Origin of the sequence: Sulfitobacter sp. 1A13496, from assembly GCF_043557225.1 — a bacterium.
In the GTDB taxonomy this organism is placed as follows: domain Bacteria; phylum Pseudomonadota; class Alphaproteobacteria; order Rhodobacterales; family Rhodobacteraceae; genus Sulfitobacter; species Sulfitobacter faviae.
The window spans coordinates 166,988-221,546 of the sequence record NZ_JBIFFP010000001.1; the positions used below are offsets into that span (position 1 = coordinate 166,988).

At 62.6% G+C, this 54,559-nt stretch carries 58 protein-coding genes (2 of these 58 cut by a window edge); 34 read left to right on the plus strand and 24 right to left on the minus strand.

The window, feature by feature from the left end:
- Together ACGYLX_RS00835 and greA are read right to left on the minus strand one after the other, a co-directional pair.
- Positions 1-410 carry the 5' end (the start) of a hypothetical protein gene (locus ACGYLX_RS00835; RefSeq protein ID WP_394446809.1) on the minus strand. 658 nt of this gene lie to the left of the window's left edge, so the window shows 410 of its 1,068 coding nt (coding positions 1-410); it begins with the start codon at positions 408-410; its stop codon lies off the left edge, out of view.
- A 14-nt stretch (positions 411-424) separates the two neighbouring features.
- Positions 425-895: a transcription elongation factor GreA gene (greA, locus tag ACGYLX_RS00840; protein WP_067268537.1), complete on the minus strand. Its 471-nt coding sequence runs from the start codon at positions 893-895 to the stop codon at positions 425-427.
- A gap of 365 nt (positions 896-1,260) precedes the next feature.
- Between greA and ACGYLX_RS00845 the strand changes: the two genes are divergently transcribed.
- The 3 genes from ACGYLX_RS00845 to ACGYLX_RS00855 all read left to right on the plus strand — a co-directional run bounded on the left by ACGYLX_RS00845 (position 1,261) and on the right by ACGYLX_RS00855 (position 5,654).
- Positions 1,261-2,913: a 4Fe-4S dicluster domain-containing protein gene (locus ACGYLX_RS00845; protein ID WP_394446810.1), complete on the plus strand. Its 1,653-nt coding sequence runs from the start codon at positions 1,261-1,263 to the stop codon at positions 2,911-2,913.
- Positions 2,914-3,075: 162 nt separating this feature from the next.
- Entirely contained in the window at positions 3,076-4,785 is a 1,710-nt protein-coding gene (locus ACGYLX_RS00850; RefSeq protein WP_394446812.1) for a tetratricopeptide repeat protein, read from the plus strand.
- Positions 4,782-5,654: a 4-(cytidine 5'-diphospho)-2-C-methyl-D-erythritol kinase gene (locus tag ACGYLX_RS00855; protein ID WP_394446814.1), complete on the plus strand. Its 873-nt coding sequence runs from the start codon at positions 4,782-4,784 to the stop codon at positions 5,652-5,654. The genes ACGYLX_RS00850 and ACGYLX_RS00855 overlap by 4 nt, the downstream gene beginning before the upstream one ends.
- Here the strand turns inward: ACGYLX_RS00855 and ACGYLX_RS00860 are convergent.
- Positions 5,651-6,649, minus strand: a complete 999-nt coding sequence (locus tag ACGYLX_RS00860; RefSeq protein WP_394446816.1) for a polyprenyl synthetase family protein — start codon at positions 6,647-6,649, stop codon at positions 5,651-5,653. The two genes, ACGYLX_RS00855 and ACGYLX_RS00860, sit on opposite strands and share 4 nt — an antisense overlap.
- 55 nt (positions 6,650-6,704) lie before the next feature.
- On the opposite strand from ACGYLX_RS00860, the gene ACGYLX_RS00865 reads away from it, so the two are divergent.
- The 3 genes from ACGYLX_RS00865 to ACGYLX_RS00875 all read left to right on the plus strand — a co-directional run bounded on the left by ACGYLX_RS00865 (position 6,705) and on the right by ACGYLX_RS00875 (position 7,949).
- Positions 6,705-6,920 carry a DUF2007 domain-containing protein gene (locus tag ACGYLX_RS00865; RefSeq protein ID WP_040700850.1) on the plus strand — a complete coding sequence of 72 codons (216 nt, stop codon included), beginning with the start codon at positions 6,705-6,707 and terminating at the stop codon, positions 6,918-6,920.
- A complete protein-coding gene (locus tag ACGYLX_RS00870; protein ID WP_394446818.1) occupies positions 6,917-7,684 on the plus strand; it encodes a tRNA1(Val) (adenine(37)-N6)-methyltransferase in 768 nt (255 codons plus the stop codon). The genes ACGYLX_RS00865 and ACGYLX_RS00870 overlap by 4 nt, the downstream gene beginning before the upstream one ends.
- 100 nt (positions 7,685-7,784) lie before the next feature.
- Positions 7,785-7,949, plus strand: a complete 165-nt coding sequence (locus tag ACGYLX_RS00875; protein WP_082852182.1) for a YdcH family protein — start codon at positions 7,785-7,787, stop codon at positions 7,947-7,949.
- A 159-nt stretch (positions 7,950-8,108) separates the two neighbouring features.
- On the opposite strand, the gene phbB is transcribed toward ACGYLX_RS00875, so the two are convergent.
- From phbB to ACGYLX_RS00890, 3 genes are all read right to left on the minus strand, one after another.
- On the minus strand, positions 8,109-8,831 hold the full coding sequence (gene phbB, locus ACGYLX_RS00880) for an acetoacetyl-CoA reductase (RefSeq protein ID WP_209218289.1): 723 nt from the start codon (positions 8,829-8,831) through the stop codon (positions 8,109-8,111).
- 75 nt (positions 8,832-8,906) lie between these two features.
- Positions 8,907-10,082 (minus strand): acetyl-CoA C-acetyltransferase, encoded by a 1,176-nt coding sequence (locus ACGYLX_RS00885; RefSeq protein WP_394446820.1) that lies wholly within the window; start codon positions 10,080-10,082, stop codon positions 8,907-8,909.
- Between the two features lie 163 nt (positions 10,083-10,245).
- Entirely contained in the window at positions 10,246-11,088 is an 843-nt protein-coding gene (locus ACGYLX_RS00890) for an EAL domain-containing protein (RefSeq protein ID WP_394432439.1), read from the minus strand.
- 105 nt (positions 11,089-11,193) lie between these two features.
- Between ACGYLX_RS00890 and ACGYLX_RS00895 the strand changes: the two genes are divergently transcribed.
- The 5 genes from ACGYLX_RS00895 to ACGYLX_RS00915 all read left to right on the plus strand — a co-directional run bounded on the left by ACGYLX_RS00895 (position 11,194) and on the right by ACGYLX_RS00915 (position 15,530).
- Positions 11,194-11,763 (plus strand): DNA-3-methyladenine glycosylase I, encoded by a 570-nt coding sequence (locus tag ACGYLX_RS00895; RefSeq protein WP_394446821.1) that lies wholly within the window; start codon positions 11,194-11,196, stop codon positions 11,761-11,763.
- Positions 11,764-11,933: 170 nt separating this feature from the next.
- Positions 11,934-12,554: a 30S ribosomal protein S4 gene (rpsD, locus tag ACGYLX_RS00900; protein ID WP_271693051.1), complete on the plus strand. Its 621-nt coding sequence runs from the start codon at positions 11,934-11,936 to the stop codon at positions 12,552-12,554.
- A 182-nt stretch (positions 12,555-12,736) separates the two neighbouring features.
- Complete coding sequence (hisC, locus tag ACGYLX_RS00905) at positions 12,737-13,819, plus strand: histidinol-phosphate transaminase (RefSeq protein WP_271693052.1); 1,083 nt, start codon at positions 12,737-12,739, stop codon at positions 13,817-13,819.
- A complete protein-coding gene (locus ACGYLX_RS00910) occupies positions 13,819-14,739 on the plus strand; it encodes a prephenate/arogenate dehydrogenase family protein (protein WP_394446823.1) in 921 nt (306 codons plus the stop codon). The genes hisC and ACGYLX_RS00910 overlap by 1 nt, the downstream gene beginning before the upstream one ends.
- Positions 14,736-15,530 (plus strand): extensin family protein, encoded by a 795-nt coding sequence (locus ACGYLX_RS00915; RefSeq protein WP_394446824.1) that lies wholly within the window; start codon positions 14,736-14,738, stop codon positions 15,528-15,530. The genes ACGYLX_RS00910 and ACGYLX_RS00915 overlap by 4 nt, the downstream gene beginning before the upstream one ends.
- Before the next feature lie 7 nt (positions 15,531-15,537).
- On the opposite strand, the gene ACGYLX_RS00920 is transcribed toward ACGYLX_RS00915, so the two are convergent.
- Complete coding sequence (locus ACGYLX_RS00920) at positions 15,538-16,545, minus strand: DUF2125 domain-containing protein (protein ID WP_394446826.1); 1,008 nt, start codon at positions 16,543-16,545, stop codon at positions 15,538-15,540.
- 66 nt (positions 16,546-16,611) lie between these two features.
- Here ACGYLX_RS00920 and ACGYLX_RS00925 point away from each other — a divergent pair, with 66 nt between their 5' ends.
- The 3 genes from ACGYLX_RS00925 to ACGYLX_RS00935 all read left to right on the plus strand — a co-directional run bounded on the left by ACGYLX_RS00925 (position 16,612) and on the right by ACGYLX_RS00935 (position 20,350).
- On the plus strand, positions 16,612-17,142 hold the full coding sequence (locus tag ACGYLX_RS00925; RefSeq protein ID WP_394446828.1) for a gamma-glutamylcyclotransferase: 531 nt from the start codon (positions 16,612-16,614) through the stop codon (positions 17,140-17,142).
- Positions 17,143-17,213: 71 nt separating this feature from the next.
- Positions 17,214-18,413: a biopolymer transporter ExbB gene (locus ACGYLX_RS00930; protein ID WP_394446830.1), complete on the plus strand. Its 1,200-nt coding sequence runs from the start codon at positions 17,214-17,216 to the stop codon at positions 18,411-18,413.
- Positions 18,413-20,350, plus strand: a complete 1,938-nt coding sequence (locus tag ACGYLX_RS00935; RefSeq protein ID WP_394446832.1) for a peptidoglycan -binding protein — start codon at positions 18,413-18,415, stop codon at positions 20,348-20,350. The genes ACGYLX_RS00930 and ACGYLX_RS00935 overlap by 1 nt, the downstream gene beginning before the upstream one ends.
- 15 nt (positions 20,351-20,365) lie before the next feature.
- Here ACGYLX_RS00935 and ACGYLX_RS00940 read toward each other — a convergent pair whose 3' ends face one another.
- The 3 genes from ACGYLX_RS00940 to gloB all read right to left on the minus strand — a co-directional run bounded on the left by ACGYLX_RS00940 (position 20,366) and on the right by gloB (position 24,580).
- Entirely contained in the window at positions 20,366-21,319 is a 954-nt protein-coding gene (locus ACGYLX_RS00940; RefSeq protein WP_394432455.1) for a M23 family metallopeptidase, read from the minus strand.
- A complete protein-coding gene (clpA, locus tag ACGYLX_RS00945; protein WP_067262217.1) occupies positions 21,316-23,637 on the minus strand; it encodes an ATP-dependent Clp protease ATP-binding subunit ClpA in 2,322 nt (773 codons plus the stop codon). The genes ACGYLX_RS00940 and clpA overlap by 4 nt, the downstream gene beginning before the upstream one ends.
- A gap of 175 nt (positions 23,638-23,812) precedes the next feature.
- Entirely contained in the window at positions 23,813-24,580 is a 768-nt protein-coding gene (gene gloB, locus ACGYLX_RS00950; protein WP_394446834.1) for a hydroxyacylglutathione hydrolase, read from the minus strand.
- A 63-nt stretch (positions 24,581-24,643) separates the two neighbouring features.
- On the opposite strand from gloB, the gene ACGYLX_RS00955 reads away from it, so the two are divergent.
- From ACGYLX_RS00955 to ACGYLX_RS00985, 7 genes are all read left to right on the plus strand, one after another.
- Positions 24,644-25,390 (plus strand): class I SAM-dependent methyltransferase, encoded by a 747-nt coding sequence (locus ACGYLX_RS00955; RefSeq protein WP_067262215.1) that lies wholly within the window; start codon positions 24,644-24,646, stop codon positions 25,388-25,390.
- Positions 25,391-25,684: 294 nt separating this feature from the next.
- Positions 25,685-26,245 (plus strand): F0F1 ATP synthase subunit delta, encoded by a 561-nt coding sequence (locus ACGYLX_RS00960; protein WP_067262214.1) that lies wholly within the window; start codon positions 25,685-25,687, stop codon positions 26,243-26,245.
- Positions 26,246-27,784: a F0F1 ATP synthase subunit alpha gene (gene atpA / locus ACGYLX_RS00965; RefSeq protein WP_394446836.1), complete on the plus strand. Its 1,539-nt coding sequence runs from the start codon at positions 26,246-26,248 to the stop codon at positions 27,782-27,784.
- A gap of 15 nt (positions 27,785-27,799) precedes the next feature.
- Positions 27,800-28,681, plus strand: coding sequence for a F0F1 ATP synthase subunit gamma (locus tag ACGYLX_RS00970; RefSeq protein WP_394446838.1), 882 nt, complete (start codon positions 27,800-27,802; stop codon positions 28,679-28,681).
- Between the two features lie 18 nt (positions 28,682-28,699).
- Positions 28,700-30,124 carry a F0F1 ATP synthase subunit beta gene (gene atpD / locus ACGYLX_RS00975; protein ID WP_394446839.1) on the plus strand — a complete coding sequence of 475 codons (1,425 nt, stop codon included), beginning with the start codon at positions 28,700-28,702 and terminating at the stop codon, positions 30,122-30,124.
- A gap of 12 nt (positions 30,125-30,136) precedes the next feature.
- Entirely contained in the window at positions 30,137-30,577 is a 441-nt protein-coding gene (locus ACGYLX_RS00980; protein ID WP_067262733.1) for a F0F1 ATP synthase subunit epsilon, read from the plus strand.
- A gap of 112 nt (positions 30,578-30,689) precedes the next feature.
- Complete coding sequence (locus tag ACGYLX_RS00985) at positions 30,690-31,040, plus strand: H-type lectin domain-containing protein (RefSeq protein WP_394446840.1); 351 nt, start codon at positions 30,690-30,692, stop codon at positions 31,038-31,040.
- Positions 31,041-31,115: 75 nt separating this feature from the next.
- Here the strand turns inward: ACGYLX_RS00985 and ACGYLX_RS00990 are convergent, their stop codons facing one another.
- Positions 31,116-32,135, minus strand: coding sequence for a ribose-phosphate pyrophosphokinase (locus ACGYLX_RS00990; RefSeq protein WP_394446842.1), 1,020 nt, complete (start codon positions 32,133-32,135; stop codon positions 31,116-31,118).
- Positions 32,136-32,237: 102 nt separating this feature from the next.
- On the opposite strand from ACGYLX_RS00990, the gene ACGYLX_RS00995 reads away from it, so the two are divergent.
- The gene (locus tag ACGYLX_RS00995) at positions 32,238-32,834 is read left to right on the plus strand and encodes a 2-hydroxychromene-2-carboxylate isomerase (RefSeq protein WP_394446844.1); all 597 of its coding nucleotides are present in this window, start codon (positions 32,238-32,240) and stop codon (positions 32,832-32,834) included.
- Positions 32,831-33,628 (plus strand): alpha/beta fold hydrolase, encoded by a 798-nt coding sequence (locus ACGYLX_RS01000; protein ID WP_394446846.1) that lies wholly within the window; start codon positions 32,831-32,833, stop codon positions 33,626-33,628. Before ACGYLX_RS00995 ends, ACGYLX_RS01000 begins: the two co-directional genes overlap by 4 nt.
- Before the next feature lie 4 nt (positions 33,629-33,632).
- Here ACGYLX_RS01000 and ACGYLX_RS01005 read toward each other — a convergent pair whose 3' ends face one another.
- The 6 genes from ACGYLX_RS01005 to ACGYLX_RS01030 form a co-directional block, all read right to left on the minus strand.
- Positions 33,633-34,667 carry a threonine aldolase family protein gene (locus tag ACGYLX_RS01005; protein WP_394446848.1) on the minus strand — a complete coding sequence of 345 codons (1,035 nt, stop codon included), beginning with the start codon at positions 34,665-34,667 and terminating at the stop codon, positions 33,633-33,635.
- Entirely contained in the window at positions 34,667-35,137 is a 471-nt protein-coding gene (locus ACGYLX_RS01010) for a YcgN family cysteine cluster protein (RefSeq protein ID WP_394446850.1), read from the minus strand. Before ACGYLX_RS01010 ends, ACGYLX_RS01005 begins: the two co-directional genes overlap by 1 nt.
- Positions 35,134-36,066, minus strand: a complete 933-nt coding sequence (locus tag ACGYLX_RS01015) for a bifunctional riboflavin kinase/FAD synthetase (protein WP_394446852.1) — start codon at positions 36,064-36,066, stop codon at positions 35,134-35,136. The genes ACGYLX_RS01010 and ACGYLX_RS01015 overlap by 4 nt, the downstream gene beginning before the upstream one ends.
- Before the next feature lie 62 nt (positions 36,067-36,128).
- A complete protein-coding gene (locus ACGYLX_RS01020) occupies positions 36,129-36,572 on the minus strand; it encodes a MaoC family dehydratase (RefSeq protein ID WP_394446854.1) in 444 nt (147 codons plus the stop codon).
- Between the two features lie 89 nt (positions 36,573-36,661).
- The gene (locus ACGYLX_RS01025) at positions 36,662-37,534 is read right to left on the minus strand and encodes a TIGR01459 family HAD-type hydrolase (protein ID WP_394446856.1); all 873 of its coding nucleotides are present in this window, start codon (positions 37,532-37,534) and stop codon (positions 36,662-36,664) included.
- Positions 37,535-37,584: 50 nt separating this feature from the next.
- Positions 37,585-38,505, minus strand: coding sequence for a manganese-dependent inorganic pyrophosphatase (locus ACGYLX_RS01030; protein ID WP_394446858.1), 921 nt, complete (start codon positions 38,503-38,505; stop codon positions 37,585-37,587).
- Positions 38,506-38,656: 151 nt separating this feature from the next.
- Between ACGYLX_RS01030 and ACGYLX_RS01035 the strand changes: the two genes are divergently transcribed.
- The 3 genes from ACGYLX_RS01035 (at position 38,657) to groL (ending at position 41,499) form a co-directional block, all read left to right on the plus strand.
- Entirely contained in the window at positions 38,657-39,337 is a 681-nt protein-coding gene (locus tag ACGYLX_RS01035; RefSeq protein WP_394446860.1) for a DUF2161 domain-containing phosphodiesterase, read from the plus strand.
- Between the two features lie 166 nt (positions 39,338-39,503).
- Entirely contained in the window at positions 39,504-39,791 is a 288-nt protein-coding gene (groES, locus tag ACGYLX_RS01040) for a co-chaperone GroES (RefSeq protein WP_067267338.1), read from the plus strand.
- A 64-nt stretch (positions 39,792-39,855) separates the two neighbouring features.
- Positions 39,856-41,499, plus strand: a complete 1,644-nt coding sequence (gene groL / locus ACGYLX_RS01045; protein ID WP_067267336.1) for a chaperonin GroEL — start codon at positions 39,856-39,858, stop codon at positions 41,497-41,499.
- Between the two features lie 98 nt (positions 41,500-41,597).
- Here the strand turns inward: groL and ACGYLX_RS01050 are convergent, their stop codons facing one another.
- Both ACGYLX_RS01050 and ACGYLX_RS01055 read right to left on the minus strand, forming a co-directional pair.
- Entirely contained in the window at positions 41,598-42,026 is a 429-nt protein-coding gene (locus ACGYLX_RS01050) for a response regulator (protein ID WP_067267334.1), read from the minus strand.
- Positions 42,027-42,049: 23 nt separating this feature from the next.
- On the minus strand, positions 42,050-43,849 hold the full coding sequence (locus ACGYLX_RS01055) for an ATP-binding protein (protein WP_394446862.1): 1,800 nt from the start codon (positions 43,847-43,849) through the stop codon (positions 42,050-42,052).
- A gap of 347 nt (positions 43,850-44,196) precedes the next feature.
- On the opposite strand from ACGYLX_RS01055, the gene ACGYLX_RS01060 reads away from it, so the two are divergent.
- From ACGYLX_RS01060 to ACGYLX_RS01070, 3 genes are all read left to right on the plus strand, one after another.
- Positions 44,197-45,588: an extracellular solute-binding protein gene (locus tag ACGYLX_RS01060; RefSeq protein WP_394446864.1), complete on the plus strand. Its 1,392-nt coding sequence runs from the start codon at positions 44,197-44,199 to the stop codon at positions 45,586-45,588.
- A gap of 70 nt (positions 45,589-45,658) precedes the next feature.
- A complete protein-coding gene (locus ACGYLX_RS01065) occupies positions 45,659-46,408 on the plus strand; it encodes an ATP-binding protein (RefSeq protein ID WP_394446866.1) in 750 nt (249 codons plus the stop codon).
- 186 nt (positions 46,409-46,594) lie between these two features.
- Positions 46,595-47,443 (plus strand): DMT family transporter, encoded by an 849-nt coding sequence (locus ACGYLX_RS01070; protein WP_394446868.1) that lies wholly within the window; start codon positions 46,595-46,597, stop codon positions 47,441-47,443.
- Here the strand turns inward: ACGYLX_RS01070 and ACGYLX_RS01075 are convergent.
- Entirely contained in the window at positions 47,409-47,873 is a 465-nt protein-coding gene (locus ACGYLX_RS01075; protein WP_394446871.1) for an NUDIX domain-containing protein, read from the minus strand. The two genes, ACGYLX_RS01070 and ACGYLX_RS01075, sit on opposite strands and share 35 nt — an antisense overlap.
- A gap of 66 nt (positions 47,874-47,939) precedes the next feature.
- On the opposite strand from ACGYLX_RS01075, the gene ACGYLX_RS01080 reads away from it, so the two are divergent.
- On the plus strand, positions 47,940-48,737 hold the full coding sequence (locus ACGYLX_RS01080; RefSeq protein WP_394446873.1) for an esterase/lipase family protein: 798 nt from the start codon (positions 47,940-47,942) through the stop codon (positions 48,735-48,737).
- Positions 48,724-49,866, plus strand: coding sequence for an alpha-D-ribose 1-methylphosphonate 5-triphosphate diphosphatase (locus ACGYLX_RS01085; RefSeq protein ID WP_394446875.1), 1,143 nt, complete (start codon positions 48,724-48,726; stop codon positions 49,864-49,866). The genes ACGYLX_RS01080 and ACGYLX_RS01085 overlap by 14 nt, the downstream gene beginning before the upstream one ends.
- Positions 49,867-49,868: 2 nt before the next feature.
- Here the strand turns inward: ACGYLX_RS01085 and ACGYLX_RS01090 are convergent, their stop codons facing one another.
- The 3 genes from ACGYLX_RS01090 to ACGYLX_RS01100 form a co-directional block, all read right to left on the minus strand.
- On the minus strand, positions 49,869-50,939 hold the full coding sequence (locus ACGYLX_RS01090; protein ID WP_394446877.1) for a 5-(carboxyamino)imidazole ribonucleotide synthase: 1,071 nt from the start codon (positions 50,937-50,939) through the stop codon (positions 49,869-49,871).
- The gene (gene purE / locus ACGYLX_RS01095) at positions 50,932-51,417 is read right to left on the minus strand and encodes a 5-(carboxyamino)imidazole ribonucleotide mutase (protein WP_209218256.1); all 486 of its coding nucleotides are present in this window, start codon (positions 51,415-51,417) and stop codon (positions 50,932-50,934) included. Before purE ends, ACGYLX_RS01090 begins: the two co-directional genes overlap by 8 nt.
- 96 nt (positions 51,418-51,513) lie before the next feature.
- Positions 51,514-51,738 carry a YdcH family protein gene (locus tag ACGYLX_RS01100; protein WP_067267347.1) on the minus strand — a complete coding sequence of 75 codons (225 nt, stop codon included), beginning with the start codon at positions 51,736-51,738 and terminating at the stop codon, positions 51,514-51,516.
- A 163-nt stretch (positions 51,739-51,901) separates the two neighbouring features.
- Between ACGYLX_RS01100 and ACGYLX_RS01105 the strand changes: the two genes are divergently transcribed.
- From ACGYLX_RS01105 to ACGYLX_RS01115, 3 genes are all read left to right on the plus strand, one after another.
- Positions 51,902-52,315 (plus strand): Hsp20 family protein, encoded by a 414-nt coding sequence (locus tag ACGYLX_RS01105; RefSeq protein WP_067267324.1) that lies wholly within the window; start codon positions 51,902-51,904, stop codon positions 52,313-52,315.
- A 4-nt stretch (positions 52,316-52,319) separates the two neighbouring features.
- Positions 52,320-52,538, plus strand: coding sequence for a DUF1150 family protein (locus ACGYLX_RS01110; RefSeq protein ID WP_394446879.1), 219 nt, complete (start codon positions 52,320-52,322; stop codon positions 52,536-52,538).
- 78 nt (positions 52,539-52,616) lie between these two features.
- Positions 52,617-53,495: a PhzF family phenazine biosynthesis protein gene (locus tag ACGYLX_RS01115; protein WP_394446881.1), complete on the plus strand. Its 879-nt coding sequence runs from the start codon at positions 52,617-52,619 to the stop codon at positions 53,493-53,495.
- 59 nt (positions 53,496-53,554) lie between these two features.
- On the opposite strand, the gene ACGYLX_RS01120 is transcribed toward ACGYLX_RS01115, so the two are convergent.
- Positions 53,555-54,559: the 3' portion of a bifunctional sulfate adenylyltransferase/adenylylsulfate kinase gene (locus tag ACGYLX_RS01120; protein WP_394446882.1), read on the minus strand. It continues 708 nt past the right edge of the window; the window shows 1,005 of its 1,713 coding nt (coding positions 709-1,713); its start codon lies off the right edge, out of view; its stop codon occupies positions 53,555-53,557.

The following is a 54,559-nucleotide window of genomic DNA, read 5'->3' on the forward strand; positions in this document are numbered from 1 at the left end:
TCGCCCGCCGGTTTGTTGCCCTGCTGTTGTGAGATATAGGAATGCCGGATCGCGTCGATCGCGGCTTGCAGACGTTGGCTTTCCTCACGCATGACCCGCCCGGCGCGGGCGGCGGTGGCCCCGACCCAGATCATCGCGACGGGCATGATCACCACCAGCAGGATCAACAGCCCGCGCAGCCCGCTGTCGGGCGTGCCCTCGGGCACCTCGGCGGCGATGAAGGTGAAATAGATCGCCGTGCCAAGCAGCCAGAGCGCCGAAAGCGCGCCTGCGATGACCTCGATCTCGGTGATGCTATTGGCCTTGGGCCGGTCGTAGATGCCCATCGGCGTGGGCCGTGCCGCGCCGGTCCCGCCGCGTGGGGCGCGGGGGGCTTGCTCTGGGGATGCGGAAGCGTCGGGCTCTGCCATGTCAGCCTTCCCGTTCAAGCGTAGACGATCTTGAGAACCTCATAGGATTTCTGCCCGCCGGGGGTGCGCACCTCGACGGAATCACCCTCTTCCTTGCCGATCAGCGCGCGCGCGATGGGGGATTTGATGTTCAAAAGACCCTTTTCGATATTGGCCTCATATTCGCCAACGATCTGATAGGTCTTTTCCTCATCCGTGTCCTCATCGACCAGCGTCACCGTGGCACCGAATTTGATCGAGCCCGACAGTTTCTTGGGGTCGATCACATCGGCGAGCGAGATCACGCCCTCAAGCTCTTTGATGCGGCCTTCGATGAAAGACTGCTTTTCCTTGGCCGAGTGATATTCGGCGTTTTCCGACAGGTCGCCATGTTCACGCGCCTCGGCGATGGCCTTGATGATGGCAGGGCGTTCAACCGTTTTAAGCTGCTTGAGTTCGACTTCGAGCGCGGTGTGACCGTCGCGGGTCATCGGGATTTTTTCCATGGCGGTGTGCCTACATAATGAGGGCCGCACCCGGGTTTTCGCCGGGGGGCGGCCAATTGCGTGTTAACTTGGCAGATACCTGACCCAAACTGCCCGCCAATTGCAAGGGGCTAACGGCGCTGAGATCGGCGGTTGACTGCCGTCGATCCGGTCCCGTTTTCGCCGTGCGGGCCGCAGCGCTTGGGTGGTGAAACCGGGCGCTGCAGCACTATCTCAAGGGGGAAGAATCGGCGATCCGCAAGGTCGCGCGTCATGTTATGTCGTGGAGCCCACGTTTTGCGCAATAAACGCAGGGTCGCGATTGCATTGCGCGCGGCGGTGGTTTAGCCAAATCCAAACCGAATTTGCCGTGAGGGAGCACCAAAATGGCCGAGATTGAACGCGAAGCGATGGAATATGACGTTGTGATCGTCGGCGCCGGGCCTGCTGGCCTGTCGGCTGCGATCCGGCTCAAGCAGTTGGATGCCGATTGCAATGTTGTGGTGCTTGAAAAGGGCTCGGAAGTGGGCGCGCATATCCTGTCGGGCGCGGTGCTCGACCCCTGCGGGCTGGATGCGCTGATCCCCGATTGGAAGGAAAAAGGCGCGCCGCTGAACGTGCCGGTGAAGGAAGACAACTTTTACCTGCTGGGCGAGGCGGGCAAGCTGCGTGTTCCGGAATTCCCCATGCCGCCGCTGATGAAAAACCACGGTAATTACATCGTTTCCATGGGCAATGTCTGCCGTTGGATGGCCGAACAGGCCGAGGAACTGGGCGTCGAAGTCTTCCCCGGCATGGCCTGCTCCGAACTCGTCTTTGGCGAGAACGGCGAGGTTAAAGGCGTTGTCGCCGGTGAGATGGGCAAAAATGCAGATGGCACCCCCGGGCCGAGCTATGAGCCGGGGATGGAGTTGCACGGCAAATATGTCTTCCTCTCCGAAGGCGTGCGCGGCAGCCTCAGCAAGCAGGTCATTGCGAAATACGGGCTGGATGAGGGCAAAGAGCCGCAGAAATACGGTCTTGGCATGAAAGAGATCTGGGAGATCGACCCCGCCAAGCACAAAGAAGGCACCGTGACCCATACAATGGGCTGGCCGCTCAACAGCAATGCGGGCGGCGGGTCGTTCATCTATCACCTTGAGAACAATCAGGTTTACGTCGGCTTTGTTGTTCACCTCGGCTACAAGAACCCGCATGTCTTCCCATACATGGAATTCCAGCGGTTCAAGCATCACCCGATGGTGGCCGAGCTGCTCAAAGGCGGCAAACGCGTGGCCTATGGCGCGCGGGCGATCACCGAGGGCGGCTATCAGTCGATGCCCAAGATGGTGGCCCCCGGCGTGGCGCTGCTGGGCTGTTCGGTGGGCATGGTCAATGTGCCGCGCATCAAGGGCAACCACAATGCCATGCTCTCGGGCAAGGCAGCGGCTGAGGCCGCCTATGCCGCGATCCAAGCGGGCCGTGGCGGTGATGAGCTGACCGAATATGAGACCGATGTTCGTGAAGGGCCGATCGCGACGGACCTTAAGAAGGTGCGCAACGTGAAACCGCTGTGGTCGAAATACGGGCTCACCGCGTCGCTGGCGCTTGGTGGCTTTGACATGTGGACCAACACGCTCGGCTTCTCGCTCTTGGGCACGCTGAGCCATGGCAAATCCGACGCCGAGGCGACCGAGCCTGCGGATAAGCACAAGAAGATCGACTACCCCAAACCCGATGGCAAGCTCAGCTTTGACCGTCTGACCAATGTGGCCTTCTCCTTTACCAATCACGAGGAGAGCCAGCCTGCGCATCTCAAGCTGAAAGACCCGAGCATTCCGGTCGAGGTGAACCTGCCGAAATACGCGGGCCCCTCGGCCCGCTATTGCCCGGCGGGGGTTTACGAGTTCGTCGAGGATGACAAAACCGGCGAGACGCGGTTCCAGATCAACTTCCAGAACTGCGTGCATTGCAAGACCTGCGACATCAAGGACCCGACACAGAACATCGTCTGGACCACCCCGCAGGGCGGTGACGGGCCGAACTACCCGAATATGTGAGCCATCGCCAAAGGCGCAATTAAAGGACCGGCACGCGCAGGCGTGTCGGTCTGTTCGTCTTTTCGGCGAAATCCTGTCGGCCCCGGGCGACATCACCGCCCCGCCATTGCGCCCCGGCACGAAGATGATAGCCTGCGTACAAAGCGATATGAGGCGGTTTGCATGTTTCGGAATGTCCTAGGTTTCACCAGCGTTGCGGCGCTTTGCATCGGCCTGTCGGCGCCGCTGATGGCGCAATCGGTCGCAGGCCCCTATCTGGCGGGGCGTCATGCCGCCGTGAACAGCGACTATCCCGAGGCCGCGCGGTACTACACCGAGGCGCTGGCGCGGGACCCGAAGAACATCGAATTGATGGAAAGCGCGGTGCTGTCCTATCTCTCGCTCGGGCGGGTGGACAAGGCGCTGCCGCTGGCACGCAATATGATCACCCTCGGCACCAAGAGCCAGGTGGCCGAGATGACCCTTGTGGCCGCCTTGGCGAAAGAGGGCGATTACAAGGCCCTGCTTGAACGCGATACCTCGGCCATCGGCCCTTGGGTCGGCGGGCTGGTGCAGGCATGGGCGCATATGGGGGCGGGCGATGTCACCGCCGCGCTAAAGGCTTTCGACAGCCTGAGCGAAGAGGCCGGGATGCAGGGCTTCGTGATGTATCACAAGGCCCTCGCGCTGGCGAGCGTCGGCGACTTCGAAGGGGCGGAGGCGATCTTTGCCAGTGGTGAGGCAGGGGCCGCAGGTCAGACCCGGCGCGGCGTGATGGCCCATGCCGAGATTCTTGGCCAATTGGGGCGCAGCGAGGATGCGCTGGCCGTGCTCTCTGACGGTTTTGGCGCGGATAGCGACCCCGAAATCGCGCGGCTCATCGAAGGTTTGCAGCAGGAAACGCCCGCGCCCTTCAGCCATATGCCCGACGCCCAAGCGGGCATGGCTGAGGTGTTTTTCACCTTCGCCGCCGTGCTGCGCAATGAAGCGGCGGGGGACTATTACGTTCTGCTCTATTCGCGCATCGCGCGTTACCTGCGCCCGGACCATGTCGATGCGCTTTTGCTGACGGCAAGCCTTTTGGAGAACCTTGGCGAGCATGATCTGGCGATTGCCGAATATAAATCCCTGCCTGCCGACAGCCCGGCCTATCACGCCGCCGAACTGGGCCGCGCCGATGCGCTGCGCCGCTCGGGCAAGACCGCGCAGGCCATCGAAGTGCTGGAACAACTTGCGCGCAGCCATGGTGATCTGGCCGTGGTGCATTCCACGCTAGGCGACATGCTGCGGGCTGAAGAGGACTATGAGGCGGCCATCGCCTCCTACGACCAAGCGCTCGCGCTGACACCCGAAACCGCCCGTGCCCGCTGGGTGCTGTTCTACGCCCGCGCTATCGCCAAGGAGCGTAGCGGCGATTGGGAAGGGTCGGAGGCCGATTTCCGCGCCGCGCTTGAGTTGAACCCCGAGCAGCCGCAGGTGCTGAACTACCTCGGCTACTCGCTGGTCGAACAGCAGCGCAACTTGGACGAGGCGCTGGAGATGATCGAACGCGCCGTCGCGGCCAGCCCCGACAGCGGCTATATCGTCGATTCGCTGGGCTGGGTCTTCTACCGGCTGGACCGCTACGAAGAAGCGGTTGAGCAGATGGAGCGCGCGGTCGAGTTGGAGCCGGTCGATCCGGTGGTGAACGATCACCTCGGGGATGTTTATTGGGCTGTGGGCCGCAAGCGCGAGGCCGAATTCCAATGGCGTCGGGCGCTCTCTTTCGTTGACCTGACGGATGCGGATTCCGAGGCCGACCCCGAGCGGATGCGCCGCAAGCTGGAAGTCGGGCTCGATGCCGTGCTGGCCGAAGAGGGCGCGGCCCCGCTCAAGGTTGCTGCGGACGAATGAGCCTTTCGAAGAATGGGGCGCCCGCCGACCCCGGCGCTGCGGCGTCGCGAATGGCTTGGGCCAAGGTGAACCTGACCCTGCATTGCACCGGCCAGCGGGCCGACGGCTATCACCTGCTGGATTCGCTGGTGGTGCGGGCTGGCGTGGGTGATCGGCTGCATGTGGCTGCCGCGGATGATTTGACCCTGACGGTCAGCGGTCCGCGGGCCGAAGGGGTGCCGACCGATGCCCGCAATCTTGCCCTGCGCGCGGCAGAGATGCTGGACGCAGGCGCGGGCCGTGGCGCCGCACTGCATCTTGAGAAACACCTGCCCGCGGCGGCGGGGATCGGGGGCGGCTCTGCCGACGCGGCGGCGGCCTTGGACATGCTTGCGGCGCATTGGGGCGTTCCGCTGCCCGAAGAGACGGCGCAGCTCGGGGCGGATGTGCCGGTCTGCCTGACCCGCGGCCCGCAGCGGATGCAGGGGGTGGGGGAGATCCTCACGCCGCTTTCCGCGCTGCCGCCTTGCCATATGGTGCTGGTGAACCCCGGCGTCGATGTGCCGACGCCCGCTGTCTTCTCGGCGCTCAGCGACAAGAACCAGCCGCCGATGCCCGAGGTGATCCCGAGCTTCGCGCGCTTTTCCGACTTCATCGATTTTCTGAGCGCACAACGCAACGCCCTTGCCGCGCCCGCCATCGCGCGGGAGCCGGTCATCGGGGGCTGTCTGGAGGCGCTGAGCGATGCGGCGCTGGCGCGGATGTCGGGCTCGGGCGCGACCTGTTTCGGCCTCTACGCCACGGCGGCGCAGGCCGAGGCGGCGGCCCATCGTATTGCCAGCGCGGCGCCGCGATGGTGGGTCGCCGCCGCGCCGATCTTGGCCGCTTAGCTGATCCGGGCGACGACGTAGTCGGCCAGATCGATCAACATGTCTTTCAACTCATGGTCGGGCAGGGGGGCAAGCGCCGCTTTGGCCTTCTCCGCCCAGTCGCAGGCATCGCGCTGCGTCGCGGTGAGCGTGTCGTGTTTGGCCAAAAGCATCAGCGCATGGTCGAGGTCGCCCTCTTCTTGTTTGCCCTTCTCAATGGTGCGGGTCCAAAAGGCGCGCTCTTCCTCGTCGGCCTTGGCCACGGCTTTGATCACCGGCAGGGTCAGCTTGCGCTCGCGGAAATCGTCACCGACGTTCTTGCCCGTGGCCCCTGTGTCGCCCTGATAATCCAGCAGATCGTCGACGATCTGGAAGGCAATGCCAAGGGCGTCACCATAGTCATAGAGCGCCGTGACCTGATCCTCTGGAGCATCGGCGATCACGCCGCCCACCTCGGTCGCGGCTGAGAAGAGCGCCGCCGTTTTGCCGCGCACGACTTGCAGATAGACCTGTTCATCCGTGGCCAGATTCTGCGCCGCGGTCAGTTGCAGCACCTCCCCCTCCGCGATGGTCGCGGCGGCGTTCGACAGGATGCGCATCACCGGCATCGAGCCCGGCTCGGTCATCAACTGAAAGCTGCGGGCAAAGAGGTAGTCCCCGACCAGCACCGACGACTGGTTGTCCCACAGAAGGTTCGCCGTGGGCCGCCCTCGCCGTTGGGCGCTTTCGTCCACCACATCGTCGTGCAGCAGGGTCGCGGTGTGAATGAACTCAACGGTGGCGGCCAGATGGACGTGATAGGGCCCGTCATAGCCGCACATCCGGGCCGCGGCCAGCGTCAGCATCGGGCGCAGGCGCTTGCCGCCCGCCTCAACCAGATGGGCGGTGACCTCGGGGATGCGGGGCGCGTGTTTCGACGCCATCCGCTCGCGGATCAGGGCGCTGACCGCCGCCATATCATCGCTTAGATAGGCCGCCATGCGGTCGTGCGGTTTGCCCGTTGCATCACTTTTCATCATCATTTCCCGCGTCCCGCTCGACATGCCGGTGATCCGGCTCTACATCTTTGATATGAAGGAACTTTTGCGCAGCACCGACATGACCATCATCGCCTTTGCCACCGCCCTTCTCAGGGGGGAGGATATAGACTGCTTTGAAATGGACGTAAACATGAGCGTGCTCGAAGGGGGCATCGGGATTTTCCCGCGCCGCCTGATGGTGCATCCTGATGACCATGACGCCGCCCTGCGGGTGATGCGCGACAATGAGATTCCGCTGGGGCTGTGACCCGTTTCACCGAAGACGACCTGACCTGCGACGCTTTTCTCGGCGGCAAGCTGCACCTCTGGCAGCCGCGCCGGGGGCGGGGCTATCGTGCCGGGGTGGACCCGGTTTTGCTGGCCGCGAGCATCGAGGCGGAGGCAGGGCAAAGCGTGCTGGAGCTTGGCTGCGGGGCCGGTGCGGCGGTGCTTTGTCTGGGGGCACGGGTGCCGGGACTGACGCTGACGGGCTGTGAGCTGCAACCCGCCTATGCCGAACTGGCGCGGCGCAATGGCGGCGCGGCGCTGGAGGTGGTGGAGGCTGATCTGACCGAGATGCCCATGCATCTGCGCCAGCGACAATTTGACCACGTTCTTGCCAATCCGCCCTATTTCGACCGGGCCGCCTCGGTCCAGTCCCGCGATCCCGGGCGCGAGACGGCCTTGGGCGAGGCGACGCCCCTGCGACAATGGGTCCGCACCGCCGCGCGGCGGCTAAAGCCCAAAGGGCAGGCGCATTTTATCCATCGCGCCGAACGGCTGCCCGAGATTCTGGCGGCGCTGCCGCATGAGATGGGATCGGTCGAAGTGCTGCCGCTCGCCTCGCGCGCGGGGCGGATGCCGGAGTTGATTCTCTTGCGTGCGCGCAAGAACGGACGCGGTGCTTTTCGGCTCTATCACAGCTTTGTCATGCACCTCGGCGCGCGGCATGAGGGGGATGGCGATAGCTATGTGCCGGAAATCGAAGCGGTCCTGCGCCGGGGGGCGCCGCTGGTCTATCCTACTTCTTAAGCGTTTCTTTACCAACTTCACCCGTATGCTGCGGTGCCGCGTGACTTGTGGGTCGCGCTGTGGTCCACTGAAATTCTACACACCAATCATGGAGGATTGTATGGCTTTGAACGCACATCTGGACACCCTGAAGCGCAAGCATCAGGCGATGAGTGAGGCGGTGGAAACCGCGCAACGCGCCCCCGGTATGGACGATTTGAAAGTGGCTTCCATGAAGAAGGAAAAACTGCGTTTGAAAGAGGAGATTAGCCGCCTGTCGAGCTGACCCTCGCCGCGCAATGCGGCGTTTTGATCGCTGTCGTTCCGCTTTGGCGGGGCGGCAGGCTGGATGGCTAGTAAAGGACGCAGTCGGGTTCTGTTTTCCCATTAAAAAGGCCAGTCTTTGGAAAAGACTGGCCCATTAAATTTCCAGAACATCGGCCGGTCAGACGACGAATTGCGCCCCATTGGCCGAGATGGTCGAGCCATTGATGAAACCCGCATCGTCGGAAACGAGGAAGGCCACCGCACGGGCAATTTCTTCGGGCTCTCCCAAGCGTCCGGCGGGGATCTGCGCGATGATGCTTTCACGGACTTTTTCGGGCACCGCCATGACCATATCGGTCGCGATATAGCCGGGGCAGATGGCATTGGCGGTGATGCCCGCGCGCGCGCCTTCTTGGGCCAGAGACTTCACGATGCCCAGATCACCCGCCTTGGTCGCGGCGTAGTTTACCTGCGCGAACTGCCCCTTTTGCCCGTTGATCGAAGAGATCACGACAACGCGCCCGAACTTGCGTTCGCGCATGCCGGGCCAGACCGGGTGGATCGTGTTGAAGACGCCGGTCAGATTGGTGGCGATGACTTCATTCCACTGGTCGGGGGTCATCTTGTGAAAGGGCGCGTCGCGGGTGATGCCCGCATTGGCGACCACCACCTCGATGGGGCCAAGCTCGGCTTCGACCTGTTCGATCCCCGCTTTGGAGGCGTCGTAATCTGCCACGTTCCATTTATAGGTCTTGATGCCGGTCTCTTCGGTGAATTTCGCGGCGGCTTCGTCATTGCCGGCATAGGTGGCGGCGACGGTATAGCCTTTGTCCTTCAGCGTGGTCGAAATGGCCGCGCCAATCCCGCGACTTCCCCCGGTGACCAAAGCGATGCGTGACATGTAATCCCTCCCTCAAGGTAATGTTCTTGCAAATGCATGTTTCAGCGCGCAAGAAAGTTGCGCGCCGATTCAGTCTTAGGGGCGCTCAAGGCACATGGCAACACCCATACCGCCGCCGATACACAGCGTCGCCAAACCTTTCTTGGCGTCACGGCGCTGCATTTCGAACAGGAGAGTGTTGAGCACCCGCGCGCCCGAGGCGCCAATCGGGTGGCCAATGGCGATGGCACCGCCGTTGACGTTCACGATTTCCGGATCCCAGCCCATTTCCTTGTTCACGGCGCAGGCCTGCGCGGCGAAGGCTTCGTTGGCTTCCACCAGATCGAGGTCTTCGGAAGACCAACCGGCTTTCTCCAGCGCCTTGCGCGATGCATAGACGGGGCCGACGCCCATGATCGACGGGTCGAGACCGGCAGTGGCATAGGAGGCGATCCGCGCCAGCGGCTGAATGCCCCGCTTTTCGGCCTCATCCGCGCTCATCAGGAGCGCACCTGCCGCACCGTCGTTGATGCCCGAGGCATTGGCCGCGGTGACGGAGCCGTCCTTGGCGAAGGCCGGGCGCAGCTTCTGCATCGCTTCGATATTGGCGCCGTGGCGGATGTATTCGTCCTGATCGACGACCGTCTCGCCTTTGCGGGTCTTGATGGTGAAAGGAACGATCTCATCGGCGAATTTGCCAGCCTTCTGGGCCGCTTCGGCCTTGTTCTGCGAGGCGACGGCGAATTCATCCTGCTGGTCGCGGCTGATCTGCCATTTCTCGGCCACGTTCTCAGCGGTTTGGCCCATGTGGTAGCCGTTGAACGCATCCCAGAGACCGTCGCGGATCATCGTGTCGATGAACTGCAAATCGCCCATTTTCTGGCCCGCGCGGAGGTTTTGCGCATGGGGGCTGAGGGTCATGTTCTCTTGCCCGCCAGCGGCCACGATGTTCGCGTCACCAAGTTGGATATGTTGGGCCGCCAGCGCCACGGCGCGCAGGCCCGAGCCGCAGACCTGATTGATGCCCCAAGCCGCGCTCTCTTTCGGCAGCCCTGCGTTGATATGCGCCTGACGCGCCGGGTTCTGACCTTGGGCGGCGGTCAGCACCTGCCCCAAAATGGTCTCGGAGACTTCGGACGGGTCCACCCCGGCGCGGGCCACCAGTTCTTTCAGAACGGCGGCACCAAGATCATGGGCGGGCGTATTGGCGAACGCTCCGCCGAAACTGCCCACGGCGGTCCGGGCTGCGGATGCGATGACGACATTGGTCATGATGTGACTTTCCTCTACCTTGTTGGGCGGGGGCACACCGACACGCGCCATCGTCGGGCGTGGGCGCTCCCGTCCCTCTGAGGTAGTGATAGCGGATGCGCTGCAATGCGGCAACTGAGCAGGCAGCCCGCCGCCGCAGCCCCGGCGGCCTGCCCGCGCGGGCCTAGCCGGTGGCCCGCACCCGGTCGAAATTCAGCCATGGGGGCCGGGTGGTTGGCGCGGCGAAGTGGTAGCCTTGCAGGCAATCGACGCCCATCTCGGTCAGCACCGCCGCATCGGCGGCGTTCTCGACGCATTCGGCCACGGTCAGCATGTCGAAATGCGTGGCGATGGACATCAGTGCGGCGGTCAGGGCGCGGTTGTCGGGGTTGGTGGCGATGCCGCGGATGAACTGCCCGTCAAGCTTCAGGACATCAAAGTAGAAATCCTTGAAATAGCGGATCGCCGTTTGCCCCGCCCCGAAATCATCCATGGCAAAGCAGATGCCGTGGGGCTGCAATTGGTTCATGAAGCTCGTCACAAGTTCCGGCACCATCATGGCCGAGCTTTCCGTGATCTCAAGGATCAGCCGCTCGCCCAAGGTGGCATCGCGGGCCAGCCAGTGGCGCAAGACGCGGGTCCATTCCTGATACCCGATGGAGCGGGCGGACATATTGATCGACAGTCGAAGCCCGGGATGGTGGTGCAGCGCGTTCAGCCCGAGACTTAGGGCCAGAACATCCACCTGCCGCCCGGTATCCGTGTCCTCGATCGCGGGCATGAAATCCTTGGCCGGAATCACGCGGCCCGTGGGATCAAGCAGGCGGATCAGCCCCTCGTGAAAGGCCACATTTGTCGGATCGCTGGCCAGCATGACGGGCTGGAACGCCAGCAGCGTTTGGCGATGGGCCACGGCCTCGCGCACCATTTCAAGCGTCGCGGCATCGCGCTGCATCACCGCATGGTTCAGCGGGCTGTCCCCACCGGGGGGAACGTCGGCGAAAGGGCGTTGGAATCGACGGGGCACGGCGGTACTCTCTTGCTGTCCTGCGATTGGTATGGGCGCAAAGGTGATAATACGGTCTTAATCGGCGGCGATTTCCGCGGTGGATCGCGCGGAGGAGAGCCGAAGATGCAGCGCTGTGACTGGGCCGGGGATGACCCGATTTACCAAGCCTACCATGACACCGAATGGGGCGTGCCCGAATACGACAGCCGCGCGCTTTGGGAAAAGCTGATCCTTGACGGGTTTCAGGCGGGGCTGAGCTGGATCACGATCCTTAAAAAACGCGATAATTTCCGTGCGGCCTTTGCCGGGTTCGACCCGCATCAGATCGCCGAATGGGGCGAGGCGGATGTGCTGCGCCTGCTGAGTGATCCGGGCATCATCCGCCACCGGGGCAAGATCGAGGCCGCCATCACCAACGCGCGCGCATGGCAGGAGGTGGACGCGCGCGAGGGGTTCGACGCCTTCATGTGGCGCTATGTCGATGGCAAACCGCTGCAAAACCGCTTTGCCACACAGGCCGAGGTGCCGCCGAAGACCGCCTTGTCCGAGCAGGTGAGCAAAGACCTGAAGAAAGCCGGTTTCAAGTTCTGCGGGCCGACGATCACCTATGCCTGGATGGAGGCCTGCGGGCTGGTGAATGATCATATCCTGACCTGTCACCGCCACGCGCCCTGCGCTGCGATGGCACGGTAGGGGCGGGGCGTATCAAATTCGCCGAGAATCCCCCGTTGACTCCCTGCCATAGCCCCGTATAAGCGCCCCTTCATTGGTGTTGGTGGACCCCGCAAGGGGAAGCCTGTCGGGCTTCGGCCAAAGGACAACGCCCTTTACCGCCCCTCGGGGCCTTATAAAGGAGATCAGCCGTGACAAAACGCACAGCTGCCAAGCACAAACTAGACCGCCGTATGGGCGAAAACATCTGGGGTCGTCCGAAGTCCCCGGTGAACCGTCGTGAATACGGCCCCGGCCAGCACGGCCAGCGCCGCAAGGGCAAAATGTCGGACTTCGGCATCCAGCTGCGCGCCAAGCAGAAGCTCAAGGGCTACTATGGCGACCTGACCGAAAAGCAGTTCCGTCGCATCTACGGCGAAGCCGAGCGCGTCAAGGGCGACACCGGTGAAAACCTGATCGGCCTGCTGGAGCGCCGTCTGGACGCCGTTGTTTACCGCGCCAAATTCGTGCCGACCGTTTTCGCCGCACGCCAGTTCGTCAACCACGGCCACGTCAAAGTGAACGGCCGCAAGGTCAACATCCCCTCCTACCGTGTGAAAGAGGGTGACGTCATCGAAGTGCGTGACCGTTCCAAGCAGCTGACTTCGGTTCTGGAAGCCGTGCAACTGCCCGAGCGTGACGTGCCGGATTACCTTGAGTGTGACCACTCCAAAATGACCGCGACTTTCGTGCGCACACCGAGCCTCGGCGACGTGCCGTACCCGGTTGTCATGGAGCCGAACCTCGTCGTGGAATTCTACGCGAAGAACTAAGCTTCTTCGCCTGTCGAATACCAAAGGCCGCGTGGTGCGAACCGCGCGGCCTTTTCTTTTTGCGCAGGGCGGCGGGCAGCAGGGCAACAGCCTGTCCGCTGGCGCCGCGGATGCAGAATGATTCTGGCATCACCGCGACACCCCCGATAGAAGGGCGGCAGTAGCGTGAGGATGAGAGCGAGATGACACAGATCGCACCGCAACCGGGCATTATGGAGATCGACCTTTATCAAGGGGGTGCGGCGCATGTCGCGGGCCTTGAGAATGTGGTCAAACTCAGCTCGAACGAGAACCCGCTGGGGCCCAGCCCCGCCGCCGTCGAAGCCTATCGTCGCGCGGCCTATGACCTGCATCGCTACCCATCCTCCGACCATAGCGCCCTGCGCGCCGCCATTGCTGAGGTGCTGGACCTCGATGCCGAGCGGATCATCTGCGGCGCGGGTTCGGATGAGATCATCGCTTTTCTCTGCCAAGCCTATGCCGGTCCGGGCACCGAGGTCGTGCACACCGAGCACGGCTTTGCCATGTACCGCATTTCCGCCCTCGCCGCGGGGGCTACGCCCGTCGAGGTGCCCGAGCGTGAGCGGGTGACCGATGTCGATGCCATCCTCGCCGCCTGCACCGAGGCGACGCGGCTGGTGTTCATCGCCAACCCCAACAACCCCACCGGCACGATGATCGGTCTGGCCGAGCTTGAACGTCTGGCCGAGGCGCTGCCGCCGCAGGCGCTTCTGGTGCTCGACGGGGCCTATGCCGAATATGTCGAGGGCTATGACGGCGGCGCCGCCTTGGTGGACCGCCGCGACAACGTGGTGATGACGCGCACCTTCTCAAAGCTCTACGGGCTGGGCGGGCTGCGCATCGGTTGGGGCTATGGGCCAGCCCATGTGATCGACGTGCTGAACCGCGTGCGCGGTCCTTTCAACCTGTCGCAGGCCGCACTCAACGCCGCCGAGGCGGCGATGCGCGACCGCGCCTATACCGACCATTGCCGGGCCGAGAACGCCCGCTGGCGCACGTGGCTGGCCGATGCGCTGGCCGAGATCGGCGTGCCCTCGGACGTCTCGCTCGCCAATTTCGTGCTGGCCCGCTTCGCCAATCAGGCCGAGGCCGAGGCTTGTGACGACTACCTCAAGACCCAAGGGCTCATCGTGCGCCGGGTGGCGGGCTACAACCTGCCCAACTGCCTGCGCATCACCGTGGGCGATGAGAGCGCCTGCCGCCGCGTCGTCCATGCCGTGCGGCAGTTCAAGGGGGGCAACTGATGGCGCAGGTCTATGACAGGGTCGCCCTGATCGGGCTAGGGCTGATTGCCTCCTCGCTGTTCTGGGCGATGAAGCGTGGCGGTCTGGCGGGCGAAGTCACCGGCTATGCCCGCAGTGACGAGACCCGCGCCACGGCGCGCGAGATCGGGCTTTGCGACCGGGTCTGCGACAGTGCTGCTGAGGCCGTCGCGGGCGCCGATCTGGTGGTGCTCTGCGTGCCGGTAGGTGTCATGGGCACCGTGGCCGCAGAAATCGCGCCGCATCTCGCACCCGGTGCCACGGTGACGGACGTAGGCTCGGTCAAGGCCGACGTCATCGCGCAGGTGGGGCCGCATCTGCCCGAAGGTGTGCATTTCATCCCCGCGCACCCGCTGGCGGGGACCGAGCATTCCGGCCCGCGCAGCGGCTTTGCCGAGCTCTTCGACAACCGCTGGTGCCTGCTGGTCCCGGTTGAGGGCACCGACAAGGACGCCATCGCGCGGCTGCGCGCGCTTTGGGAAGGGGTGGGCGCCAATGTCGAGGAAATGGACGCCGAACATCACGATCTGGTGCTGGCCGTCACCTCCCACGCGCCGCACCTCATCGCCTATACGATGGTGGGCGTGGCCGACGATCTGCGCCGGGTAACCGACAGCGAGGTGATCAAGTATTCCGCCGCCGGTTTCCGCGACTTCACCCGGATCGCGGCGAGTGATCCCACGATGTGGCGCGATGTCTTTCTGACCAACAAGGACGCGACGCTGGAAATCCTCGGCCGTTTCACCGAAGAGCTTTTCGCCCTGCAACGCGCCATTCGGACCGGCGACGGCGAGCATCTGCACGCCTATTTTACTCGTACCCGCGCGATCCGACGCGGCATTATCGAGGCGGGGCAGGATACCGACGCGCCCGACTTTGGCCGGGGCGCGCCCAAGTCATGAAGGGCTGGGCTGTCCTGCCGCTGATCATGCTGGGGCAAATTGCCCTGGCTGCGGGGCCGGACAGTTCTGAGCGGCCCGTGGCGCGTCAGCAGGGGGATAGCTTGCCGGTCAGCGTCGCCCCCGGCGGCGCGATCGCCCCGCCCGAACGTGACCCCGCCGCCCGTGCCGCCGCCGAGGGCGGGCAGGGGATGAAAGCATCGCTCCGTCCCACCCTGCGCAGCGCCAAGGTCGAACAGGCTGCTCGAGCACGCCAGCGGATGTTGGCCAAGGGCGCGGTCTGCGGCGATCTGGCGATACAGGGCACGCGGGTGGGCCGGGTGCCGGGCCGGATCAGCGGTTGCGGGGTTGAGAATGCGGTCAAGATACGCTCGGTCTCGGGCATCCGGCTCAGCACCGCGGCGGTGATGGATTGCACCACGGCCAAGGCGCTGAACACATGGGTGCGCCAATCGGCGGTGCCTGCTTTGGCGGGGCAGGGCGGCGGGCTGAAGGAGCTCAAGGTCGCCGCGCATTACGCCTGCCGGACGCGGAACAACCGCAAGGGGGGCAAGATCTCCGAACATGGCAAGGGCCGCGCGATCGACATTTCCGGGTTTGAACTGGCGGACGGCAGCACGATCAGCCTGTTGAAGGGCTGGCGCGCGCGGCGCAGCAGCGCGGCTTTGCGACGGATGCACCGGGGCGCCTGCGGGCCGTTTGGCACGGTGCTGGGGCCAGAGGCGGACCGCTTTCACCAAGACCACTTTCACTTCGACACGGCGCGCTATCGCAGTGGCAGCTACTGCCGCTAAGCGGCCGTTAGGGCTGAACCAACCGCGGTGCGGGGCCAAGCGGGATCCCCGCCAGCATCATCTGACCATCCGTAAAGATCAGGTCGAGGTCCAATCCGCCCGGCGTGCCGCCCCGCGCTTCCAACAGCCGCAGCATGGTGTCGACCTGCCCGCGCATCGACGGCGGCAGAAAGCCCGCACGTTCGCCTGCGTCGAGCAGTTTGGTCCAATTGGTGACCCGCAGGCTCAGCACCCCATCGGGAATGCCCGCGGCGTCAAAGGTGAGCGCCCCCTCGGCGCCCAGAGCCACCTCGCCCCAAGCGGCGTCCACATTCTCAACCGTCAGCGCGTCGATCTGCGGCAGGGTGCCTGCCATCGCGCTGTGCCGGTCCAGCGGGCGGGCAAAGGTCACGGCCATCCGCGCCGAGAGGATCGGCTGCCCGCCGGGCTGGCCCGCGCCATCGCCCAAAACCTTGCGCAGCAAGGGGCCGGGGGTGATGCCGCCGGGCAGCAGCGCGATGTCATAATCCCGCGCTGCACTGCCCGATTGCGCGATCCGCATCCGCGGCTCTTCCGCCTTCAGCAGCAGCCCGTCGGGGCCGTCGACCTCAAGATGCGTGCTGCGAAGCTCCATCGCCTCCAGTTGAAGCGAGGTGCCGGGATGCAGTTCCAGATCGGCGCGCAAGTCGCGCATCTTTAGCGTCAGGGGCAGCGCGCCTGCGGGCAGGTCGGCCGCCGCAACGGGCGCGCGGGCGGAGAGATCTCCGGGCCACCAGACCGGAGCGGAGAGATCAAGCTGCGGGGCCTCGAATGCCAGACCGCGGGCCGGGTCTGCCACGGCAAACCCGCTCAGCCGGTTTTGCAAGGACAGGGGAAAGCCCGCTTTGTCGATGTCTTTGAGCGTCACCTCCCAACCCGCCGCGCGGCGGGTGTCGAGCAGGCGGGTCAGGGTGCTTTGCATCTGCGTCGTGGCGGCAGCCCACCACGCGCCCCAAAGTGCGGCGAGCACAATCAGCAGCCAAACCAATTTCCGCATTTCGATAGCCCTTCAAATCGTGCTTCAGATGCGGTTTACCGAAGGCCAGCAGAAAGGACCAGCAGGATGATAATGTGGGTATTTGGCTATGGCAGCCTCTTGTGGAACCCCGGTTTCGAGGTAGCGGAAAGCGTGATCGCCACGCTGCCGGGCTATGCCCGATCGTTCTGCATGCGCTCGATCCATCACCGGGGCACGGTCGAACAGCCGGGGCTGGTGCTGGCGCTCGACGAATCCGTCCGCTCGGCCTGCGAAGGCATGGCGATGCGGGTGGCTGCGGGGCATGAGGCGCAGACGCTGGAGTACCTGCGCGAGCGTGAGCTGATCTCTTCGGCCTATGTCGAGAAAAACCTCACCGTGCATCTGACCGATGGCCGCGACGTGGAGGCGGTGACCTATGTGATCGACGCGGCGCATGATCAATATTGCGGTGGCCTGCCCTTGGAAGAACAGGCGCAGATCATTGCCCGCGCCGTAGGCGGACGCGGACCAAATACCGAGTATTTGATCAACACCGCCGTGCATCTGTCCGAAGTGGGCTTGCATGACCCCGCGTTGGAGTGGTTGCATGACCGGGTGAAGGCTTTGACCTCATAAAAACTTGGCAACTCTTTGCCGTTTCAGTGTAGGCTGCGGCAAGAGCAGAACAAAGGGTCAGGAAAGGCCGCATGGCACAGCCAGACCGCAAGGCAAAACCGCAGTTTTCACAACCGGTGCGTCAGATTTCTCTGATGCTGATCGCGCTTGGCCTCACGGGGGCCGGGGTCTTTCTGGCGCTGCCACGGGTGCTGCCGATCTTTGCCGCGAACCCATGGCTGAATGGGGTCATCATCTTTGTCTTCATCGTCGGTGTGCTGGCCTGTTTCTATCAGGTGATGCAGCTTATCGGCTCGGTCCGCTGGATCGAGGATTTCGCCGCTGGCAATGCCGAACCCGATGCCAAACCGCCGCAATTGCTGGCGCCTTTGGCGTCGCTTCTGCGCCAACGCGGCGCGCGGATGCAGGTCAGCACGACCTCCACCCGGTCGATCCTCGATTCCGTCGCCTCGCGTATCGACGAAGTGCGCGAGATTACGCGTTATATAGTTAACATGCTGATTTTCCTCGGCCTTCTGGGGACGTTTTATGGGCTGGCCACGACCGTTCCGGCGGTGGTCGACACGATCCGTTCCCTCGCCCCCGGTGAGGGGGAGGCGGGCGTCGATGTCTTTGGTCGTCTGATGACCGGGCTAGAGGCGCAACTGGGCGGCATGGGCGTGGCCTTCGGCTCCTCGCTTCTGGGGCTTGCGGGCTCTCTCGTCGTGGGGCTGTTGGAGCTTTTCGCGGGCCACGGGCAGAACCGCTTCTATCAAGAGTTGGAAGATTGGCTGAGTTCCATCACGCGGGTCGGGCTGACCTCGGGCGACGATGTGAGCGACCAGAACATCATGGCCAGCGTGATGGACCAGATGGTCGAACAGATGGCCGAAATGCAGCAGATGTTCACCCAATCAGACGTCAGCCGCGCCATGGTCGACGACAAGTTGGGCAAGCTGGCTGATGCCGTGGACCGGATGACCACGCGGATGGAGCATGACACCACCACCAACAGCGCGCTGGAGCGGGTGGCAGATGGGCAGGACCGGTTGATCGCCACGCTCGAAGGTCAGGTCGCGGGCGAAGGGATCGACGCGGAAAGCCGGATGCGCCTGCGCTCCATCGACGTGCAGATGCTGCGTATCTTGGAAGAGATTTCTGCCGGGCGGCAGGAAACCATGGCCGAATTGCGCAAGGATATCTCTCTGCTGGCCAAGGCGCTTTCCGGGCAACGCGCCCCTGAAGCCCGCCGCCTGCGGGCGGGCGATACCTCCGGTGGCGGGGACCAGTAATGGCACTTTCCCGGCGGACAGGCGCACGGTTTCAGGGCTCCATCTGGCCGGGGTTCGTCGATGCGATGACCGGGCTTTTGCTAGTTCTGATGTTTGTACTGACCATCTTCATGGTGGTGCAATTCGTCCTGACCGAGCGGATCAGCGGGCAGGAAAGCGAGCTTAACGAACTTGCCGGAGAGGTCGCGGCCCTTGCCCAAGCGCTTGGCGTCGAGGAACGCACCACCGCGCGGTTGGAGGCGCGGCTCGGCGCGTTGAATGCCTCACTGAACGACGCGCGTGATGAGGTGTCGCGGCAAGAGGCGGTGATCGCCGGGCTGACTTCTGAACGCGACGCGCAAGCGGCTGCCTTGCAGGCGGCGGAGGCCGAGATCACCGGGTTTGAGGCGCGGGTGGCCGCGCTCTTGGCGTCGCAGGCCGAAGATCAGGCGCGCATCGGTGACTTGGAAGACCGCGAAGCCGCGCTGTTGGATGAGCAAGAGGCGCTGAACCTCGCGCTTAGCACCGCGCGGGCCGAGATCGACGCGCAGGCGGAAACGGCCCGGCTTGCCGCCGCGAAACGCGAGGCGTTGGATGCGCTGGTGGCCGATCTGCGGGCGCAAAACGCCGAAGCCGAGGCCGAAGTCGCCGCCCTCAATGCCGAGGTGGCGGAGGCCGAAGAGGCGCTCAGCGCCGAGGAAGCCGCCCGTCTGGCCGAAGCCGCAGCGGCGCAGGCCCTGCGCGACCGGCTGGAGGATGCGGATGCGGAATTGACGGCCATGACCCTTTCGCTTGAGGCGCAGCGCAAGAAGGCCGAAGAGACGCTGACCCTTTTGGCCGCCGCTCGCGCGGCGCGCAGCGATCTCGACAGTGAGCTTGCCGCTGCGCTGCTGCGGATGGAGCGGCTGGAGGAGAGCGGCGCGGGGCTGGAGGCCGAGCGCGCCGCGCTCACCGAAGAGTTGGAAGCCGCGGAAGGCACCGAAGAGGACCTGCGCGCGCGGTTGGCGCAGGCCGAGGCGACCGAGCAGACGTTGAACGCCCGTCTGGCCGAGGCGCTGGCCCGTGTGCAGCGCCTAGAGGAAGAGGGAGAGGCGCTGAGCGGCACGCAGTCGGATCTGCGCGAACGTTTGGCGCAGGCGCTGGCGGCAAAACTCGCGGCGGAGACTTTGGCCGAGGATAAGACCACTGCCGCCGAACGCCGTGCTGCCCTTTTGGCGCAGGCCGAAGAGACGCTGGCCGAGGAGAAAGCCGTGAGCGCCGCGGCGCAGCGGCAGACCGAGTTGCTGAACCAACAGGTCGCGGAACTGCGCGCGCAACTGGGCAACCTACAGGCGTTGCTCGATGACGCCGTGGCGCGGGATGCGGCGAAATCGGTGGAATTGCAATCGCTTGGCTCCGAGTTGAACACCGCGTTGGCGCGGGTCGCGGCGGAGGAACGCCGCCGCGCCGAATTGGAGGCGGCAGAGCGCAAGCGGCTTGAGGAAGAGAGCAAGAACCTTGCCCAGTACCGCTCAGAATTCTTTGGGCGGTTGCGTGATCTGCTGGGCAACCAGGAGGGTGTGCGGATCGAAGGCGACCGTTTTGTCTTCTCCTCCGAGGTGCTTTTCGCGCCGGGCAGTGCGGTGCTGAGCCAAGACGGGCAGGGTGAGATTGCCAAGGTGGCGGGCATTCTGCGCAGCGTTGTGGATGACATCCCGCCCGAGATCGATTGGGTGATCCGCGTCGATGGTCATACCGACAATGTGCCGCTTTCCGGCTTTGGGGAGTTTGCGGACAACTGGGAACTCAGCCAAGCGCGGGCGCTGTCGGTGGTCAAATATATGGTCAATTTCCTCGGCATTGCGCCGGATCGTTTGGCCGCCAATGGCTTTGGCCAGTATCAGCCCGTGGCCGAGGGCAATACCGAGGCTGCGCGGGCGCAGAACAGGCGGATCGAGTTGAAGTTTACCGAGAAGTAGGCAGGCAGCCCCGGCCTATCGCAGGGTCAGAACGCCGGTCTTTTCGTCGATCACACGGCCCTCGCGCAGCAGGGTGACCCTGCCCGTATAGCGCCCGGCGGCCCATGGCGCAGAAGCCGCGCGTTTGCCGATGGCCCGAAAGGCTTGCGCCTGCGGCTTCTCCATCACCACATCCCTTTCGATGACCGTGCCTTTTGGCCCGGCGAGGCTGAGGCGCATCACGTCATCCTTTTGCGTGCCATAGCTGTAGCCATAGATGACCAAGGCAGGGGCCTCTTTGGGCAGGCTGTCGCGATGGGCTTCGCCCGCCTTGATCTCATCATAGCTGGGCACGCGGTCGGCAAAGCCAAGCGCAATCAGCCCGCCGGGGCGGTAGGGCGGGGTGTCTTGCCAGAGGGTTTTGCGCAGTTCGACGTCACAACTATGGCCTTCGGGGGCGAATGGATCGACGGGCTGGCCGTGATGGCGCAGCGACAGGTGCAGATGCGGAAAGGCAGCTTTGCCGGACTGGCCAACGAGCCCGAAAGCGTCGCCAACCGCCACCTCCTGCCCTTCCTGCACGCGGAGCGAGCCGTGTTTCAGGTGGCAGTATTGCGTCTCCCATCCCTGGCCGAGGTCGATCACCACGCCATTGCCGCATTCGCGCCCTTGGACCTCCGAGAGCGGTGCGCCATCTGGCATCCCGTCCCGCAGTCCTTTGACTACCCCCGCCGCCGCCGCGCGCACGGTCACGCCCGCGGCCATCGCCGCGCGGTCGGGCAGGGCGAAATCCGTGCCCTTGTGGCCGTCATAGGTTAGGCCGGAACAGCGGTAGTCCTCTGCGCCGCCGCTCGGGTCGCGGTCCATATATTGTTGGATGTGGCAGTCCTGCCCAAGGGTGCAATCCAGCGGGAAGGCCAATTGCAAATCCTCCGCCAGCGCAGGGCTGGCGGAGGAGAGGATCAGGGCCAGTGCGGCCCGATAGATCATTCCGCGGTGAGCAGCGGGGGGCGATCACCGGAAAGACGCTTGCTTTCGCTGCCCAAGACTTTGAGCGTCAACTCATCATCTTTGACGCCAACCTTGACGACACCGCCTTTGGCCAGCTTGCCAAAGAGCAACTCCTCGGCCAGCGGCTTCTTGATGTGCTCTTGGATCACACGGCCCAAGGGACGCGCGCCCATCTTGTCGTCATAGCCCTTGTCGGCAAGCCATTCGGCGGCCTTCTTGGAGAGCTCGATGGTCACGTTGCGGTCCATCAGCTGCGCTTCGAGTTGCAGCACGAACTTCTCGACCACCCGCAGGATCACCGACTTCGGCAGCGGCGCGAAGGAGATCACGGCGTCCAGACGATTGCGGAACTCCGGCGTGAAGGTCCGCTCGATCGCGGCGGTATCCTCGCCCTCGCGGCGGTCGCGGCCAAAGCCCACAGCCGCTTTGGCCTGTTCGGAGGCGCCCGCGTTGGAGGTCATGATCAGCACCACATTGCGGAAATCCACCGTGCGGCCATTGTGATCGGTCAGTTTGCCGTGGTCCATCACCTGCAACAGGATGTTGTAGACGTCCGGGTGCGCCTTCTCCATCTCGTCGAGCAGCAGCACGCAATGCGGATGCTGGTCCACGCCATCGGTGAGCATGCCGCCTTGGTCAAAGCCGACATAGCCCGGAGGCGCGCCGATCAGACGGCTGACCGCGTGTTTCTCCATATATTCCGACATGTCGAAACGCAGCAGTTCCACGCCAAGGGTGTCGGCCAATTGCTTGGCCACCTCGGTTTTACCCACGCCAGTGGGGCCAGCGAAGAGGTAGTTGCCGATGGGCTTGTCCGGCTCGCGCAGGCCCGCACGGGACAGTTTAATCGCCGAAGACAGCGCCACGATGGCGTCATCCTGCCCGAAGACCACCCGTTTGAGAGAGCTTTCCAGATCCTTCAGCACCACCACATCGTCTTTGGAGACATTCTTCGGCGGGATGCGGGCGATCTTGGCCACCACGGCCTCGACCTCCTTGGTGCCGATGGTCTTGCGGCGCTTGGAAGCGGCGACGAGGTGCTGGGCGGCACCGGCTTCGTCGATCACGTCAATCGCGCTGTCCGGCAGCTTGCGGTCGTTGATGTAGCGATGCGCCAGTTCCACGGAGGTCTTGATCGCGTCGGAGGTGTATTTGACGCTGTGATGCTCCTCGAAATAGGGTTTCAGCCCCTTGAGGATCTTGGTGGCGTCTTCGACCGAAGGCTCGCTCACGTCGATCTTTTGGAACCGGCGGCTCAGCGCGCGGTCCTTCTCGAAGTGCTGGCGGAACTCCTTGTAGGTGGTGGAGCCCATGGTGCGCAGTTTGCCGCCCTGAAGTGCGGGCTTCAGCAGGTTGGAGGCATCCATTGCGCCGCCCGAAGTGGCACCGGCACCGATCACAGTGTGGATCTCGTCGATGAAAAGCACCGCGTCCTTGTGATCCTCAAGCTCGGTCACCACGGCCTTGAGCCGCTCCTCGAAGTCACCGCGGTAGCGGGTGCCGGCCAAGAGCGCGCCCATGTCGAGCGAGTAGATCGTGGTATTAGCCAGCACCTCAGGCGTTTCACCGGCGACGATCTTGCGCGCCAGACCTTCGGCGATGGCGGTCTTGCCCACGCCCGGATCACCCACCAGCAGCGGGTTGTTCTTGCGGCGGCGGCAGAGCACTTGAATGCAGCGCTCAACCTCGCCCTCGCGGCCGATCAGCGGGTCGATGTCGCCTTCGCGGGATTTGGCGTTGAGGTCCACGCAGTATTTCGCCAGCGCGGATTCCTTCTTGTCGCCATCGGTGACGCCTTGGGCCTCTTCCTCGGTCTCGGGCGCGCCTGTGACGGGGCGGGATTCACCATAGGCCGGGTCTTTGGCGACACCATGGGCGATGAAGTTCACCGCGTCATAGCGGGTCATGTCCTGCTCTTGCAGGAAATAGGCGGCGTTGCTCTCACGCTCGGCAAAGATGGCGACCAGCACGTTGGCGCCCGTCACCTCGGTCCGACCCGAGGATTGCACATGGATTGCGGCGCGTTGGATTACGCGCTGGAAAGCCGCCGTCGGCACCGCTTCGGAACCGTCGATGTCGGTGATCAGATTGCTGAGATCATCGTCGACGAATTCCACCAGCGTATCGCGCAGGTCGGAGACATCGACGGAACAGGCTTTCATGACCTGCACGGCATCGGGTTCATCGAGCAAGGCCAGCAACAGATGTTCAAGCGTTGCGAATTCGTGGCGGCGGGCATTGGCCAGCGCGAGGGCCGCGTGGATTGCCTGCTCAAGTGTAGTCGAGAATGAAGGCACGGGCGTGCTCCTTTTCGATCGGGGTCGGTGAGGTGCTGAGATGTCTCAGGCCCCGGTCCGACCATGGCCTCATAGTATTAGAGTTTGGTTGATCATCGCCCATCTTCAAGAAGATTCTGGTCCGAATCGGTCACATTTGCCGTGAGCGAGGACTTTGAGCCATGATTGCAGGCGCTCAGAACTGGTCTTTTCGCCTGCGGATTTCGGTGAACACTTCCGTGTCGGTGGCGTCTGGCATCCCCAAGGTCGCGCGGATGGCCGGGTCGGCGGGGCGCAGAAAGGGATTGGTTTCTAGTTCCAGTGAAAGCGACGAGGGGACGGTCGGCTGCCCTTTGGCGCGGGCGCTGTCGATGTCCTTGGCCCTTGATATAAGGGCGGCATTGTCCGGATCAACGGTCAGGGCGAATTTTGCGTTGGCGGCGGTATATTCGTGGCCCGAGCAGATCGTCGTGTCAGAGGGCAGGGCGGCCAGCTTTTGCAGGCTTTCCCACATCTGCGCGGGCGTGCCCTCGAACAGGCGGCCGCAGCCAAGCGCCATCAGGCTGTCTGCGGTAAAGGCCGCCTTGGCTTGGGGCACATGAAAGGCGATATGGCCGACGGTGTGGCCAGATACGTCGAGCACTTGGGCCGCAAGCGCGCCCAGCTCAATGCTGTCACCCTCGGCCACCGCGCGGTCGAGCGGGGGCAGGCGGTGGGCATCATCCTTGGCGCCGATCACCTCGGCGGGGAAACGGGTGAGCAGTTCGGCAAGACCTTGAACGTGGTCGGGGTGGTGGTGGGTCAGCCAGACTTGGCTCAGCGTCCAGCCGCGGCGGTCAAGCTCTGCCATGATCGGCGCAGCCTCGGGCACGTCAATCAGCGCCACCGCGCCGCTGTCATGGTCACGCAGCAGAAAAGCGTAGTTGTCCGACAGACAGGGAATCGTGACCAGATCAAAGGCCATGGCGTCTTACCTCGCTGTGTTGTTATGGTCCGGTAAGAGTGACACTCACCAAGGCGGGCTGCAATGCATCTTGATGTACAGGATCTGCGCAATTTCTATTATCGCAGCGCGTTGGGACGTGCGGCGCAGAAATCCTTGCGCGGGCGGTTATTGGAGCTTTGGCCCGAAGCGAAGGGCCAGACCGTCGTCGGCTTTGGCTTTGCTGCACCCCTGCTGCGCCCCTATCTGGCGGATGCGCGGCGGGTGATGGTCTTGATGCCCGGCCCGCAGGGGGTGATGCCTTGGCCGGCGGGGATGCCCAACACCTCGGTCCTGACGGAAGAGACGCTTTGGCCGGTCGAGACGGGGGCGGTGGATAAGCTGGTGCTGATGCACGGGCTCGAAACCTCCGAACGGCCCAGTGAACTGCTCGACGAATGCTGGCGTGTGCTGGGGCCGGGGGGCAAGGCGCTGTTTATCGTGCCAAGCCGCGCGGGCATGTGGGCGCGGCGGGACCGCACGCCTTTCGGCTATGGGCGGCCCTATTCGCCGGGGCAGTTAGAGACGCAGTTGCGCAAACATCAGTTCCTGCCCGAACGGCACCTCGGCGCGCTTTACCAGTTCCCGTCGCAGCAGCGAATCTGGATGAAATCGGCGCCTTTGTTCGAAAAAATCGGACGTCAGATGCCGACGATGATGGGCGGCGGCGCGATCTTGGTGGAGGCCACGAAACTGGTTTACCCGCCGCGAGGCCGCCCGCAACGCAGCACCGCGAGGCGTGCCATCGGGGTGTTGGAGGGGATGGCAGAGCCGCAGGCCAAACCGGTCTAAACGCCTCAGCGCCTTGTAGACTTAGCGCATGCAGCGGGCGAGGGGACTGGATTCGTGGGCCCGCTCCAGCGGTGAGTGGGGTAGCATTTTTCTGCGGCAAAGAGCCGCGATAGGCCGCAGCCCTTGCAATATTGCAGCACGCCGCGACATTACCTGCCTATACTGTGTTGCCGGGCGTGAACCTGTCTGCTACATCGCCCCTGATTTAGACGTCTTGGGTAACTTCAAGCCGCGCCAACTGCTGGTGACGCGACATCTTCGCATATCCGGCGCTTATTGAACGAGAGGATGGACGTGTCCGAACCTGCTTCCATTTCCACCGGTATCGCGGAACGTTATGCGACAGCCGTGTACGATCTGGCCCGCGAGGCCAATCAGGTCGATGCCATCGAGGGCGATCTTACAGCGCTTGAAGCGGCATTGAACGACAGCGACGATTTTCGCCGCCTGACCACTTCGCCGCTCTATACCCGCGAAGAGCAGGAACAGGCGATCAAGGTGCTGGCCGAAAAGATGGGCCTGACCAAGACCATGGCGAACACGCTGCAACTGATGGCGCAAAAGCGCCGCCTGTTCGCGCTGCCCGCGCTGGTCAAAGCGCTGCGCGAGACCATTGCCGAAGCCAAAGGCGAAATCACTGCCGAGGTCACCACGGCCAAGGCACTGACGAAGACACAGTCGGACAAGCTGGCGAAATCGCTGACCGCTTCCACCGGCAAAAAAGTATCACTTCATGCGACCGTTGATGAAAGCCTCATCGGCGGTCTTGTCGTCAAAGTGGGCTCGAAGATGATCGACACCTCGATCCGCTCCAAGCTCAATTCCCTCCAGAATGTAATGAAAGAGGTCGGATAAATGGGTATCCAAGCAGCAGAGATTTCTGCGATCCTGAAGGACCAGATCAAGGATTTCGGTCAGGAAACCGAAGTGGCCGAAGTGGGTCGCGTTCTCTCCGTCGGTGACGGTATCGCCCGCGTCTATGGTCTGGACAACGTTCAGGCCGGTGAAATGGTCGAATTCCCCGGCGGCATTCAGGGCATGGCCCTGAACCTCGAAGCCGACAACGTGGGTGTCGTTATCTTCGGCTCCGACCGCGACATTACCGAAGGCGACACCGTCAAGCGCACCAACTCCATCGTGGACGTGCCAATCGGTGACGAACTGCTGGGCCGCGTTGTTGACGGTCTGGGCAACCCCATCGACGGCAAAGGCCCCATCGGCGCCACCAAGCGCGGCATCGCCGACGTGAAGGCACCGGGCATCATCCCGCGGAAGTCCGTGCACGAGCCCATGGCAACCGGCCTCAAGTCCGTTGACGCGATGATCCCGATCGGCCGTGGCCAGCGTGAGCTGATTATCGGCGACCGTCAGACCGGCAAGACCGCCGTCGCGCTCGACGCGATGCTGAACCAAGCTCAGGTCAACGAAGCCGCTGGCGACGACGAGAGCAAGAAGATGTACTGCGTCTACGTCGCAATCGGCCAGAAGCGCTCGACCGTGGCGCAGCTGGTGAAAAAGCTCGAAGAGACCGGCGCCATCGACTACTCCATCGTCGTGGCCGCGACTGCTTCCGAGCCCGCGCCGATGCAGTTCCTCGCACCCTATGCCGCCACCGCGATGGCCGAGCATTTCCGCGACAACGGCCGCCACGCGCTGATCATCTACGATGACCTCTCCAAGCAGGCCGTGTCCTACCGTCAGATGTCCCTGCTGCTGCGCCGCCCGCCGGGCCGCGAAGCTTACCCGGGCGACGTTTTCTACCTCCACTCCCGCCTGCTTGAGCGCTCCGCGAAGCTGGGTGATGAAGCTGGCAACGGCTCTCTGACCGCGCTGCCGATCATTGAGACCCAAGGTGGCGACGTGTCCGCGTTTATTCCGACCAACGTGATCTCGATCACCGACGGCCAGATTTTCCTTGAGACCGAATTGTTCTACCAGGGCATCCGTCCCGCCGTGAACACCGGTCTGTCGGTGTCCCGCGTTGGCTCCTCGGCCCAGACCAAGGCGATGTCCTCGGTGGCCGGTCCGGTGAAACTGTCGCTGGCCCAGTACCGCGAAATGGCGGCCTTCGCCCAGTTCGGCTCCGACCTCGACGCCGCGACCCAGCAGCTGCTGAACCGTGGTGCGCGTCTGACCGAGCTGATGAAGCAGCCCCAGTACGCGCCGCTGACCAACTCCGAAATCGTCTGCGTGATCTACGCCGGTACCCACGGCTATCTCGACAAGGTGGACATCACGGACGTTGGCCGCTTCGAAGCGGGTCTGCTGGCGCATCTGCGCAGCAAGCACGACGACCTTCTCAAGGACATCACCAACAACGACCGCAAGGTCAAAGGCGAGTTGGAAGAGAAGATCAAAGCCGCCATCGACGGTTTCGCCGCCGACTTCGCTTAAACGGGAGATAAGGCAATGCCAAATCTCAAGGACCTGAAGAACAGGATCTCGTCGGTCAAATCGACCCGCAAGATCACCAAGGCCATGCAAATGGTTGCCGCGGCGAAACTTCGCCGCGCGCAGGAGGCTGCCGAGGCTTCGCGTCCCTATTCTGAGCGGTTCAATGCCGTGATGGCAGGGCTCGCGGCCAGCGTTGGCGGTTCCGACAGCGCGCCCAAGTTGCTCAGCGGCACGGGTGAAGACAAGGTGCATCTGCTGGTGGTCATGACCGCCGAACGCGGGCTGTGCGGCGGCTTCAACAGCAACATCGCGAAGAAGGCCAAGGCCCATGCGCGCGATCTGCTGGCCCAGGGCAAAGAGGTGAAAATCCTCACCGTTGGTAAGAAAGGCCGCGACGCGCTGCGCCGCGATCTGGGCGATCATTTGGTGGGCCATGTTGACCTCAGCGAAGTCAAAAAGATCGGCTACGGCGACGCGCAGAACATCGCGCAGGACGTGCTGAACCGCTTTGACGCGGGCGAATTCGACGTGGCGACGATCTTCTATGCGAAGTTCGTCAACGTGGTCATGCAGACGCCGACGGCGCAGCAGATCATCCCCGCCAAATTCGACGGCGAAAAAGGCGACGACAGCGCAGCGTCCACATTGTTCGACTATGAACCCAGCGAAGAGGCGGTCTTGGCCGACCTTCTGCCGCGCGGGGTCGCCACGGCGATCTTCTCGGCTCTGCTGGAGAACGGTGCATCCGAACAGGGTGCCCGGATGTCGGCGATGGACAACGCCACACGCAACGCGGGTGAGATGATCGACAAGCTGACCATCGAGTACAACCGCTCGCGTCAGGCTGTCATCACCAACGAGCTGATCGAAATCATTTCCGGCGCGGAAGCGCTGTAAGCAAATCGGAGACACGACATGGCAAAAGCTGTCGGTAAAATTACACAGGTCATCGGCGCTGTCGTTGACGTTCAATTCGAGGGCGACCTGCCCGAGATTCTCAACGCGCTCCACACCGAGAACCAAGGCAAGACGCTGGTTCTCGAAGTGGCGCAGCACCTTGGCGAAAACACCGTGCGTGCCATTGCGATGGACGCGACCGAAGGTCTGGTGCGCGGTCAAGCGGTGACAGACACAGGCGACCAGATCCGCGTGCCCGTCGGCAACGCGACCCTGGGCCGCATCATGAACGTCACCGGCGAAGCCGTGGACGAGCAGGGCCCGGTCAACGCGGACAACTCCCGCGCCATTCACGGCGAAGCGCCCGAGTTCTCGGCCCAGTCGACCGAGACCGAGATCCTCGTCACCGGCATCAAGGTCATCGACCTGCTGGCCCCCTACACCAAGGGTGGTAAAATTGGCCTCTTCGGCGGTGCCGGCGTGGGCAAGACCGTTCTCATCATGGAACTGATCAACAACATCGCCAAAGTGCACTCGGGTCTTTCCGTGTTCGCGGGCGTGGGTGAGCGGACCCGTGAGGGCAACGACCTCTACCACGAGATGATCGAATCCGGCGTTATCGTTCCCGACAACCTCGTGGATTCGAAAATTGCGCTGGTCTACGGCCAGATGAACGAGCCTCCGGGTGCGCGTATGCGGATCGCCCTGACCGGCCTGACACTGGCCGAGCAGTTCCGCGACGAATCCGGTTCCGACGTTCTGTTCTTCGTCGACAACATCTTCCGCTTCACGCAGGCCGGTTCCGAAGTGTCCGCCCTTCTTGGCCGCATTCCTTCTGCTGTGGGCTACCAGCCGACACTGGCGACCGACATGGGCGTCATGCAGGAGCGTATTGCTTCGACCAAGAACGGCTCGATCACCTCGGTTCAGGCCGTCTACGTTCCCGCGGACGACCTTACCGACCCCGCGCCGGCCACCTCCTTTGCGCACCTCGACGCGACAACGGTTCTTGACCGTTCGATCTCGGAAAAGGGCATCTACCCGGCGGTTGACCCGCTCGGCTCCACCTCGCGTCTGCTTGACCCGCTGATCATCGGCGACGAGCACTACAAGGTGGCGACAGACGTGCAGCAGGTGTTGCAGCGCTACAAATCGCTTCAGGACATCATCGCCATTCTCGGCATGGACGAGTTGAGCGAAGAGGACAAGCTGACCGTGGCCCGCGCCCGTAAGATCGAGCGTTTCCTCAGCCAGCCCTTCGACGTGGCGAAAGTCTTCACCGGGTCCGACGGCGTTCAGGTGCCGCTGGAAGAAACCATCGCGTCCTTCAAGGCCGTGGTTGCCGGTGAGTATGACCACCTGCCCGAAGGTGCCTTCTACATGGTTGGCGGCATCGACGAAGTGAAGGCGAAAGCCGAGAAAATGGCGGCAGACGCCGCTTAAGGAGCGCTGACAATGGCAGACACAATGCAATTCGACCTCGTTTCGCCGGAACGGCGGCTGGCATCGATGCAGGTGACGGCCGTGCAGATTCCGGGCACCGAGGGTGACATGACGGCCATGGCCGATCATGCGCCCACCATCACCACCCTGCGTCCGGGCCTTCTGCGCGTGGAAGGGCCGGAGGGCACGACCGAATATGTCGTGACCGGCGGCTTCGCCGAAATCGGCGGTCAGGGCGGCGTGTCTGTGCTGGCCGAACGTGCCGTGGCGCGTGCCGACATGACGCAGGAGCAGATGGACAGCATGGTGGCAGAGGCGCATGCCGTCTACACCCGCGCCAAGGACAACTGGGAGAATGAGCCCGGTCCCGTGGATGACGCAGCCAAGCTGCTCTCCGATATGGTTGCCGTTGGTGATCACATCGGGTTGTCGAGCAAGCAGCCCAACCTGTAATGCGTTGAAAATTCGTGAAAAGCCCCGCTTCGGCGGGGCTTTTTGCTTTTCTGCCTCTCGCTGCTGCGGCATCATTGTGCTGTGATCAAAAAAAAGCGGGCAGGCTAGGGATATGAAACGACTGCGCAGCCATACCATCGGCGTGGACAACGGCGATGTCATGCTGTTTTCAGAGTTCGAAGACGGCGGTTCGATGTGGACGGGCCATGGCCAGCGTGAACGCCGCCGCCGGATCAATTTTTCCGAACCTTTCCGAGAGCCGCCGCATGTTCAGGTCACGATGTCGCTTTGGGACATCGACGGCAGCACCGTCACCCGTGCCGATATCTGCGCCGAGGCGGTGACCGAGGCGGGCTTTGACATGGTGTTCCGCACATGGGGCGACACCCGCGTGGCACGGGCGCGGCTGGCGTGGACGGCGATTGGGTCACTGGGGGAAGAGGATGACTGGGTCATCGGCTAGGCCCGTCATGCTGGGAGAGGGGCCTAGCAGGGGTGGGCGGCCCGCTGGGGCCAACCCTAGATCACCGCACAAGGCTTAGCTCGCGGCGTACATCCCGTCATAGATCGGGCCCAGCGTTTCCGCCTCGAACAGCGAGGAGACGGAGGTGCCGTTCCAGATGTTCAGGATCGCTTGGGCGAACATCGGCGCGGTGGGCACGATGCGGATGTTCGGCGCTTTCTTGACCGCGGGGGTCGGCGCGATGCTGTCGGTGATAACAAGCGATTTCATGACCGAATTGGTCACACGTTCGACCGCCGGGCCGGACATGACGCCGTGGGTGATGTAGGAGTGTACCTCCTTGGCGCCGTTCTCCAACAGCACTTCGGCGGCTTTGCAGAGCGTGCCTGCGGTGTCGCAGATGTCGTCCACGATCAAGCAGGTCTTGCCCTTCACATCGCCGATCACGGTCATCTCGGCCACTTCGCCTGCTTTCTCGCGGCGTTTGTCGACGATCGACAGGGGGGAGTTGATCCGCTTGGCTAGTTCGCGCGCGCGGGCCACACCGCCGACGTCGGGGCTGACGACCATTAGCTCATCCATACGGTCTTTGAAAGCGTCCTTGATATCCAGCGCAAAGATCGGGGAGGCGTAGAGGTTGTCGACCGGAATGTCGAAGAAACCTTGGATCTGCGCGGCGTGCAGGTCCATGGTCAGGATCCGCTCGATCCCGCTGCCGGTCAGCATGTTGGCCACCATCTTGGCGGTGATCGGCGTGCGCGCCTTGGTGCGGCGGTCCTGACGGGCGTAGCCGAAATAGGGCAGCACCGCAGTGACCCGCGCGGCCGAGGACCGGCGCAGCGCATCGGCCATGATCATCAGTTCCATCAGGTTGTCGTTCGCGGGGTTCGACGTGGGCTGGATGATGAACATATCCTCGCCGCGCACGTTCTCATAAACCTCGACGAAAATCTCGCCGTCGTTGAACCGTTCGACCCGCGCATCGACAAGGCCGACATTGACTCCGCGGTGCAGCGACATGCGCCGCGCGATGGCCTTGGCAAGCGGCATATTGGCATTGCCTGAGATCAGTTTAGGTTCTGAAGTGCGTGGCATAGGGGCTCCGGGGCAGCGGTAGGTTGCAGATTCGTGACGTTGACACCGCTTAGCATGCGCTTACGGTCGGGCAAAGCTGCACCGCCCCCGAAGGAGAGCCAAATGGCCCGGATCGACTATTTTTTCGCGACGCTGTCACCCTATTGCTACCTCGCCGGGAATCGGCTTGAGCCGATTGCCGAAAAGCACGGGGCCGAGATCGTTTACAAACCTTTCGACATCGTGGCAGCGTTCCCGCGCACCGGCGGGCTGCCCCCGGCAGAGCGTCATCCCAGCCGAAATGAATACCGCGCCCAAGACCTGCCGCGGCAGGCGCGCAAGCTGGGCCTGCCCTTCAACCTCAAGCCCGCGCATTGGCCGACGAATGGCGCGCCCGCGGCCTATGCGGTGATTGCGGCGCAGAATGCGGGCGGGGGCGATTTGGGCAAGCTGACCCATGCCATCACCCGCGCTGTCTGGGCCGAGGAAAAGGACATCGGCCATGACGATGTAGTCCGCGCCTGTCTGAGCGAGGCGGGGTTCGATCCCGCGCTGGCCGACAGCGGGTTGCTACAAGGCGCCGAGACCTATGCCGCGAACCTTGAAGAGGCTGTGGCGCAGGGTGTCTTTGGCGCGCCGTTCTATATCGTCGGGGATCAGAAGTTTTGGGGGCAGGACCGTTTGGAAGACCTCGATCTGCACCTCGGGGGCAAGCTGTGATTCCAGAGATTAACGCGCGTCGGTTTGGTCACGGCCCGCGCCCGGCTTTGGCGATCCATTGCTCGCTGGCGCATTCCGGCGCGTGGCGGGGCGTTGGCGCGGCCCTGTCGGATGAGCTGACCCTGCGCGCCTTCGATCTGCCGATGCACGGGCGCTCGGGCGATTGGGACGGACAGGGCAATATCCACGATGTGGCGACCGAGATGGCGCTGAGCCTGCTTGAAGCGCCGATGGACCTGATCGGACATTCGTTCGGCGCTACGGTGGCGATGCGTCTGGCGATCGAGCATCCTGAGTTGGTCCGCAGTATCACGCTGATCGAGCCGGTCTATTTCGCCGCCGCCAAACAGGATGATCCCGAGGCGATGGCCGAATACAACGAACAGAACGCGGCCTTCGAGGCAGCTTTGGCCGAAGGCGACGCGGAAACCGCCGCGCGGCTCTTCAACCGCGTTTGGGGCGATGGCACGAAATGGGATGAAATCCCCGAGCCGACCCGCGCCTATATGGTCGATCGCATCGGCTTCATCCCCGCCTCTTCGCCCTTTTTGGGCGAGGATAGCGCAGGGTTGCTGGCGCCGGGCATGTTCGACCGCGCGTCAATGCCCGCGCTTTTGGTCGAGGGCAGCGCCTCTCCCAAAGCGGCCCATGCGATCAACGCGTCGCTGATGCGCCGCTTGCCGGACGCGCGGCGCGTCTCGGTCGAGGGGGCAGGGCATATGGTGCCCATTACCCATGCCGCCGAGGTCGCCGAAGCGATCCGTGATTTCCTGAAGGACGTGCCGCTGGCGTGAACGTTTAGAAGTGGCTCAGGAACTGGTCGATCTGTTCACGGCTGATCGACCAGTCGCAGACCATACGCGCCGCGACCATCTCGTCATCATCACCGTCCAGCGTTCCGTCCCACAGATAATAGCGCGCAACAGCTTCATGCAGCTTGCGGTGAATGGCGCGGGGGAAGCGGGCGAAGATCATGTTCGCCGCAGGCTCATGAAGGAATTCCGCCCCCGCCGCGCGCAGCCCTTGGGCAAGATGGGCGGCATTGGCGTTGGCCACCTTGGCTGTTTCCAACCATGTGCCATCTGCAAGGTAGCCCGCCATCTGGGCTGAGAGATACCGATGTTTGGAGAAGAGATGCGCCCCGCGCTTGCGGCGCAATTCGAACTCCCACGCCTTCTTGGGGTCGAAGAAGACCACGGCTTCGACACCCATGCAGCCGTTCTTGGTGCCGCCAAAGCTCACCACATCGACGCCCGACTTCCACGTCATCTCAGCCGGGGTGCAGCCCAAGGCCACCAGCGCATTGGCAAAACGCGCGCCGTCCATATGGACGGGCAGGTCGTATTCCTTGGCCACTGCGGTCAGCGCGCGCAATTCTTCAAGGCTGTGCACCCCGCCGCGTTCCGTGACTTGCGTGATCGACACCGGACCGCGTTGCGGCGTGTGCACATCGCCCGCCACCCGCGCGACGATGGCGCGGCGCAGGGCCTCGGGGGTCATCTTGTCTTCGGTCTCCACCAGCGTCAGCTTGGCCGCCCCGGCGTAGAATTCGGGCGCGTTGCACTCATCCTCTTCGATATGCGCGACCTTGGAGCAGAAGATCGTCTGCCACGGCTGGGTGTAGCAGGCCAGTGCCAGCGCATTGGCCGCGGTGCCGGTGGCGACGAGGTAGACCTCGGCCACCGGTGCCTCGAACTGCTGCCTGATCTGATCGCGAACCTCGTCCATGATCGGGTCTTTGCCGTAGGGCATCGCGTAGTCCGTATTGGCGGCGATCACGCGCTCCATCACCTTGGGGTGGACGGGGCCGGCGTTGTCAGAGGCGAAAAACATCAGGTGGGCTCCTCGATAATATGGTCTTCCCATTCTTCGAACGGGGTATCAAATTCGGACACGGTATCAAATTGCACGCTGACCCCGGCGTCATGCACGCTGTCCGGCGTGCCGGTCTTGAGCGGGTGCCACTCGGGCAGGGGCTTGCCCTCCCAAAGCAGGCGGTAAGCGCAGGTCTGGGGCATCCAATAGGCGTGGGTATCAAGGTTGTCGGGGCGCAGCACGATGCAATCGGGCACGAATTCATGCCGGTTCTCGTAATGCACGCAGCGGCAGCTGCTGTCGTCGAGCAGGCGACAGGCGACGCGGGTCAGGGCCACTTCGCCGCTGTCTTCGTCTTCGAGCTTGTTGAGGCAGCATTTGCCGCAACCGTCGCAGAGCGCTTCCCATTCGGTCTGGGACATCTCCGTCAGGGGTTTCTTCTCCCAGAACTTCGGGGTCAGGCCCTTGCGGCGGATCGGATCGCTCATAACGCCGCCAGAATGGTCCGGGCGCGGTCGCAGTCCTGCCCCATCTGGGTGATCAGCGCATCGAGGCTGTCAAATTTCTCTTCGCCGCGCAGATGTTCGACCAACCCGACCGAGAGCGGCGCGCCATAAAGGTCGCCTTTGAAGTCAAAGACATAGGTCTCGATATTGGCCTTGTTCTCACCGAACATCGGACGGGTGCCGATGCTGGCCGCCCCGTGGTAGCTGCCCTTATGCGGCCCCTCCAGCACGTCAACCAGCACGGCATAGACGCCAAAGGCGGGCGGATGCAGACCGTCGATGGACATATTCGCGGTGGGAAAGCCCAATTCGCGGCCACGCTGCTCGCCCGAGATCACCGGCCCATCAATGCGGTGCCAATGGCCCAGCATGGCGGCGGCCTCACGCGGCGCGCCGCGGGTCAGTGCCTCGCGGATGGCGGTCGACGACACGGTCAGCTCGTCCCGCGACATCAGCGGGGCGATGGTGACGCCAAAGCCATATTGCGCGCCGAAGCGGACCAGATCTTCGGCCGTGCCTTCGCGGCCCTTGCCAAAGCAGAAGTCAGCGCCGACGACCACATGGGCCAGCCCCAGCCCTTCATGCAGCACGTCGCGGGCAAAAGCCTCGGGCGAGAGGCCCGCCAGAGTGCTGTTGAAGGCCAGTTCATAGAGCCGTTTGACGCCGATCTTTTCCAGCCGATGCGCGCGGGCCTCGCGGCCCATCAGGCGAAAGGGCGGGGCGTCGGGGGCGAAATATTCGCGGGGATGCGGCTCAAAGGTGACGACGCCGAGGGGCGCGTCGGGGGCCGCCTGCTGCGCCAGTTCGATCACCGACCGGTGGCCAAGGTGGACGCCATCAAAATTACCGATCGCGGCGGTGGCACCGCGATCTGGCAGGTCGACGAATTGATAGTCTCGGATGATCCGCATGCGCCTTGCCTAGCCGTGCAGCGGGGCAAGAGCAAGATGCACAGGCGGCGAAAACCGCCCGCTCAGTCTAGCTTGGCCGAGGGCGCGAGCACCGTGGCCTCTCCGGCCAGCACGGGTTTGCCGTCGACCGTACAGCGACAGTCCAATTTTACGCGGCGTTTGGCGATGTCCATGTCGGTCACGGTGACTTCGGCCAGCACCATATCGCCGGGGCGCACGGGGCCGAGGAATTTGAGCGATTGCCCAAGGTAGATCGTGCCATGACCGGGCAGCTGTTCCCCGATCACCGCCGAGATCAGCCCGGCGGTCAGCATCCCATGGGCGATGCGCCCCTCGAATATCGTTTCGCGGGCATAGTCGTCATCCAGATGCACCGGGTTGCGGTCGGTCGAGACCTGCGCGAAAAGTTCGATATCCATGTCGGTCACGACCTTGCGCAGATGGCGCGACATGCCGATTTCGATATCTTCGATGCAGATCGTCCCGCGTAGCATATTGTCCAACATGACGGCTCCTTGGTAACAAAGTGGCGCTAGCGCGCGTCCGGTTGCAACTTTATTACTTCGCAACTGCAGAAAATCAAGCTCTTTCTGGGTTAGCGCAGGAATCCGATGGCATAGGTCGGGGCTGATGCTTCGCGGTCGAGATAGGCGCGGAGTTTGGCTTCGTCTGGCTGCTCGGTCGTGGCGGTTTCCGCGGCGGCCAGCCCCCCGGTGATGAAGAGCGAATCGATCCCTTCGTCCATCGCGCCTTTGACATCCGTCAGGATGCCGTCGCCGATGGCGAGGATGCGGTTGTCGGGGATGTCGACCTCAAGCGCGGCAAGACGGCGGCGGGCGAGGTCATAGATCGGGGCGTGGGGCTTGCCGAAATAGAGGCTTTCGCCCCCCATTTCCGTATAGAGCGCAGCCAGCGCCCCGGCGCACCATTCGCGCACCTCGCCCCGGTCGACCACGATATCGGGGTTGGCGCAGAGCAGCTTCAGCCCGCGGGCGATGGCCTGCTCAAACTCGGGGCGCATGACTTCCGGGTCAGCCATGGCATCGACGGGGCCGGTGCAGACGATGCCCTCGGCCTGCGCCAGCGGGACGGTCTCGATCTCGACCGGGTCTTTCAGGATGGTCAGCGGCTCGAAAAACTTGCGCTCTCCGGGGTGGCCGATGAACCAGACCTTTTTGCCCACGGCCCCCCGGAACATCGCCGACCGCGCGGAATCGCCGGAGGTTGCGATGCTGTCCCATGCGTCTTGCGGCACGCCAAATTGCTGCAACTGTTTCTCCACGCCATCACGGGGGCGGGGGGAGTTGGTGACCAAGACGACCTTGCCGCCGGTCTTGCGATAGGCCTGCAAGGCCGCCACCGCCGCGGGCAGCGCTTTGCGCCCATCATGCACGCAGCCCCAAAGATCGACGAAAAGCGCGTCATATTGATCGGATACGTCGGGCAGAGCAGAGATAATGCGGGTCATGGGGCGGCCTTTCAAAAAGTGAGGGCGGGCACTTGGCCCGCCCGATTGGCTTACATCTTGAGGTTCGGGATGATCTGCTTTTTACGGCTCATCACACCGGGCAGCACGACCGTGTCGCCGGAGACCTCAGCGCCAAAGCTCTGCTCGGCGATATGTTTGACCATGTCGTTGGGCACCAAAAGGGTCGCCTCTTCTTTCAGAATGTCGACGATGAACAAAAGCACCTGCGCGGCACCGTCGGCTTCGGCCACTTTAGGCATCTCGGCCATCAGCGCGTCCTTGCGCTCGAGCAGCGGAGCGGGGGAGGTGGTTTCCAACACGCTCACGCGCAGGCTGGTGCCGTCAAGGTCAAAGCCCTTGCTGTCCATGCGCAGCAGTTCCGCTTCGCTGAAGGCGGAGACATCGGATTTCGCGGCGAACATTTCGGTCGCATAATCCGTGATATCGACGCCGAGATCCTGCGCGATGTCATGGGCGATGGCGCGGTCTTCTTGGGTGGTGGTGGGGCTGCGGAACTCAAGCGTGTCCGACAGGATGCAGGACAGGGCCGCGGCCTTTACCCCGCGCGGGGCCTGCGCCCAATCCTTGCCGATCATTTTGTACATGATCGTCGCGGTGCAGGCGAGCGGCTGGATGTTGATCTCGATCGGGCCGCGTGTCTCAAGCCCCGCCACCAGACGGTGGTGGTCGATGATGCCGGTGATGTCGGCATCATTGATGTTGTCGGGCAGTTCGGCGGGGTTGTTGGTGTCGACGATGACAACCTTGGTGTCGGCCTCAAGCTCGGTCAGGATTTCGGGCTTTTCGAGGTCCCATTTGTCGAGCACGAAGAGCGCTTCGGTATTCGGCTCGCCCAGCAGGACGGGTTTGGCGGGGATGCCTTTGATCTCATTGAGATACCATGCCCAAACGATCGGGCTGCCGGTGCTGTCGGTGTCGGGGGATTTATGGCCAAAAACAAGCGTTGTCATGGGGCGGTCCTGTCTGTTCGGGTGGATTTGCGCGCCTTATAGCAGGTTGAATAGGCTTGTCACCTGCGCGCGCTGCAATGCGGCATTGCGCGGCAATTTCAGACGCCGCCGCCCTTTGCATAGCGCCGCGCGATGGGGCAAGTTGCGCGCCATGAGCAATCCGCGCGAAACCGATCTTTACCCACCGATCAAAGCCTTCCTTGAGGATCAGGGCTATGTGGTGAAGGCCGAGGTCGGCGCGGCGGATGTAGTGGCCGTGCGCGGAGCAGAGCCGCCGGTGGTGATCGAGTTGAAGCTCGGCTTTTCGCTGGCCCTGTTCCACCAATGTCTGGCGCGGCTGAAAGTGGCGGATGATGTTTACCTTGCCGTGGCGCGCCAACCGGGCAAGCGCTTTGCCAAGGCGGTGAAGGACAACGTCACGCTGGCCCGGCGGCTGGGGCTGGGGCTGATCACCGTGCGGCTGTCGGATGGGCTGGTCGAGGTGCATTGCGATCCCGGCCCCTATGCGCCGCGCAAGAATGCCAAACGGGCAGCGCTGCTCTTGCGGGAGTTTGCCCGGCGGCAGGGCGATCCGAACGACGGAGGCCAGACCCGGGCGGGGTTGGTGACGGCTTACCGACAGGATGCGCTGAAGCTCGCGGTTTATCTGTTCGAAGCGGGCGCCAGCAAAGGCGCGGATGTGGCTCGGGCGACTGGCATCTCGGCGGCGACCCGCATGATGCGGGACGATCACTATGGTTGGTTTGAAAAGGTCGACAAAGGCATATACGGGCTGACCCCAAAGGGGGCCGAGGCTGTCGCGACTGCGGGGCGCATTTTAGGGGCCGAATAATGGTTCCAATGCGCTCAAAATTTTTCAACGCCGTTGTTGACAGGCCGCGGGCCGCTCCTTAGCTATGCATCGTTATCACTCACATGGGTCGAGTGCTAACGGCTGCACCCCTCGCCCGGAGGGGGTGGCTTGGAAGAGTAACTTTGAGCCTTAAGGAGCTGCAAAGATGGCATTGAAACCGCTTCATGACCGTGTGCTGGTCAAGCGCACAGAAAGCGAAGAGAAAACCGCCGGCGGGCTGATCATCCCCGATTCCGCCAAGGAAAAGCCTTCCGAAGGTGAAGTCGTGGCTGTCGGCACTGGCGCCCGCAAAGACAACGGCGAGCTGATCGAAATGGCCGTCGCACCCGGCGACAAAATCCTGTTCGGCAAGTGGTCCGGCACAGAGGTCACCGTCGACGGCGAAGAAATGCTGATGATGAAAGAAAGCGACATCATGGGGATCATCGCGTAAGCCACTTGGCTTGCCGACCCTTTGAAGACGCTGACATCAATCCAAGATTTTAGGAGAAGACAACATGGCTGCTAAGGACGTCAAATTTGACACCGATGCCCGCAACCGGATGCTCAAGGGTGTGAACATCCTTGCCGATGCGGTGAAAGTCACACTCGGCCCCAAAGGCCGGAACGTGGTTCTGGACAAATCCTTCGGCGCACCGCGCATCACCAAAGACGGTGTATCCGTGGCGAAGGAAATCGAACTGGAAGACAAGTTCGAAAACATGGGCGCGCAGATGGTCAAGGAAGTCGCTTCCCGGACCAACGACGAAGCCGGTGACGGCACCACCACCGCGACCGTTCTGGCCCAAGCTATCGTGCGCGAAGGCATGAAATCGGTTGCCGCTGGCATGAACCCGATGGACCTCAAGCGCGGCATTGATCTGGCGACTGCCAAGGTCGTCGACGCGATCAAAGCTGCCGCACGTGACGTGTCCGACAGCGACGAAGTCGCGCAGGTTGGCACCATCTCCGCCAACGGCGAGCGTGAAATCGGCCGCCAGATCGCGGACGCGATGCAGAAAGTCGGCAACGAAGGTGTGATCACCGTCGAAGAGAACAAAGGTCTGGAAACCGAGACCGATGTCGTCGAAGGTATGCAGTTCGACCGTGGCTACCTGAGCCCCTATTTCGTCACCAACTCCGACAAGATGACTGTCGAGCTGGAAGACGCGATCATCCTGCTGCACGAGAAGAAACTGTCGAGCCTTCAGCCGATGGTGCCGCTGCTCGAGCAGGTCATCCAGTCCCAGAAGCCGCTTCTGATCATCGCCGAAGACGTCGAGGGCGAAGCCCTGGCGACCCTCGTCGTGAACAAGCTGCGTGGCGGTCTGAAAATTGCTGCTGTGAAGGCACCGGGCTTCGGTGACCGTCGCAAAGCGATGCTGCAAGACCTCGCGATCCTGACCGGTGGTCAAGTGATCTCCGAAGACCTCGGCATGAAGCTCGAGTCCGTGACCATGGACATGCTGGGTTCGGCCAAGAAAGTGTCGATCACCAAAGACGAGACCACCGTCGTTGACGGCGCTGGCGAGAAGGCCGAGATCGAAGCCCGCGTGGCTCAGATCCGTAACCAGATCGAAGAGACCACCTCCGACTACGACCGTGAGAAGCTGCAAGAGCGCGTTGCCAAACTGGCAGGCGGCGTTGCCGTGATCCGCGTTGGCGGCATGACCGAAGTCGAAGTGAAAGAGCGCAAAGACCGCGTTGATGACGCCCTGAACGCGACACGCGCCGCTGTTCAAGAAGGCATCGTCGTTGGCGGTGGTGTTGCTCTGGTTCAGGGCGCCAAGAAGCTGGAAGGCCTCACAGGCGACAACAACGACCAGAACGTCGGTATCTCCATCGTCCGCAAGGCTTTGGAAGCACCGCTGCGTCAGATCGCTGAGAACGCTGGTGTGGACGGTTCGGTTGTGGCCGGCAAAATCCGCGAAAGCGACGACCTGAAGTTCGGCTTCAACGCACAGACTGAAGAATATGGCGACATGTTCTCCTTCGGCGTCATCGACCCGGCGAAAGTGGTGCGCACCGCACTGCAAGACGCAGCTTCGATCGCAGGTCTGCTGATCACCACCGAAGCGATGGTTGCCGACAAGCCCGCCAAAGAGGGCGCAGCCCCCGCAGGCGGCATGCCCGACATGGGCGGCATGGGCGGCATGATGTAAGCCATCCCTTTCGGCTAAGGTTCCGGAGGCGCGCCAGCAATGGCGCGCCTCTTTTTGTTTCGGGGGCTTTGACTGGCGGTTAACCGGTTCTCATCGGCCTAACTGGGCAGCTCCACAATCCGCGCGTAGGTGTTCAACATGTCGAGCGCATTGGCAAAGGTCTCTGACGGGTTCTCCTTCACGATATAGCCCGCGACATTCTTGCTATAAGCCGATTGCACATCCGTGGGCATGTCGGAGGTCGTGAAGACGAAAACCACCATGCGCTCCAAGGCGGGATCGGCCCGAACGACCTCCAAGAACTCAAGCCCGCCCATGCGCGGCATATTGAGGTCGAGTGTGATGATGTAAGGCGGCAATCGCCCGTGCCGCTTCACCTCCTCCGCCAGAAACTCAAGCGCCTGCTGGCCGTCATGGCAAACCGCCGTCTCATTGACGATCTTCAACTTGCGCATTGCCCGTTGCATGGCCATCACGCTGACTTTGTCGTCATCGACGATAAGAAATTTCGCGGGCGTCGTTTTCATCCGATATTCCTTTCCGACTTCTGTCACGCTGCGGCCGCCACGGGCAGGGATTGATGTGCTTGTGGTGCCAGTGGAAGCTCAACCACAAAGGTCGCGCCGCGCCCTTTGTCAGGGTCGGAAAATAGCGTGACCTTGCCTTTTTGGTGGGCCGCAAGCTTGCTTACGATGGCGAGTCCCAAGCCGCTCCCCTCAACCTCATCGCGTGGTTTAAGGGTTTGAAAGAGTTCAAATATCTTTTGCTGATGCCGAAGCTCTATACCCGGCCCATCATCGCGGACGGTCAAGACAAGGTGGTCCTGCCGCCGTTGTGCACTGATATGGATCGTCCCATGATCTCGGTCATGGTGTTTGATCGCATTCGAGATGAGATTGCCCAGGATTTGCTGCAAGGGTGTCAGCTGCGCGTCGACGACCTGGTCCGCGCCGGTAAAGGTGATTTTGAAACGACCTTCGGTATCGATGTAGCGGGCGAGCTCCGTCACCAAGCGGCCAAGATGGACAGGCTCCGGCGCAGGCTGGTCCTGCCCTGCGCAGGCGTAGTCCAAAAGATCGGCCAAAAGACGGTTTAGCCGGTCGATCCGTTTTTGAGACATCAGCAAATAGCTTCGGCTTTCGGCACTTAGCGCGTTGTCTTCATCCTCCAGCACCCAAAGGCTCAATTCATGCACCGCCCGGAGGGGCGACCGCAGGTCGTGCGCAGCGACATAGGCGAATTTCTCCAACTCGATATTCGAGCGCCGAAGCTCCTCCGCCGTGGTGCGGAAGACGGTCAATGCGCGCGCCATCTCTCCAAGCTCGTCGCGCCCTCTCACGGTAATCGGATGGTCGAGATCCCCCCGAGCGATCGCGGTCACGGAATCGGTCAAGCGTCTGATCCGGCGATTAAACTGCCGTTCGATAACCAAGCCGTTTGCCATCGCAATCACGAGAAAGGCGCAGGCCATGGTGAGACCCACGGTCCAAATGACTTGGTTGATGGTATCACGCAGGGCCTGCGTCGCAGCATCCACCCGCTCTAGGGTATTCTGGGTCAGATCGGAGGAGATATCGGAAATCTCCACGATCATGGGAAGGTGCTCGGCTTGCAGCCTTTCGAAGCTATTATGGAACCGCAGGCGGGCCGTTGTATGGGCAAAGAATCCGGTTTCGGCACGCAGCAGCAGGTCGCGCAACGCGTCAATTTGGCGGGCAAGTGACCGCCTGCTTGCTGTTTCGTGAATGCGCGGTAAGCGGGTTATGGCATCCTGAAAATGTTCTTCGACAAGCAGTTTCGCGCGCGCGAGTTGAAGGGGTTGGTTCTGTAGCCCTTGCGACATGACGATATTGATCAGCGTGTCGAGACTGAGCCGAATGTCATTCAAATTGACCGCACTTAACAACAATTCGGGAAAGCGGGACGTAGAATTTTTTTGCTGGCCGGAACTCGAAATCCCAGAGGGTTCGGCCAGAACAGCTTCGGTCTGCCTAGAAAGCCGATAGGCTAGATCGTCGATAATGAGATGACTTTGCTCTTGGATTTGCTCGACCAGATCGAGGGTTGAGACGATTTGCGCCTCCGCGCGCCGCATCTCTTGAAGGCTGACTACTGTCGCATCCGTCGCACGCCGTGCCATCTGCAGACGCTGTTCCAGCCGGGCCGCTAAGGGCGGCGCGATCTCGGACGTTGACAGATCATCTAAAACTTTGGAGATTTCGCTGATCTTTGTCCCAATTTCCTGCCCAAGGACTGATGGCGAAGCAGTGGTATCTCGCTGATTTAACTGTTCAATCGAAAGGAATACACCATTCAAAGACCGCTCGATCTGCTGGGAGACGCCCAACATCGGTAGCGCCGATTGGCTTAGATGAGCATGACTGGCCAAAACAGCGCGCATTTGCCCGGTAGCAACCCACCCCGCTAGGCCGATGATGCACGCAACGAGCAAAAAAGCGGCCCGGAGACGGGTGCTGATGCGGCTGCCGAAAAGCTGCAGGAGGCGCCAAGGGGGGGGCATCGTTTTCATGCCTTGTGAATAGCCGTGACCGATTAACGCAATGTTAATCGCCGTCGCCCTAAAACCAGCGCCATGACAGCAGGAGGGGTTCCTGCCCCGGCGTATTGGAGGATCGAATCGTGTCAGGCGGCCGCAGGTTGACAAGACGAACGGTTTCAATCGGATTGGGCGCCGGTTTGAGCACGCTGATCGCCGCCCCGGCATTCGGTGAGGCGATCGACATAAAGGTGGCCGCGCAGGCCTGCGAATTGGGGGGAAGCGTCAAGGCGCTTTCGGTGCTGTTGCCTGAAGGGTCGCGGGCCAATCTCGCGCCGGTTGCAAAAGCCTTTACAGAACGGACCGGGGTCGCGGTCGACCTACAAGAAGTGCATGTAGATCAGATCAACGCGGAACTGATGCTTAATAGTGTACTCGGGGAGGCGCGATATGACGTGGCTTTGCCTGCGACTTTTGGTGTCGCAGATCTGGTGGCCGCGGGAGCGGTCCATGCTTTGGATGGCCTCGCCGCACGCTATGAACCGCCGGGGTTTCGCGACCCTATGCTTTATCAAGAAGGGGATAGGTTCGACGGTAAAACCTATGGTTTTCAAACGGATGGTGACGCCTATTTGATGTTCTACCATCGCGAGATGCTGCGCGATCCGGATGAACAAGCGCGCTACGCCGATCGTTTCGGCTATCCACTTGTTCAGCCAGAAACTTGGCAGGAACTGGACCGGCAAATCCGGTTCTTTCATGCACCAGAGGCCGGTCGATATGGCGGACTGTTGTTCCGCACGCCGGGGTATCTCGCATGGGAATGGTGGGTGCGGTTTCACGCCAAGGGCAATTGGCCCTTGTCCCCCGATATGACGCCGCAAATTGCAGATGACCCGGGTGTCGCGGCGCTGGAAGAGTTGATCGCGATCACGGACTGCCTTGCCCCCGAAACTTCGAGCCTGGGGCTGTTTGGAAATTGGGCACGATACGCGAAGGGTGATGTCTATTGCAACATCGGCTGGGGCGGAACGCAGAAATACCTTAACTCTCCTCGATCATTGATGCGCGGACGGATGGTTTACGGGCCAACCCCCGGAGGGCAGGTGGGGGAGGAACTGCTTGAAATCCCCTATTTCAACTGGGGGTGGAGCTTTGTCATCAGCGCGGCATCGACCCAGAAAGAACTCGCCTATTTATTTGCCCTCTTCGCGGTCACGCCAGCAATGTCGACACTTTCCGTTCGACAGCCGGATGGGTTTTTCGACCCTTTTCGTAATGAGCACTACAGTGATCCGGGAGTGGAGGCGGCCTATTCAGAGCCCTTTCTGAAGGTGCATCGCGCGGCGCTTAAAGGGGCGATTCCCGATTTCTATTTGAAAGGGCAATCAGAGTATTTCCAAACATTGGGAAGGGGATTGGATAAGGCCCTTCAGGGTGAGGTTTCGCCGAAAATGGCCCTTACCCGGGCGGCACAGCAATGGCAGTTGATCACAAGCCGGGTCGGACGCGAAAGGCAAATACAAAGGTGGGCGCGCCTGCGAGCGAAATATCCGCCCAATGCGCGTCGATTGCTACGGGATATTGCTTGATGGAACCTTTAGTTTTAATTCGGGTTAGCAGGGCGTTTTGCTCATGCGCTGATCGCAGGGAAGTCGCGATATGACGCAGCGGCTGTTAAGGTTACCTGCCGACCATGAGCTACCTTCGCGCGAAGAGCCGCAGCCTCTCGGGCCTGATGCAGAGGAGTTTATCCATCTGGTAAGTCACGATCTGCGCGGCTCCATTCGCGCGTTGTTGGAACTGCCTGAATGGATCGCCGAGGATATTGAGGAGGCGGGACTGAAGGTAAGCCCTTCAGTCAACAACTCTATCGCCTTGATGAAGCGGCATACGCGGCGGTTGGATCGGATGTTAGTCGACCTGCTTCAATACTCGCGGGCCGGAAAGGGGCGCAATGCGACCGTGCTTGAGCTTCGTCAGGCCTTAGATGCCGCGGTAGAGGAAGTTGGGCTGCCCAGTGGTTTCCGGGTTGACCATCACTTCGGGTGCGACTCTTTCTGCTTTGACCATCAGGACCTGCACTCGCTTTTCGTGGCGTTGATTGGAAACGCGCTCAAGCATCATGATCGGTTTTCCGGGCGGGTTGAGGTAGTGGTAAAAAACGAAGGGGAGGCCATGATGCTCACCGTTTCCGATGATGGGCCGGGAATACCGTCGCGTTATCATGAGCGTGTCTTCCAGCCGATGACAACTTTGCGGTCGCGCGATGAGGTTGAAGGGTCGGGCTTGGGGCTGGCCTTGGTTCGCAAAATCGCAGCGGCTTATGGGGGCCATGCCTGTTTGGTATCCACCGGTGCTGGGCGCGGTGCGACTGTATCCGTGCGTTTGGAGGGCGTCGCTATGACATAGCATAGGTGAAACCCCAGGGAGTCATGGAATTCCTCCTGGCGCCACTATCGAATTGCAGCGCGCGTACCGCTTTATCTCACCACAGCATTCAATGCGAAGGAGGAGATCATCACGTCCCAGTTAGAACCTTGTGCCAAAGGCATTCCGCGCTTGGCGCGGCTGGAGAGTGAGGCTAAGCGAGAGGCCATGCAGCTTTTCCTTCTTTCCGCCCTCACCATGTGCGCCTTTGCGGCGAACTCAATTTTGACCCGAATGGCGGTGGACGGCGGGCATATCGATCCGGCGGGCTTTGCCCTTGTGCGGGTCGGTGCGGGGGCATTGGTTTTGGCCATCTTGGTTGCGCTGCGGGGTGGACGGTTGCCCCTTTTGCAGCGCAACAGGATCGGCGGGGCCGTGAGCCTGGCTGTCTATATGATCGGGTTCAGTCTGGCGTATCTGACGTTGGACGCGGGGCTCGGGGCGCTCATCCTTTTTGGCGTGGTGCAGATTACCATGTTCACCTACGCCGCTTTGACCGGCGCGGCGCCCACCGCGCGGCAGACTACAGGGGCTGCGGCGGCTTTTGCGGGATTGGTTTTGGTCCTCTGGCCGGATGGGCAGGCTTCCACTGATCCAATCGGCGCCGGGCTGATGGTTCTGGCGGGGATCGGCTGGGCCGCCTATACGATCATCGGTCGCACATCGGGCGATCCGCTGGCGGCGACTTCGGCAAACTTTTTGCTGTGTTTGCCGTTCATGCTCATCCTGCCCGCTCTTGCGGGGTCGCATTTCAGCCTGACGGGGCTTTTGTTGGGCGCGCTTTGCGGCGGGCTGACCTCGGGCCTTGGCTATGCCCTGTGGTATGCGGTGCTGACGCGGATCGACGGGGGCACTGCGGCGGTGGCGCAGCTGAGCGTGCCGATCATCGCGATTCTTGCCGGGGCGCTGCTTCTGGGTGAGCCGCTGAGCTTGACGCTTGTCCTCGCAACGGCCTTGGTTTTGGGCGGGATCGCCTGGGCGATCAGCGCAAAATCGGCTCCAAAGGATCGTAGGTGATCGCCGCCTCCGTCGGGCCAAAGGCAACTGTGCCGAGGCTATCGGGCTTGTGGGGGACTTGTGCCAGTTCCGCTTGGGTGACCCATCGATGCCGCGTGACGATGGCCTCTCGGTCTTGCCAATCGGGGGCGATTTGGGCGGATCCGAGGATGTGGCATCTGAAATAGATATCCACCTGATGGAAATCGCCGCCGGGGTCGTGGAACTCATTGACCAAACAAGGCGCGCCGACTGAGATCGTGAGGCCCGTTTCCTCAAAGACCTCGCGCCGCAGGTTGTCGGGGAGGGAGGCGCCGGCCTCCACCCCGCCGCCGGGGGCGCACATCAGGCCCAGCCGATCATCGGCATAGGCGTTGACCAGCAGCAGCCGGTCTTCGTGCAGCAGCACGGCGCGGGCGGCCAATCGAGGGCAGGGTCGGGGCATCGGCATACTTTCGTCAGGTAACGCGCCAAGACCATTTCACAGTCGGGGCAATCAGTCTATCTGGAGGGCATGATGAGATTTTTCACCCTGCTGATTGCCGCGATCTGCTTGGCGATCCCCCTGCCTGCCGCGGCCGAAAACGCGGCGGGGCGCTGTGTGGTTCTGCTCCATGGGCTGGCTAGGACCGAGATGTCTTTTGCCGTGATGGAAGCCGCCTTGGCCGCCGAAGGCTACCGCGTGGTGCGCCCGGGCTACCCTTCGACTGAGGCCAATATCGCGGAATTGGCGAAACAGACCCTGCCGCGCGCAATTGAGGCCTGCGGCACTGCGCAGATCGATTTCGTGACCCATTCCATGGGCGGTATTTTGGTGCGCAAATGGGTGGCCGAGGCCGGGGCCGACCGAGTCGGGCGCGTGGTGATGCTGGGGCCGCCCAATCACGGCAGCGAGGTGGTGGACGAACTGGTCGAGAACCCTGCTTTCGAATGGTTGAATGGGCCCGCCGGGGCCGAGATCGGCACCGATGATGCGGCCTTGCCGAACCAATTGCCGCCGGTCCCTTTCGAATTAGGCGTGATTGCCGGCTCACAGTCGCTCAACCCCTATTTTTCGAGCCTTTTGCCGGGGCCGGATGATGGAAAGGTCTCGGTCGCTTCGACCCGTGTTGCGGGGATGAAAGACCATATCGTCTTGCCGGTGACCCATACCTTCATGATGAACAACCCGCGCGTCATCGCCCAGACCATGGCCTTCTTGAAAACCGGCAGTTTTGATCGGTCGATGACCTTTATCGATGGCGTCCTGAATGCGATCGGCTGCCCGGAAGCGGGCTGCCTGCCGGGGGTGGGAGGGGACGATGCCAAACATTGATCTCTTCAATGCGGAGGTGCTTCACCCCGAGGGGCTGTGCCGTGCGCCGTTGTCTTTTGCCGATGGGGTGATTGCCGATGCCCCGGTCGGGCGGCCTGTCGATCTGACCGGCTTTCAAGTCTTGCCGGGGATCGTCGATCTGCATGGCGACGCGTTCGAGCGGCATCTGGCACCGCGTCGCGGGGCGATGAAACAACTGTCTGAAGGGTTGGTCGCAGCGGAGGCAGAGCTCGCGGCCAATGGCATGACCACCGCGGTCTTGGCGCAATTCGTCAGCTGGGAAGGCGGGCTGCGGGGGCTGGCGTTCGCCGATCAGGTCTTTAGCGGCATCCGCGACACCGCGCCGAAATTGGTGACCGACATCCGCCCGCAGCTTCGGTTTGAGACCCATATGCTCGACCTTTACGACAGTCTGCCGCAGCGGATGGCGGAGTGGAGCGTAGGCTATGTGGTGTTCAACGATCACCTGCCGCATGACCGCTTGGCGGCGGGCAAGACGCCAAAACGGCTGGTCGGGCAGGCGCTGAAGGCCGGGCGCAGCCCGGAGAGACATTTGGCACAGATGCAGGAGATGCACGCGCGGCGCGATGAGGTGCCCGCGGCCTTGGACCGACTCTGCGCGGAACTGGCGCAGCGTGGCGTTAAAATGGGCAGCCATGATGACCAAACCGCCGAGGGCCGCGCCCTTTGGCGGGCGCGGGGCGTGACGCTGGCGGAATTCCCCGAAACGCAGGAGGCCGCCGAGGCCGCGCATGGGGCGGGGGATGCGGTCATCATGGGCGCGCCCAATGTGGTGCGCGGCGGGTCGCATAACGGCAACCTTTCGGCGCTGGACCTGATCAGCATGGGGCTCTGTCACGCGCTGGCGTCGGATTACCATTACCCCTCGCCGCGCCGCGCCGCCTTGATGCTGGCGCAGAGCGGATTGCTGGACCTTGCTGGCGCTTGGGCGTTGGTCTCATCCGGGCCGGCGCAGGTCTTGGGGCTTACGGATCGCGGCACGCTCGCGCCGGGCAAACGCGCCGATATCGTCGTCTTGGACAAGGCCACGGGCCGGGTCGCCGCCACTTTCGCGGCGGGGCGGGTGAGCTTCATGTCCGGCGCGGTGGCGGATCGGTTCTTCGGCTGACCTCAGCCGCGGGTGATCTGGTTTACATGACCCATCTTGCGGCCCGGTTTGACCTCGGCCTTGCCGTAAAGATGCAGCGCGGTGTCGCGGGCGCGGGCCAGTTCGGGCACGCGGTCCATGTCATCGCCGATGAGGTTGGTCATCACCACATCTGCATAGCGCTGCCCATCGCCCAAGGGCCATCCGGCCACGGCGCGGATATGCTGCTCGAATTGGTCGATGGTGCAGCCGTTCTGGGTCCAATGGCCAGAGTTATGCACCCGCGGGGCGATCTCATTCACGATCAGCCCCTGCGGCGTGACGAAAAGCTCGACCCCCATAACGCCCACGTAATCCAGTGCGTTCAGCACGCGACCGGCAAGCAGCACCGCGTCGGTGCGCTGTGCATTACTGATCTTGGCGGGCACGGTGGTGGTGTGCAGGATGCCATCGCGGTGGACATTCTCACCAGGGTCGAAACAGGCAACCTCGCCCGTGGCACTGCGCGCGGCGATGACAGAGATTTCGGCGCTGAAATTGACGAAACCTTCGAGCACGGAAGGCGCGCCGTTCATCTCGGCCCAAGCGGCGTCAAGGTCGGCATCGTCTTTCAGCCGCGCTTGGCCCTTTCCGTCATAGCCGAAACGGCGGGTCTTGAGGATCGCAGGCGTGCCGATTTGGGCCACGGCGGCCTTGAGGCTGGCCGCGTCGGTCACATCGGCGAAAGGGGCCACGCGCAGGCCAAGATCGCCGAGGAAGGTCTTCTCGGTCAGCCGATCTTGGGAAATGCGCAGCGCTTCGCGGCCCGGGCGCAGCGGGGTGATCGCCTCGACCGCGTCGAGCGCCTCGGTGGGGATGTTCTCAAACTCGAAGGTGACGATGTCACAGGCGCGGGCGAAAGCCTCCAGCGCCTTGTGGTCGTCATAGGGGGCGGTGGACACTGCATGGGCCACATCGGCAGCGGGCGGGTTGGCGCCTGGCTCGAAGATATGGGTGCGAAAGCCAAGCCGTGCAGCGGCGACAGAAAGCATGCGGCCCAATTGGCCGCCGCCCAGAATGCCGATGGTGGCGCCGGTTTGTAGGGGTTCAGTCATGCGGCACCTCGGGGATCGAAGCGCTGAGCGCGTCGCGCCAATCGTCCAGTCGCTTGGCCAATTCCGGGTCTTGCAGCGCAAGGATGCCCGCCGCCATCAGGGCGGCATTGGCCGCGCCTGCGGCACCGATAGCCATGGTCGCGACCGGAAAGCCACGCGGCATTTGCAAGATGGAATAGAGCGAATCCACACCCGACAGCGCCTTGGTCTGCACCGGCACGCCGATCACCGGCACGCGGGTTTTGGAGGCCATCATGCCCGGCAAATGCGCCGCCCCGCCTGCGCCCGCGATGATGACTTGCAAACCCCGGTCCACCGCCGTTTTGCCATAATCCCAGAGCCGGTCCGGGGTGCGATGGGCGGAAACGATGCGCGCCTCGAAGGGGATGTTAAGCTCGTCCAGCAGGGTTGCTGCTTCGCGCATGGTGGCCCAGTCGGACTGGGACCCCATGATGATGCCAACCGGGGGCGTGGTCATTGCTGCGGGCCTTCTCTTGGTGGATCAGAGCGCGCACTATACCCATCACGGCCCATCTGGCAACGCCGATTGCCGCGGGCCATGGGGGATAATGGGTCAGGCGATGATATCGGGCGTCAGCCGGTCTTCGATCTGGGCAATCAAATCCTTGAGACGCAGTTTGCGTTTCTTGAGCCGTTGCAGGGTCAGTTGATCCCCGGTGCCGCGTTCGACCAGCGCATGGATGGCGTCATCCAGATCGCGATGTTCCCGTCGAAAGACCTCAAGCTCGACACGCAGCACTTCGTCCGTTTTCATCGACAGATCGGTAGGGGCATTCATGGGCAGGTGATTCCGTTGGGCATCTGAACCTTGAATATAAGCGGTTGAGAACATTTGGCATAGCCCTTGCGCCCTTGCCCAAGCCCCCCCATATTCAATGCAACGGGCTGCCGGTTGCGGGGCCTGTGAAACACTGTCGCTTGACCTGATAAGGACGTGTCGCATGACGAAATTAACGCTTGCCTCTTACCCGCATATGCTTGGGTTTGAACAATTGGAACGGGTGCTTGAACGCAGCGCCAAGGCCGGAAACGAAGGTTATCCGCCGTTCAACATCGAACAAACCTCAGACTACAGCTATCGCATCACGCTGGCGGTGGCGGGTTTTTCGGAACAGGATCTGTCGATAACCGTTGAGGATAGACAGCTCGTGATCCGTGGGCGTCAGTCCGACGATGGCGAAGACCGGGTGTTTCTGCACCGTGGAATCGCCGCGCGTCAATTCCAGCGCTCGTTCGTACTGGCCGATGGGGTCGATGTGGGCGAGGCGGTTATGGAGAATGGTCTGCTGCATGTCGACCTGACCCGCGCCAAGCCTGAAACGGTGGTTCAAACCATCAAGATCAAGAAGGGGTAACATCATGCAAGGCGCAATCACCCACGGAAACGACCGTATGGTCTATGTCAAAACCATCGCTGTCGCCGACCTGCCGCGCGAGGTGCGCGATCAGGCCGAGGGGCTTGAGCTTCTTTATGCCGTTCACGATGCCGAAGGGCAGCAACTGGCGTTGGTCGGCGATCAGAAACTCGCCTTCTCATTGGCGCGAGAGCATGACTACCGGCCAGTGATGGTGCATTGACGCCGCGCGGCGCGAAGATACGCTAAGCCCGATGCAAGGCCGCAGTCCGCTGCGGCCTTTTTTATTGGGAGCGGTCTTATGGATTTCGATTTCGACTGGGTGGATGCCTTTACCGACCAAGTCTTTGGCGGCAATGGCTGCGCCGTGGTGCATGGCGGGAAAGGGCTGCCGGATGAGCTATGCATGGCCTATGTGCGCGAAACATCCCTCGTGGAATGCACCTTTACCGGCCCGTCGGAGGTCGCGGATTTCAAGGTGAAATACTACCTCGCCAGTCGAGAGATACCCTTTGCGGGCCACCCCACCATCGCCACCGTCGCAGCGCTGCGCCATCGCGGGTTGATCGGCGAAGGGCCACTGCGGTTGGAGACTGGCGCGGGGATCGTTGAGGTCGAGGTGCGCGGCTCCCAAATCGCCATGACCCAGATCGCGCCGGTTTTCGGGGAAGAAGTGCCTGCCGATCTCGTCGCCAAGGTGGGCGGCGTGGCACCCGAGGATATCATCGCGCCGCCGCAGGTAGTTTCTACCGGACTGCCGTTCTGTATCACCGTTCTGCGCAGTCGCGCCGCATTGGAAGGGCTGAAGCTTAACCCCGAGGCGCTCGCGGCCTATAACGCCCATCTGGGGCAGGGCAGCAATATGATGGAGCCCTTCTGGGTCACCCTCGAAGGCGCGACCGCTGCGGGCAATACCTATGCGCGGCTGCTGCTGGCCCCGCCCAGCCCTGCCGAAGACCCTTTCACCGGTTCGGCGACGGGTGCCATGGCGGCCTATCTTTGGGCGCGCGGATTGATTGACAGCCCGAATTTCGTGGCCGAGCAGGGGTACCTCATGGGTCGCCCCGGACGGGCGGAGGTCGAGGTGCTTGGCCCCCGCGATGCGATCACCGGTGTCCGTGTGGCGGGGCAGGGGCGCGTGGTGATGTCGGGCCAAGTCTTCATGCCCGAGGTGGCCTAAGCCCGAACGCAAAACGCAGCCCCTAGGGGCTGCGTTGTTCTTGGCAAAGACTGATCGGTTTACTCCGCGATCAGCCCCATGTTTTCGAGCTTCAGCAACACCTGATGCGCGCAGTTGTCGACCTCAACATTCTCGGTCTCCAGCACCAGTTCGGCGTTCTGCGGCACATCGTAGGGGTCGGAAATGCCGGTGAATTCCTTGATCTTGCCCTCCCGCGCCAGTTTGTAGAGCCCCTTGCGGTCGCGGCGTTCGCATTCCTCGATAGAGGTCGCGACATGCACTTCGACAAAGGCGCCGAAATTCTCCACATCCTCGCGCACCGCGCGGCGGGTGGCGGCATAGGGCGCAATCGGTGCGCAGATGGCGATGCCGCCGTTCTTGGTGATCTCGCTTGCGACATAGCCGATGCGGCGGATGTTCAGGTCGCGGTGCTCTTTCGAGAAGCCGAGTTCGGAACTGAGGTTTTTCCGCACGATATCCCCGTCCAGCAGCGTCACCGGGCGGCCGCCCATCTCCATCAGCTTGACCATCAGCGCGTTGGCGATGGTGGATTTGCCGGAGCCGGAGAAACCGGTGAAGAAGACGGTGAAGCCCTGCTTGGAGCGCGGCGGGGAGGTGCGGCGCAGCTCCTTCACGACCTCGGGGAAGGAGAACCACTCAGGGATCTCCAAACCTTCGCGCAGGCGGCGGCGCAGCTCGGTGCCAGAGATGTTCAGGATGGTGACGCTGTCCTTGTCCTCGATCTCATCCATGGCCTCGTATTGAGCGCGTTCCTGCACCCAGACCATATGTTTGAAATCGACCATTTCGATGCCCATCTCCTCCTGATGCGCGCGGAACAGGTCCTGCGCGTCATAGGGGCCATAGAAATCCTCACCGGCGGAATTCTTGCCGGGGCCAGCGTGGTCGCGGCCCACGATGAAATGGGTGCAGCCGTGGTTTTTGCGGATCAGCCCGTGCCAGACGGCCTCGCGCGGGCCAGCCATGCGCATGGCGAGGTTCAAGAGCGACATGGAGGTGGTGGCGGCAGGATACTTATCGAGCACCGCCTCATAGCAGCGCAC

Bases quoted from the DNA above. Each gene is read 5' to 3' on its own strand.
- greA (WP_067268537.1), bottom strand. From the start codon at position 895: ATGGAAAAAATCCCGATGACCCGCGACGGTCACACCGCGCTCGAAGTC.
- ACGYLX_RS00845 (WP_394446810.1), top strand. From the start codon at position 1,261: ATGGCCGAGATTGAACGCGAAGCGATGGAATATGACGTTGTGATCGTC.
- ACGYLX_RS00850 (WP_394446812.1), top strand. From the start codon at position 3,076: ATGTTTCGGAATGTCCTAGGTTTCACCAGCGTTGCGGCGCTTTGCATC.
- ACGYLX_RS00855 (WP_394446814.1), top strand. From the start codon at position 4,782: ATGAGCCTTTCGAAGAATGGGGCGCCCGCCGACCCCGGCGCTGCGGCG.
- ACGYLX_RS00860 (WP_394446816.1), bottom strand. From the start codon at position 6,649: ATGAAAAGTGATGCAACGGGCAAACCGCACGACCGCATGGCGGCCTAT.
- ACGYLX_RS00865 (WP_040700850.1), top strand. From the start codon at position 6,705: ATGAAGGAACTTTTGCGCAGCACCGACATGACCATCATCGCCTTTGCC.
- ACGYLX_RS00875 (WP_082852182.1), top strand. From the start codon at position 7,785: ATGGCTTTGAACGCACATCTGGACACCCTGAAGCGCAAGCATCAGGCG.
- phbB (WP_209218289.1), bottom strand. From the start codon at position 8,831: ATGTCACGCATCGCTTTGGTCACCGGGGGAAGTCGCGGGATTGGCGCG.
- ACGYLX_RS00885 (WP_394446820.1), bottom strand. From the start codon at position 10,082: ATGACCAATGTCGTCATCGCATCCGCAGCCCGGACCGCCGTGGGCAGT.
- ACGYLX_RS00895 (WP_394446821.1), top strand. From the start codon at position 11,194: ATGCAGCGCTGTGACTGGGCCGGGGATGACCCGATTTACCAAGCCTAC.
- hisC (WP_271693052.1), top strand. From the start codon at position 12,737: ATGACACAGATCGCACCGCAACCGGGCATTATGGAGATCGACCTTTAT.
- ACGYLX_RS00910 (WP_394446823.1), top strand. From the start codon at position 13,819: ATGGCGCAGGTCTATGACAGGGTCGCCCTGATCGGGCTAGGGCTGATT.
- ACGYLX_RS00915 (WP_394446824.1), top strand. From the start codon at position 14,736: ATGAAGGGCTGGGCTGTCCTGCCGCTGATCATGCTGGGGCAAATTGCC.
- ACGYLX_RS00920 (WP_394446826.1), bottom strand. From the start codon at position 16,545: ATGCGGAAATTGGTTTGGCTGCTGATTGTGCTCGCCGCACTTTGGGGC.
- ACGYLX_RS00925 (WP_394446828.1), top strand. From the start codon at position 16,612: ATGATAATGTGGGTATTTGGCTATGGCAGCCTCTTGTGGAACCCCGGT.
- ACGYLX_RS00930 (WP_394446830.1), top strand. From the start codon at position 17,214: ATGGCACAGCCAGACCGCAAGGCAAAACCGCAGTTTTCACAACCGGTG.
- ACGYLX_RS00935 (WP_394446832.1), top strand. From the start codon at position 18,413: ATGGCACTTTCCCGGCGGACAGGCGCACGGTTTCAGGGCTCCATCTGG.
- ACGYLX_RS00940 (WP_394432455.1), bottom strand. From the start codon at position 21,319: ATGATCTATCGGGCCGCACTGGCCCTGATCCTCTCCTCCGCCAGCCCT.
- gloB (WP_394446834.1), bottom strand. From the start codon at position 24,580: ATGGCCTTTGATCTGGTCACGATTCCCTGTCTGTCGGACAACTACGCT.
- ACGYLX_RS00955 (WP_067262215.1), top strand. From the start codon at position 24,644: ATGCATCTTGATGTACAGGATCTGCGCAATTTCTATTATCGCAGCGCG.
- atpA (WP_394446836.1), top strand. From the start codon at position 26,246: ATGGGTATCCAAGCAGCAGAGATTTCTGCGATCCTGAAGGACCAGATC.
- ACGYLX_RS00970 (WP_394446838.1), top strand. From the start codon at position 27,800: ATGCCAAATCTCAAGGACCTGAAGAACAGGATCTCGTCGGTCAAATCG.
- atpD (WP_394446839.1), top strand. From the start codon at position 28,700: ATGGCAAAAGCTGTCGGTAAAATTACACAGGTCATCGGCGCTGTCGTT.
- ACGYLX_RS00980 (WP_067262733.1), top strand. From the start codon at position 30,137: ATGGCAGACACAATGCAATTCGACCTCGTTTCGCCGGAACGGCGGCTG.
- ACGYLX_RS00985 (WP_394446840.1), top strand. From the start codon at position 30,690: ATGAAACGACTGCGCAGCCATACCATCGGCGTGGACAACGGCGATGTC.
- ACGYLX_RS00990 (WP_394446842.1), bottom strand. From the start codon at position 32,135: ATGCCACGCACTTCAGAACCTAAACTGATCTCAGGCAATGCCAATATG.
- ACGYLX_RS00995 (WP_394446844.1), top strand. From the start codon at position 32,238: ATGGCCCGGATCGACTATTTTTTCGCGACGCTGTCACCCTATTGCTAC.
- ACGYLX_RS01005 (WP_394446848.1), bottom strand. From the start codon at position 34,667: ATGTTTTTCGCCTCTGACAACGCCGGCCCCGTCCACCCCAAGGTGATG.
- ACGYLX_RS01010 (WP_394446850.1), bottom strand. From the start codon at position 35,137: ATGAGCGATCCGATCCGCCGCAAGGGCCTGACCCCGAAGTTCTGGGAG.
- ACGYLX_RS01015 (WP_394446852.1), bottom strand. From the start codon at position 36,066: ATGCGGATCATCCGAGACTATCAATTCGTCGACCTGCCAGATCGCGGT.
- ACGYLX_RS01020 (WP_394446854.1), bottom strand. From the start codon at position 36,572: ATGTTGGACAATATGCTACGCGGGACGATCTGCATCGAAGATATCGAA.
- ACGYLX_RS01025 (WP_394446856.1), bottom strand. From the start codon at position 37,534: ATGACCCGCATTATCTCTGCTCTGCCCGACGTATCCGATCAATATGAC.
- ACGYLX_RS01030 (WP_394446858.1), bottom strand. From the start codon at position 38,505: ATGACAACGCTTGTTTTTGGCCATAAATCCCCCGACACCGACAGCACC.
- ACGYLX_RS01035 (WP_394446860.1), top strand. From the start codon at position 38,657: ATGAGCAATCCGCGCGAAACCGATCTTTACCCACCGATCAAAGCCTTC.
- groES (WP_067267338.1), top strand. From the start codon at position 39,504: ATGGCATTGAAACCGCTTCATGACCGTGTGCTGGTCAAGCGCACAGAA.
- groL (WP_067267336.1), top strand. From the start codon at position 39,856: ATGGCTGCTAAGGACGTCAAATTTGACACCGATGCCCGCAACCGGATG.
- ACGYLX_RS01050 (WP_067267334.1), bottom strand. From the start codon at position 42,026: ATGAAAACGACGCCCGCGAAATTTCTTATCGTCGATGACGACAAAGTC.
- ACGYLX_RS01055 (WP_394446862.1), bottom strand. From the start codon at position 43,849: ATGTTGGGCGTCTCCCAGCAGATCGAGCGGTCTTTGAATGGTGTATTC.
- ACGYLX_RS01065 (WP_394446866.1), top strand. From the start codon at position 45,659: ATGACGCAGCGGCTGTTAAGGTTACCTGCCGACCATGAGCTACCTTCG.
- ACGYLX_RS01070 (WP_394446868.1), top strand. From the start codon at position 46,595: ATGCAGCTTTTCCTTCTTTCCGCCCTCACCATGTGCGCCTTTGCGGCG.
- ACGYLX_RS01075 (WP_394446871.1), bottom strand. From the start codon at position 47,873: ATGCCGATGCCCCGACCCTGCCCTCGATTGGCCGCCCGCGCCGTGCTG.
- ACGYLX_RS01080 (WP_394446873.1), top strand. From the start codon at position 47,940: ATGAGATTTTTCACCCTGCTGATTGCCGCGATCTGCTTGGCGATCCCC.
- ACGYLX_RS01085 (WP_394446875.1), top strand. From the start codon at position 48,724: ATGCCAAACATTGATCTCTTCAATGCGGAGGTGCTTCACCCCGAGGGG.
- ACGYLX_RS01090 (WP_394446877.1), bottom strand. From the start codon at position 50,939: ATGACTGAACCCCTACAAACCGGCGCCACCATCGGCATTCTGGGCGGC.
- purE (WP_209218256.1), bottom strand. From the start codon at position 51,417: ATGACCACGCCCCCGGTTGGCATCATCATGGGGTCCCAGTCCGACTGG.
- ACGYLX_RS01100 (WP_067267347.1), bottom strand. From the start codon at position 51,738: ATGAATGCCCCTACCGATCTGTCGATGAAAACGGACGAAGTGCTGCGT.
- ACGYLX_RS01105 (WP_067267324.1), top strand. From the start codon at position 51,902: ATGACGAAATTAACGCTTGCCTCTTACCCGCATATGCTTGGGTTTGAA.
- ACGYLX_RS01110 (WP_394446879.1), top strand. From the start codon at position 52,320: ATGCAAGGCGCAATCACCCACGGAAACGACCGTATGGTCTATGTCAAA.
- ACGYLX_RS01115 (WP_394446881.1), top strand. From the start codon at position 52,617: ATGGATTTCGATTTCGACTGGGTGGATGCCTTTACCGACCAAGTCTTT.